Source organism: Pseudomonas sp. Q1 (genome assembly GCF_009935975.1).
GTDB lineage: Bacteria > Pseudomonadota > Gammaproteobacteria > Pseudomonadales > Pseudomonadaceae > Aquipseudomonas > Aquipseudomonas palleroniana.
Window position 1 is genome coordinate 1 of the sequence record NZ_QODI01000020.1, and the last position, 55,744, is coordinate 55,744.

The 55,744-nt window shown below is 59.0% G+C and carries 56 protein-coding genes and 3 pseudogenes (1 of these 59 cut by a window edge); 26 read left to right on the forward strand and 33 right to left on the reverse strand.

The window, feature by feature from the left end:
* Positions 1-171: 171 nt before the first annotated feature.
* The 6 genes from DK870_RS25765 to DK870_RS25790 form a co-directional block, all read right to left on the reverse strand.
* Complete coding sequence (locus tag DK870_RS25765; protein WP_161550078.1) at positions 172-1,131, reverse strand: zinc-binding alcohol dehydrogenase family protein; 960 nt, start codon at positions 1,129-1,131, stop codon at positions 172-174.
* Between the two features lie 30 nt (positions 1,132-1,161).
* Positions 1,162-1,335, reverse strand: coding sequence for a DUF1427 family protein (locus tag DK870_RS25770; RefSeq protein ID WP_081087031.1), 174 nt, complete (start codon positions 1,333-1,335; stop codon positions 1,162-1,164).
* An 88-nt stretch (positions 1,336-1,423) separates the two neighbouring features.
* Complete coding sequence (locus tag DK870_RS25775; RefSeq protein ID WP_060755359.1) at positions 1,424-2,188, reverse strand: helix-turn-helix transcriptional regulator; 765 nt, start codon at positions 2,186-2,188, stop codon at positions 1,424-1,426.
* Positions 2,189-2,270: 82 nt separating this feature from the next.
* On the reverse strand, positions 2,271-2,441 hold the full coding sequence (locus DK870_RS25780) for a metallothionein (protein WP_060755360.1): 171 nt from the start codon (positions 2,439-2,441) through the stop codon (positions 2,271-2,273).
* An 89-nt stretch (positions 2,442-2,530) separates the two neighbouring features.
* The gene (locus tag DK870_RS25785; protein WP_161550079.1) at positions 2,531-2,986 is read right to left on the reverse strand and encodes a DMT family transporter; all 456 of its coding nucleotides are present in this window, start codon (positions 2,984-2,986) and stop codon (positions 2,531-2,533) included.
* 4 nt (positions 2,987-2,990) lie between these two features.
* Positions 2,991-3,479 carry a DMT family transporter gene (locus DK870_RS25790; protein WP_161550080.1) on the reverse strand — a complete coding sequence of 163 codons (489 nt, stop codon included), beginning with the start codon at positions 3,477-3,479 and terminating at the stop codon, positions 2,991-2,993.
* A gap of 117 nt (positions 3,480-3,596) precedes the next feature.
* Between DK870_RS25790 and DK870_RS25795 the strand changes: the two genes are divergently transcribed.
* A complete protein-coding gene (locus DK870_RS25795; protein ID WP_060755462.1) occupies positions 3,597-4,529 on the forward strand; it encodes a LysR family transcriptional regulator in 933 nt (310 codons plus the stop codon).
* 1 nt (position 4,530) lies between these two features.
* Here DK870_RS25795 and DK870_RS25800 read toward each other — a convergent pair whose 3' ends face one another.
* The 3 genes from DK870_RS25800 to DK870_RS25810 form a co-directional block, all read right to left on the reverse strand.
* Complete coding sequence (locus tag DK870_RS25800; RefSeq protein WP_090371763.1) at positions 4,531-5,850, reverse strand: Nramp family divalent metal transporter; 1,320 nt, start codon at positions 5,848-5,850, stop codon at positions 4,531-4,533.
* A gap of 39 nt (positions 5,851-5,889) precedes the next feature.
* Positions 5,890-7,446 (reverse strand): DUF726 domain-containing protein, encoded by a 1,557-nt coding sequence (locus DK870_RS25805; protein WP_161550081.1) that lies wholly within the window; start codon positions 7,444-7,446, stop codon positions 5,890-5,892.
* Positions 7,447-7,527: 81 nt separating this feature from the next.
* Positions 7,528-8,310 carry a helix-turn-helix domain-containing protein gene (locus tag DK870_RS25810; RefSeq protein ID WP_161550082.1) on the reverse strand — a complete coding sequence of 261 codons (783 nt, stop codon included), beginning with the start codon at positions 8,308-8,310 and terminating at the stop codon, positions 7,528-7,530.
* Between the two features lie 93 nt (positions 8,311-8,403).
* Here DK870_RS25810 and DK870_RS25815 point away from each other — a divergent pair, with 93 nt between their 5' ends.
* From DK870_RS25815 to DK870_RS25825, 3 genes are all read left to right on the forward strand, one after another.
* Entirely contained in the window at positions 8,404-9,306 is a 903-nt protein-coding gene (locus DK870_RS25815; protein WP_104993367.1) for an EamA family transporter, read from the forward strand.
* 154 nt (positions 9,307-9,460) lie between these two features.
* Positions 9,461-11,269, forward strand: a complete 1,809-nt coding sequence (locus tag DK870_RS25820) for a monovalent cation:proton antiporter-2 (CPA2) family protein (protein ID WP_161550083.1) — start codon at positions 9,461-9,463, stop codon at positions 11,267-11,269.
* A 72-nt stretch (positions 11,270-11,341) separates the two neighbouring features.
* A complete protein-coding gene (locus DK870_RS25825; protein WP_161550084.1) occupies positions 11,342-11,896 on the forward strand; it encodes a hypothetical protein in 555 nt (184 codons plus the stop codon).
* 132 nt (positions 11,897-12,028) lie between these two features.
* Here DK870_RS25825 and DK870_RS25830 read toward each other — a convergent pair whose 3' ends face one another.
* The 4 genes from DK870_RS25830 to DK870_RS25845 all read right to left on the reverse strand — a co-directional run bounded on the left by DK870_RS25830 (position 12,029) and on the right by DK870_RS25845 (position 14,767).
* Positions 12,029-12,748 carry an alpha/beta hydrolase gene (locus DK870_RS25830; RefSeq protein ID WP_161550085.1) on the reverse strand — a complete coding sequence of 240 codons (720 nt, stop codon included), beginning with the start codon at positions 12,746-12,748 and terminating at the stop codon, positions 12,029-12,031.
* An 8-nt stretch (positions 12,749-12,756) separates the two neighbouring features.
* Positions 12,757-13,512, reverse strand: coding sequence for a precorrin-6A synthase (deacetylating) (gene cobF / locus DK870_RS25835; RefSeq protein ID WP_161550086.1), 756 nt, complete (start codon positions 13,510-13,512; stop codon positions 12,757-12,759).
* Between the two features lie 57 nt (positions 13,513-13,569).
* Entirely contained in the window at positions 13,570-14,124 is a 555-nt protein-coding gene (locus tag DK870_RS25840; RefSeq protein WP_161550087.1) for a histidine phosphatase family protein, read from the reverse strand.
* Positions 14,125-14,218: 94 nt separating this feature from the next.
* Positions 14,219-14,767 (reverse strand): DUF4865 family protein, encoded by a 549-nt coding sequence (locus DK870_RS25845; RefSeq protein ID WP_161550088.1) that lies wholly within the window; start codon positions 14,765-14,767, stop codon positions 14,219-14,221.
* Between the two features lie 93 nt (positions 14,768-14,860).
* Here DK870_RS25845 and DK870_RS25850 point away from each other — a divergent pair, with 93 nt between their 5' ends.
* Complete coding sequence (locus DK870_RS25850) at positions 14,861-15,727, forward strand: LysR family transcriptional regulator (RefSeq protein ID WP_161550089.1); 867 nt, start codon at positions 14,861-14,863, stop codon at positions 15,725-15,727.
* A 163-nt stretch (positions 15,728-15,890) separates the two neighbouring features.
* Here DK870_RS25850 and DK870_RS25855 read toward each other — a convergent pair whose 3' ends face one another.
* The 3 genes from DK870_RS25855 to DK870_RS25865 are packed head-to-tail and all read right to left on the reverse strand — an operon-like array spanning position 15,891 to position 19,970.
* Positions 15,891-17,210: an MFS transporter gene (locus DK870_RS25855; RefSeq protein ID WP_104993360.1), complete on the reverse strand. Its 1,320-nt coding sequence runs from the start codon at positions 17,208-17,210 to the stop codon at positions 15,891-15,893.
* Between the two features lie 45 nt (positions 17,211-17,255).
* Complete coding sequence (locus tag DK870_RS25860) at positions 17,256-18,788, reverse strand: class I adenylate-forming enzyme family protein (protein ID WP_161550090.1); 1,533 nt, start codon at positions 18,786-18,788, stop codon at positions 17,256-17,258.
* Between the two features lie 3 nt (positions 18,789-18,791).
* Positions 18,792-19,970, reverse strand: coding sequence for an acetyl-CoA acetyltransferase (locus DK870_RS25865; protein WP_060755375.1), 1,179 nt, complete (start codon positions 19,968-19,970; stop codon positions 18,792-18,794).
* Between the two features lie 129 nt (positions 19,971-20,099).
* On the opposite strand from DK870_RS25865, the gene DK870_RS25870 reads away from it, so the two are divergent.
* Together DK870_RS25870 and DK870_RS25875 are read left to right on the forward strand one after the other, a co-directional pair.
* Entirely contained in the window at positions 20,100-20,687 is a 588-nt protein-coding gene (locus DK870_RS25870; RefSeq protein WP_090371786.1) for a LuxR C-terminal-related transcriptional regulator, read from the forward strand.
* A 92-nt stretch (positions 20,688-20,779) separates the two neighbouring features.
* Entirely contained in the window at positions 20,780-22,225 is a 1,446-nt protein-coding gene (locus DK870_RS25875; protein ID WP_161550091.1) for a phosphatidylserine decarboxylase family protein, read from the forward strand.
* A 32-nt stretch (positions 22,226-22,257) separates the two neighbouring features.
* Here the strand turns inward: DK870_RS25875 and DK870_RS25880 are convergent, their stop codons facing one another.
* Complete coding sequence (locus DK870_RS25880) at positions 22,258-22,842, reverse strand: TetR/AcrR family transcriptional regulator (protein ID WP_161550092.1); 585 nt, start codon at positions 22,840-22,842, stop codon at positions 22,258-22,260.
* Between the two features lie 129 nt (positions 22,843-22,971).
* Here DK870_RS25880 and DK870_RS25885 point away from each other — a divergent pair, with 129 nt between their 5' ends.
* On the forward strand, positions 22,972-23,673 hold the full coding sequence (locus tag DK870_RS25885) for a glutathione S-transferase (RefSeq protein WP_161550093.1): 702 nt from the start codon (positions 22,972-22,974) through the stop codon (positions 23,671-23,673).
* Between the two features lie 314 nt (positions 23,674-23,987).
* On the opposite strand, the gene DK870_RS25890 is transcribed toward DK870_RS25885, so the two are convergent.
* Complete coding sequence (locus DK870_RS25890) at positions 23,988-24,902, reverse strand: LysR family transcriptional regulator (protein ID WP_161550094.1); 915 nt, start codon at positions 24,900-24,902, stop codon at positions 23,988-23,990.
* A 122-nt stretch (positions 24,903-25,024) separates the two neighbouring features.
* Here DK870_RS25890 and DK870_RS25895 point away from each other — a divergent pair, with 122 nt between their 5' ends.
* Complete coding sequence (locus DK870_RS25895; protein WP_161550095.1) at positions 25,025-25,777, forward strand: SDR family NAD(P)-dependent oxidoreductase; 753 nt, start codon at positions 25,025-25,027, stop codon at positions 25,775-25,777.
* A 31-nt stretch (positions 25,778-25,808) separates the two neighbouring features.
* Here DK870_RS25895 and DK870_RS25900 read toward each other — a convergent pair whose 3' ends face one another.
* Positions 25,809-26,525, reverse strand: a complete 717-nt coding sequence (locus tag DK870_RS25900) for a class I SAM-dependent methyltransferase (protein ID WP_161550096.1) — start codon at positions 26,523-26,525, stop codon at positions 25,809-25,811.
* Positions 26,526-26,697: 172 nt separating this feature from the next.
* Positions 26,698-27,591, reverse strand: a complete 894-nt coding sequence (locus DK870_RS25905) for a LysR family transcriptional regulator (protein ID WP_161550097.1) — start codon at positions 27,589-27,591, stop codon at positions 26,698-26,700.
* A 94-nt stretch (positions 27,592-27,685) separates the two neighbouring features.
* Between DK870_RS25905 and DK870_RS25910 the strand changes: the two genes are divergently transcribed.
* Entirely contained in the window at positions 27,686-28,852 is a 1,167-nt protein-coding gene (locus tag DK870_RS25910) for an MFS transporter (protein WP_161550098.1), read from the forward strand.
* Positions 28,853-29,171: 319 nt separating this feature from the next.
* Positions 29,172-29,621: a GNAT family N-acetyltransferase gene (locus DK870_RS25915; protein WP_081087032.1), complete on the forward strand. Its 450-nt coding sequence runs from the start codon at positions 29,172-29,174 to the stop codon at positions 29,619-29,621.
* A gap of 65 nt (positions 29,622-29,686) precedes the next feature.
* Here DK870_RS25915 and DK870_RS25920 read toward each other — a convergent pair whose 3' ends face one another.
* Together DK870_RS25920 and DK870_RS25925 are read right to left on the reverse strand one after the other, a co-directional pair.
* The gene (locus tag DK870_RS25920) at positions 29,687-30,268 is read right to left on the reverse strand and encodes a DedA family protein (protein WP_060755381.1); all 582 of its coding nucleotides are present in this window, start codon (positions 30,266-30,268) and stop codon (positions 29,687-29,689) included.
* 365 nt (positions 30,269-30,633) lie between these two features.
* Complete coding sequence (locus DK870_RS25925) at positions 30,634-31,371, reverse strand: SDR family oxidoreductase (protein ID WP_161550099.1); 738 nt, start codon at positions 31,369-31,371, stop codon at positions 30,634-30,636.
* A gap of 99 nt (positions 31,372-31,470) precedes the next feature.
* On the opposite strand from DK870_RS25925, the gene DK870_RS25930 reads away from it, so the two are divergent.
* From DK870_RS25930 to DK870_RS30085, 3 genes and pseudogenes are all read left to right on the forward strand, one after another.
* Positions 31,471-32,376 carry an AraC family transcriptional regulator gene (locus DK870_RS25930; protein ID WP_161550100.1) on the forward strand — a complete coding sequence of 302 codons (906 nt, stop codon included), beginning with the start codon at positions 31,471-31,473 and terminating at the stop codon, positions 32,374-32,376.
* A gap of 288 nt (positions 32,377-32,664) precedes the next feature.
* A pseudogene (locus DK870_RS30080) lies at positions 32,665-33,351 on the forward strand (PAS domain-containing protein); the annotation flags it as partial.
* Positions 33,352-33,453: 102 nt separating this feature from the next.
* Positions 33,454-33,888 (forward strand): annotated as a pseudogene (locus DK870_RS30085) (methyl-accepting chemotaxis protein); the annotation flags it as partial.
* 69 nt (positions 33,889-33,957) lie between these two features.
* On the opposite strand, the gene DK870_RS25940 reads toward DK870_RS30085, so the two are convergent.
* Both DK870_RS25940 and DK870_RS25945 read right to left on the reverse strand, forming a co-directional pair.
* A complete protein-coding gene (locus DK870_RS25940; RefSeq protein WP_161550102.1) occupies positions 33,958-34,557 on the reverse strand; it encodes an NADPH-dependent F420 reductase in 600 nt (199 codons plus the stop codon).
* Between the two features lie 70 nt (positions 34,558-34,627).
* Entirely contained in the window at positions 34,628-35,362 is a 735-nt protein-coding gene (locus DK870_RS25945; protein ID WP_161550103.1) for an SDR family NAD(P)-dependent oxidoreductase, read from the reverse strand.
* A 114-nt stretch (positions 35,363-35,476) separates the two neighbouring features.
* Here DK870_RS25945 and DK870_RS25950 point away from each other — a divergent pair, with 114 nt between their 5' ends.
* The gene (locus tag DK870_RS25950) at positions 35,477-35,839 is read left to right on the forward strand and encodes a helix-turn-helix domain-containing protein (RefSeq protein WP_060755465.1); all 363 of its coding nucleotides are present in this window, start codon (positions 35,477-35,479) and stop codon (positions 35,837-35,839) included.
* A 128-nt stretch (positions 35,840-35,967) separates the two neighbouring features.
* On the opposite strand, the gene DK870_RS25955 is transcribed toward DK870_RS25950, so the two are convergent.
* Positions 35,968-36,750 carry an SDR family oxidoreductase gene (locus tag DK870_RS25955; protein WP_161550104.1) on the reverse strand — a complete coding sequence of 261 codons (783 nt, stop codon included), beginning with the start codon at positions 36,748-36,750 and terminating at the stop codon, positions 35,968-35,970.
* On the reverse strand, positions 36,747-37,076 hold the full coding sequence (locus tag DK870_RS25960) for a nuclear transport factor 2 family protein (RefSeq protein WP_161550105.1): 330 nt from the start codon (positions 37,074-37,076) through the stop codon (positions 36,747-36,749). The genes DK870_RS25955 and DK870_RS25960 overlap by 4 nt, the downstream gene beginning before the upstream one ends.
* Positions 37,077-37,174: 98 nt before the next feature.
* Between DK870_RS25960 and DK870_RS25965 the strand changes: the two genes are divergently transcribed.
* Positions 37,175-38,110 carry a LysR family transcriptional regulator gene (locus tag DK870_RS25965; RefSeq protein ID WP_161550106.1) on the forward strand — a complete coding sequence of 312 codons (936 nt, stop codon included), beginning with the start codon at positions 37,175-37,177 and terminating at the stop codon, positions 38,108-38,110.
* On the opposite strand, the gene DK870_RS25970 is transcribed toward DK870_RS25965, so the two are convergent.
* Positions 38,077-39,483 carry an amino acid permease gene (locus DK870_RS25970; protein WP_161550107.1) on the reverse strand — a complete coding sequence of 469 codons (1,407 nt, stop codon included), beginning with the start codon at positions 39,481-39,483 and terminating at the stop codon, positions 38,077-38,079. The genes DK870_RS25965 and DK870_RS25970 overlap by 34 nt on opposite strands.
* A 587-nt stretch (positions 39,484-40,070) precedes the next feature.
* Between DK870_RS25970 and DK870_RS25975 the strand changes: the two genes are divergently transcribed.
* Positions 40,071-40,991 (forward strand): hypothetical protein, encoded by a 921-nt coding sequence (locus DK870_RS25975; RefSeq protein WP_161550108.1) that lies wholly within the window; start codon positions 40,071-40,073, stop codon positions 40,989-40,991.
* Between the two features lie 441 nt (positions 40,992-41,432).
* Here the strand turns inward: DK870_RS25975 and DK870_RS25980 are convergent, their stop codons facing one another.
* Both DK870_RS25980 and DK870_RS25985 read right to left on the reverse strand, forming a co-directional pair.
* Positions 41,433-42,653 (reverse strand): nucleotidyltransferase domain-containing protein, encoded by a 1,221-nt coding sequence (locus tag DK870_RS25980; RefSeq protein WP_256679920.1) that lies wholly within the window; start codon positions 42,651-42,653, stop codon positions 41,433-41,435.
* Between the two features lie 742 nt (positions 42,654-43,395).
* Positions 43,396-43,992: a hypothetical protein gene (locus DK870_RS25985; protein ID WP_161550110.1), complete on the reverse strand. Its 597-nt coding sequence runs from the start codon at positions 43,990-43,992 to the stop codon at positions 43,396-43,398.
* Positions 43,993-44,950: 958 nt separating this feature from the next.
* Here DK870_RS25985 and DK870_RS25990 point away from each other — a divergent pair.
* On the forward strand, positions 44,951-46,225 hold the full coding sequence (locus DK870_RS25990; RefSeq protein ID WP_256679921.1) for a sensor domain-containing diguanylate cyclase: 1,275 nt from the start codon (positions 44,951-44,953) through the stop codon (positions 46,223-46,225).
* A gap of 45 nt (positions 46,226-46,270) precedes the next feature.
* Here the strand turns inward: DK870_RS25990 and DK870_RS25995 are convergent, their stop codons facing one another.
* Positions 46,271-47,191, reverse strand: coding sequence for a LysR family transcriptional regulator (locus DK870_RS25995; protein ID WP_161550111.1), 921 nt, complete (start codon positions 47,189-47,191; stop codon positions 46,271-46,273).
* Positions 47,192-47,330: 139 nt separating this feature from the next.
* Between DK870_RS25995 and DK870_RS26000 the strand changes: the two genes are divergently transcribed.
* From DK870_RS26000 to DK870_RS26025, 6 genes and pseudogenes are all read left to right on the forward strand, one after another.
* Positions 47,331-47,732 carry a RidA family protein gene (locus tag DK870_RS26000; protein WP_161550112.1) on the forward strand — a complete coding sequence of 134 codons (402 nt, stop codon included), beginning with the start codon at positions 47,331-47,333 and terminating at the stop codon, positions 47,730-47,732.
* Positions 47,733-47,976: 244 nt separating this feature from the next.
* Entirely contained in the window at positions 47,977-48,960 is a 984-nt protein-coding gene (locus DK870_RS26005; RefSeq protein WP_161550113.1) for a DUF1852 domain-containing protein, read from the forward strand.
* 26 nt (positions 48,961-48,986) lie between these two features.
* The gene (locus DK870_RS26010; RefSeq protein WP_090371824.1) at positions 48,987-50,021 is read left to right on the forward strand and encodes a methionine synthase; all 1,035 of its coding nucleotides are present in this window, start codon (positions 48,987-48,989) and stop codon (positions 50,019-50,021) included.
* Positions 50,022-50,141: 120 nt separating this feature from the next.
* Positions 50,142-50,648, forward strand: coding sequence for a flavin reductase family protein (locus DK870_RS26015; protein WP_161550114.1), 507 nt, complete (start codon positions 50,142-50,144; stop codon positions 50,646-50,648).
* A gap of 70 nt (positions 50,649-50,718) precedes the next feature.
* A pseudogene (locus tag DK870_RS26020) lies at positions 50,719-50,970 on the forward strand (protocatechuate 3,4-dioxygenase subunit alpha); the annotation flags it as partial.
* Between the two features lie 117 nt (positions 50,971-51,087).
* Positions 51,088-51,906 (forward strand): alpha/beta fold hydrolase, encoded by an 819-nt coding sequence (locus tag DK870_RS26025; protein ID WP_161550115.1) that lies wholly within the window; start codon positions 51,088-51,090, stop codon positions 51,904-51,906.
* A gap of 233 nt (positions 51,907-52,139) precedes the next feature.
* Here the strand turns inward: DK870_RS26025 and DK870_RS26030 are convergent, their stop codons facing one another.
* On the reverse strand, positions 52,140-52,526 hold the full coding sequence (locus DK870_RS26030; protein WP_104993335.1) for a DoxX family protein: 387 nt from the start codon (positions 52,524-52,526) through the stop codon (positions 52,140-52,142).
* A 152-nt stretch (positions 52,527-52,678) separates the two neighbouring features.
* Here DK870_RS26030 and DK870_RS26035 point away from each other — a divergent pair, with 152 nt between their 5' ends.
* Complete coding sequence (locus tag DK870_RS26035; protein WP_161550116.1) at positions 52,679-53,677, forward strand: NAD(P)H-quinone oxidoreductase; 999 nt, start codon at positions 52,679-52,681, stop codon at positions 53,675-53,677.
* Here the strand turns inward: DK870_RS26035 and DK870_RS26040 are convergent, their stop codons facing one another.
* Both DK870_RS26040 and DK870_RS26045 read right to left on the reverse strand, forming a co-directional pair.
* On the reverse strand, positions 53,678-54,802 hold the full coding sequence (locus DK870_RS26040; RefSeq protein WP_161550117.1) for an alkene reductase: 1,125 nt from the start codon (positions 54,800-54,802) through the stop codon (positions 53,678-53,680).
* Positions 54,803-54,882: 80 nt separating this feature from the next.
* Complete coding sequence (locus DK870_RS26045) at positions 54,883-55,560, reverse strand: type 1 glutamine amidotransferase domain-containing protein (protein WP_161550118.1); 678 nt, start codon at positions 55,558-55,560, stop codon at positions 54,883-54,885.
* 157 nt (positions 55,561-55,717) lie between these two features.
* On the opposite strand from DK870_RS26045, the gene DK870_RS26050 reads away from it, so the two are divergent.
* A protein-coding gene (locus DK870_RS26050; protein WP_161550119.1) for a GlxA family transcriptional regulator crosses the window boundary here: on the forward strand, positions 55,718-55,744 show its 5' portion. 930 nt of this gene lie beyond the right edge of the window; only the first 27 of its 957 coding nucleotides appear in the window; the start codon lies at positions 55,718-55,720; its stop codon lies off the right edge, out of view.

A 55,744-nucleotide genomic window follows, 5' to 3' on the forward strand; every position in this document is an offset into this window, starting at 1 on the left:
CAGCCGCCCCAAACCCGGACGCCTCGGTCTTTCAGAAACACCACGGCGTCCTTGTTGGGGCGGCTGCGCCGCCCAGCGCGGGGCAAGCCCGCTCACTACAAATTTGGTTGCGGCAGGTTGTTTTAACTGACTGGCATTAGAGCTTGCCCCCTTCCACATTTTTGGGCGGCATCAAGGCAGGAAAATGATCTTGTCCGCACTGCCGCTGTTCACTTGCTCATAGCACTGAACGCCCTCGGCCAACGCCACTTCACGCAACCCTGTCGGGAGCGGCAGCGAGCCTTCATCAAAGAAGCGCCCAAACTGCTCCAGCATCACCGCGCACTGCTCACAGTTGTAGAGCAGCGAATTGATACCCACCACCGAGCCCCCCTTGCGGTACAACGTCAGGGCCGGCAGTTGCACGTGACCGTCGACCGGCGCGGCGATGATTGCGATGCGCCCGAATGGCGCCAACCCCGCGACCGCAGCCGGCAGCCAAAAACCGGTGGTATCGAAGATCACATCCGCCCCGCCCTCGAACACCGCATTGACCTGCTTGCCCAATGCTTCGGGTTGCGCCAGGGCAATCGCATCAACCCCTTGCGCCTGCAGTACCTCGACCTGATCGGCCTTGCGCACCGCCGCCAGCACCTGGGCACCGCGAATTTTCGCCAGGGCCAACGCCGCGCTGCCGACAGCACCGTTGGCGCCAATCACCAACACGCGCGTGCCTTTGCCGACACCACTGCGCTCCAGGGCATCCCAAGCGGTGGTGTACGGCACACCAAGGCTGGCGGCCTGGGCAAAACTCAGGTGCGTGGGTTTATGCGCGACGCCCTTGGCCGACACGGTGAGGTACTGTGCGTGAGACCCGTCGGCAAAAAAACCGAGGTCACGTCCGGTGCCCCAAACCGCCTGGCCGATCAGCGCTGGCGGGCCTTCCACCACGACACCGGCAAAGTCCCGTCCGGGAATACGCGGCAAGGTGGTGTAGGGAAAACGCCCGAGCACGTTTTTCACATCACTGGGGTTCAGGCCGGCCGCTTTGACCTGGACCAACACTTCACCCGCAGCCGGCACCGGTTGGGCGACCTCAACGAAACTCAGGGCCGCCAGGTCTCCCGTGGCGGAAAATTGCAATGCTTTCATGGCCAATATCCATCGAAGGGAAAGAGTAAATCAGGACAACCAGGCGCTCAGCCACTCACGCCCCATGGGCCAGAGCTTTTCACCGAGCAGCATGCCCATCAGGCCCACCAGGGCAATGGCGGGCGGTGCGGGAGAGCGAAAGTCCAAGGCACCGTAGATCAGGCCGACGAGCAGGCCGATGGCGAGGGAAGCAAAGTAGTTCATGACGTTCACGCCTGGCGAGTTGATGGGCTCAGTGTAGTGAGCCCATCCCGGAAGCATCGGCCAAGTGCTTCAGGATTTCGGCCAAGCCTCAGCCGACATAGTGCGACGGCGCCACGCCGAGTTCGCGTCGGAACATGTCGCTGAAACTGCTGGGTGAATAGCCCAGGGAGCGGGCGATGCCGCTGACCGATTGGCCCTGGATCAGCTCAGCCACCGCCGTGGCCAACTGCACTTGCCGACGCCACTCGGCGAAGCCCATGCCCAGATGCTGCTGGAACAACCGCGCCAGGGTGCGCACACTGGCACCTGCCGCCTCGGCGTGTTGCTCGAAGGGAATCTCCAGCGACGGCGCCGCCATCACCGCCTGGCAGGCGCTGATCAGCCGCCGATCCGCTTGCGGCGGCATGGCGATGCGGATCTGCGAGCGGCGTGCCCGTTGCAGCTCCAGCAGCGCCAGGCCGACCACCGCATCGTAATACGCAGAATCGCCGCTATCGCCTTGCTCGACCAGGCTGACGATCAACTCACGCAGCAGCCCACCGACTTCAATCACCTGCACCTGGCTGTCCAGTGTCGCGGCCAACGCCGGGCGCAGGTAGATATTGCGCATCTGCAGGTCCGAGACCACGCGAATCCCATGCTCCACACCCGGAGGCAGCCACACAGCGCGCTGCGGCGGCACAACCAAGGCTTCACGGGGCGTCTCGACCCACATCACGCCGCTCATGGCGTAGAGCAACTGCCCCCAGTCATGGCTGTGCGGCTCCACATACAAGCCTCGCGGGTACGTGCGTGCCAGGGGTTGCACGGGGACGGCATGATCAGTCAGGTCGGGGGGAGCGGCCAGGGCCATGGGGTGCACATTCAGTCAAGGGTGAGCGGCCATGGTAATGACCGCCACCCGATAATCCGAGAGGATTTTTAACCGAGCGTATTCAAGCATGCGCCGACTTGGCGCATTCACAGCCGGTCGACGAGGCGCACGGCTCGCCATGGGCATGGTGCTCGGCACAGCCTTCGCAGCAATAGCCCTTACCGTCCTTCATCACCGCATTTTTACCCAGTACGCATTTGCAATGTGGGCAGGCACAGGTGTTATCAGCCATGGTCAGACTCCTTTTACATGGTCGTCCCGGCGCAGCGGATGCCGCACCTTAAACAGTGACTGCCGGCAAGCAAGCAGGGTTCAGCGCCGTTAGTCGACCTGGCTTCTGTTGCTGCGATACATAAACACCAGGGCCAGGGCCAGCAGCACCATCGCCAGGATCCGGCTGCCCGACAGTTCGATGGCCGGGTTGCCCAGCCAGCCGAAATTGTCGATCAGCATGCCCATGCCCAACTGGCCGACGATGACCGCCACCGTCGCCACTGCCGTGCCGACCACGGGCACCGCGCCGACCATCACGATCATGTACACCACGCCGAACAAGGCGCCGGTCAGCTGCCATTTGGGCACATCCAGCAAACTGACGGCACGGGCCGGTTCGAAGAAGAAAACCAACAATGCCGTGACCAGTGCGCCGACCGCGAAGGTCAGCAAGCTGCTGCGCAATACGCCCACCGACTGCCCCAGGCGACCGTTGATCGCCGCCTGCACACTCAGCACCGCACCGGCGGCGATCACCAGTACCAATAATAAAATCAGGTTCATCGCCTTACCCTCGTGCAATCAAGATCAATGCCGCCACAATCAACGCCAGCGCAATCCAGCGCTCGACATTGACCCGTTTGCGTGCAGTGCCGAACCAACCGAAATGATCGATCAACACGCTCTTGCCGACCTGGCCCGACAAGATCGCGATCATGGTCATCGCCACCCCGATGTGCGGCGTGGCAAGCGTCAGCACCACCACATAGATTGGCGCCAGGAACCCGCCGATCAATTGCCAGCGCGGCAGCCCGGCCAGCGCCGAGCCTTTTTGCGGGCCGCTGAACAACAGCAGCAAAAACAGGATCGCCGAGCCGACGCCAAAAATACTCAAGGTCGCCCATAAATGGCCGACTTGAGCCCCCAGCGGCCCCAACAGACCGGCCTCCACCGACAAGCCCATGCCCGCCATGATCACCAACGGCAACAACAGCAGCCGCAATAGGTTTTTTTTCGGCCGGGCCTGCGCCATGGCCGCAGTAGAACTGGCTTGCATACATCACCTGCGCTTCAGAAAAGGAAACATGGCGCGCATTATCCGGTGGCCGTCCTGTGCGATAAATGGGAGCATGCTGACAACACCTTTGCGCAATACGCACAGCCAGGGATTACCATGCAGGGTTTGAATGAACTGAGTTTCAAGGCGTTGCGCCTGTTTGTCGCGGTGCTCGACTACGGCAGTTTTTCCGCAGTGGCGCGCCGCGAAAGCCTGGCGCCCTCCTCCATTTCCCGGCAGATCCAGTTGATGGAACAGGCCCTCGGCCAACAACTGCTCTACCGCCACACCCGTGCGGTCAGCCCCACCGAGGCTGGGCGCCTGCTCGGCCAGCATGCACGCGTGATGCTGGAACAACTGGAAGCCGCCGGCCAAGCCCTGCAGGAACATGAACGAGAGCCCAGCGGCCTGGTGCGCATCAATGCGCCGATGGTGTTCGGCCAGCGTCACCTGTCCCCATGGCTCGGCGAGCTGTGCAGGCGCTACCCGAAGTTGCAACTGGAAATCCAGCAAACCGACACCTACGTCGATCCGTTGCAAGACGGCACCGACTTGCTGTTTCGCATCGGTGTGCTCAACGACTCCAGCATGCAGGCACGCATCTTCGCGCCCCAACGCTTTCGTATCGCCGCCAGCCCCGCTTACCTGGCCCGCCATGGCACGCCGAGCCACCCTGATGAACTGGTCAAGCATCAATGCCTGGCCTACAAGGGCGTCACCGGCCAGCAACGCTGGTTCTTTCGACGCGCCCCAGGCGACTGGACACCCTATAGCGTCAAAGGCCCCATCACCGGCAACCATGCCGACACACTCACCCACGCGGCCGAACAGGGTTTGGGGTTGGTGGTGTTCCCGTCCTGGCTGATTGGCGAGAGCTTGCGCGCCGGCACCTTGCAGGCGGTGCTCACCGACTACGAAGTGGCGACGACCCTGGAGCCGCAACAGATAGCCGCGCTATGGCCCGGCGGCCGACGGCTGTCGCTGAAGGTGCGCACGGTGATTGATTATTTTGTGGAGTGTTTTGGACGGGTGCCGTATTGGGATCGGTGATTCAGAACAACCACTGCCCAATCAACCACGCATTCGCCCCACTGATCAGCGCAAACAGGAACCACGCCAGTAACCGCGTGGGCAGCCGATTGACGAATGGCCCCATCAATTGCTTGTCATCGGTCATGCGGATCAGCGGGTAAAGCGCGAACGGCAACTGCAGGCTGAGCACCACCTGGCTAAGGATCAACAGCTTGCCGATAGCCTCGTCCCCCATCAGCCACACCCCGAGAAACGCCGGGATCAGCGCCAGCCCACGAGTGATCAACCGTCGCTGCCAGCACGGAATGCGCAGGTTGAGGTAACCCTCCATGATCACCTGCCCGGCGATGGTGCCGGTGAAGGTGGAGCTTTGCCCGGAGGCCAGCAGGGCGATACCGAACAGGATACTGGCGAAAGCACCACCCACGAGTGGGTCCAGCAGGTGGTAGGCGTCCTGGATCTCGACCACATCGGTATGGCCGGTCTTGTAGAACGCAGCCGCCGCCAGCACCAGGATCGCGGCGTTCACCAGCAATGCCAGGGCCAGGGAGCCAATGGTGTCGATACGGGCCAGCTTGACCGCATCCTGTTTGCTGGCGAGGTCCTTGCCGATCAACCGGGTTTGTACGACGGAGGTGTGCAGGTAGAGGTTATGGGGCATCACCGTAGCGCCCAGGATGCCGATGGCCAGGTACAGCGGCGCCGCGTCGCTGATGGCTGACAGCGACGGAGTGAAGCCGCTGAGCACGTCCGGCCAGTAAGGCTTGATCAGCACCAGCTCGATAAAGAAACACACGCCGATGGTCGCCACCAGCGCCAGCATGATTGCCTCCAGGCGGCGGAACCCTCGGTTTTGCAGGGCCAGGACCAATAACGTGTCGAAGGCGGTGATGACGATGCCCGTGGTCAGCGACACGCCAAGCAGCAGGTGAAACGCCAGGGCGCAGCCGAGCACTTCGGCGAGGTCGGTGGCGATGATGGAGATTTCCGCCAACACCCACTGGGTGCGTGCAGAGCGCCGGCTGTAGCGCTCGCGGCACAACTGGGCGAGGTCTTTGCCGGTGGCGATGCCCAACCGCGAGCACAGGCATTGCACCGCCATGCCGGCCAGGCTCGCCAGCAGGACCACAAACAACAGGCTGTAGCCATAGCGCGAACCGGCCTCGATGGCCGTTGCCCAGTTGCCCGGGTCCATGTAGCCGATGGAGATCAACAGGCCGGGGCCGGCGAACATCAACATCCGCTTGAAGAACGAAGCCTTGGGGTCGACGGCAACGGAGCCTGCCACTTCCGGCGGGCAGAACGGGGCGGTAGCGATTTTCGGCAGGCTGAATTTCACGCGGCATTCCAGGCAGACAACACAAGACAGGCGTGCAGCTTAGCAGTCGGACGCAACTGTGCGCATCACCGTTTCCCGGGGCAGGTCAAACGCTTCGACCACTTGTACCGCCAGGTCCATTTCCTGGTTGAGAGCCTCACGCTCCATGCGCTGGCGAATCATGCCGACCACCAGCACCGCCAAGGTGGTGATCGAGTAAGCCGGGCCGGAAAATGCACGCACACCGCTGACCAGCAACATCGCCGCCGCCAGCACCTGGCCCACCACCGGAATCGCGGTGGCCGCGCCCCGGCGCAGGATAAACCCGGTGAGCCCCGCCAATGCGGTACCGCTCAACGCGGTGGTCGCCGAACGGCCCAGGTCGAAGCGGGTGAACAACCCCTGCTCTCTTTGGGCGGCAGCCTTGAGTTCAGCGTCGAAAGCCTGCCGGTCGGCGCCGCTCAGTTTGTCTTTGTACTGCTCGATCAGTGTTTGCGCGACCTGCGCCTCGATCTCCGCCAGTGCCACGGACTCAACCGGCTCATCGAACTTGATCCCCAGCCGTTGAGCCACATCCTCGGCAATCTGGCGATAACTCACGCCATGGCCGCGGGCCAGGTTCATGAAGCTGTCACCGCCCATGCGCTGCAACTCGATGGCCAGTTTCAGCGGTTCACGCACACTGGCATCGATTGAGGCGCTGCGCTTTTGCGCCATCAGCTCAGCGAGAAACTTCAGCTCTTCCGGGCGCGCCTGCACCAATGCCGGGAACAGCGCCACGTCCTCCTCGGCGAACCGCACCTCAGCGTTACGCTGGTCGGCGCGGATCAGGCCGCGCCGCTCTTGCAACAGGTCGGTGTATTGCACCACCGTCTGCAATTGCGGCCAGTAGGCGGCGTGATCGAAAGTCGGCAGATGCACATTGGTGACCTTGGCCTTCAACGCCGGTGTGACCTCAATGGCATAGCGACCAATGCAGCGCTCGGTATCCGGTTTTATCGCCAGTGCCCAGTCCTTGCTCGAGTGGCAGTTGATCACCCGCCCCTTGAATGGCACCGACACCTCTTCCCACGGGCTGGACGTACAGATCGCCCCGCCCATCAGCAGCAGATTATTCAACGGCAACTCGCGGGCAACCTGCGGGCTGGCCAACACACTCTTGACCAGGATGCGCGCGCCGAGGGAATGACCGATCAGGTTGATACGCCGCACCGGCAGCGCTTCAGCGCGCAGGTAGCCGGCCAGCTCGGGCAATAAGGTCTTGGCCACTTCATCGACACGCGCCTCGACACTTTTGTAATGGTCGAGGAAATAGGCAATCGCCTTGCCCACTCCCACCGTTGCAGCGCCCACGCCGCCACCGCCGAGCATCGAGGCGAGCACGTCCTTGAACGGTGCGAACAGGTTTTCCAGGAAATGCCCCGCCGGCCAGAACAGCATCAGGTTGGTCGAGCCTTCGATACTCGCCAGTTGTTGCTTGAAACTGCCCAGTTGCTGGCGATTGAAGAACGCTGAATAACCGTGAACGTAGAGATTGAGCACCTCCCCCTGGGGCTCGCCGCACAGCAAAAAGGTGGGCTTGCGGGTACGGTGCATTTCATTCCACTGGTGTTGCATGGGCCGGTGACTCCTGGTGACGATGGGCGGCGATAGTAACAAAGCATGGCGCTGACAAAGGTGAATCCTGACCGGCGTGATTCAGAACAACGCCGCTGCCTTGGATTTAGCCAGGTAACGTGCCGGGCTCTCCCCTAAGTTGCGGCGGAACACCGAAGTGAAGGCGCTGGAGCTGCTGAAACCCAATGCGAACGCCACCTCGGTAATCGACGCACCCTGGCTGAGCCGAGCCGTAGCCTCCAGCAGGCACACCTGCTGGCGCCACGCCACAAACGTCATGCCGGTGCTTTCGTGGAAGTTGCGGGTGAAGGTGCGTCGGCTCATGTTCGACCAATCGGCCATTTCGTCGAGGCCGACTTTCTGCGTCGGTGCGTCCACAAAACGCTGGCAGGCTCGCGCCAGGCGCGGCTCCACAGGCAACGGGGCGCTGAGGGAAAGCTCCGGCATGGCGCCGATCTCATCGATCAGCAGCGTCAGTAAACAGCGTTGTCGCACGCCAAGCGACGCGCGCGGCTCAATCGCTAACGCCGCTTCCAGCAAATGCCTGAGCAGGGGCGACACTTCGAACACCTGGCAACGTTCCTGCAAACCGGCTTGCCCGGCAGCGTCATCGTCGAGGTAGGTGTTAAGCATCACCACATCACCGCGCATGTGCATTTCGTGGGCCACACCGCCCGGCACCCAGATCGCCCGCTGCGGTGGCACCACCCAACTACCGAGTTCAGTAAACATCTTCAAGGCACCGCTGGAGGCATAGGCGAACTGGCCGCGCGAGTGCGTATGCCGCTCGAATACGGTGCCGGACGGATACTCGCGCAGGGTGACCACTGCTTCGGGGTCGTTGTTATCAAAGGTCGGAATCATGGCCCGATATTGTCAAAATATGGCCTGACATAGCAAGCGGGCCATTGCATGACGCTCTAGGATTTCCCCCTTTGAACCCGCCCAGGAATACCCATGCCCAAGAAACATCTCGCTCTTGCCCTACTCGTCACCTTCGTCTGGGGGCTGAACTTTCCGATCACAAAACTGGGTCTGCGTACCATCGACCCCTTTGTACTGACCGGTATCCGTTTTGCCCTCGCCGCCTTGCCAATGGTGTTTTTCATCCACCGCCCCGCCGTCAAATTCCGCTATGTGGCCGCCTATGGCGTCATCTTCGGGCTGGGCATGTGGGGCATGATCAACTATGGCATCCAGGTGGGCGTGAGCACCGGGATTGCCTCGCTGCTCATCCAGCTCAGTGTGTTTTTCACACTGGGTTGGGGCTACCTGCTGTTCAAGGAAAACATTCGCCGAGTGCAGTGGATCGGCGCGTTGCTCGCATTGATCGGGCTGGCAGGGATCATCGCCACCCAGCAAGGCGAGCATGCCGTGGTGGGCGTGTTATTGATCGTGTTCAGTGCACTGGCCTGGAGCCTCGGCAATGTCATCATCAAGCTATCGGGAGTGAAGGAAATCTTTTCGTTCATGGTGTGGGCCAGCCTGTTTCCACCGATTCCACTGTTCCTCATGGGCGGGTGGTTGCACGGCAACGCGGCGTTCGCAAGCTTAGCCACTGGCCTGGACTCGACCGCTGTAGCATCGATTTTGTTTCAGGTCTACCTGGCCACGCACTTTGCCTACTGGGGCTGGAATTCCCTGCTCAAAACGTACCCCGTGTCCACCGTAGCACCGCTGTCGTTATTGATCCCGGTATTCGGGATTACCAGCTCGATGTTGATCCTGGGCGAACGCATTGCCATACCCGATCTGATCTTCATCGCGGTCATCATCATCGGCCTGGCAGTCGGGCTGTACCGCAAACCGATTGTGCGGATAGGTGGCGAAACGACAGTGTGCCCACAGAAAAGCCATTGAATTAAATGGTATTAATAGTTTCGCAAATCCCGTGCAAGAATAAGATTACAGCCAACACCCACTGATATTTCGCTGCAAAAGTACAAGTTTCCCAATGTAAAAAAACGCTCTAATGCGCCCCGTAGATTCATGCTTACTGATCCTGGAGTTCTCCATGCCCCATGAAGGCAACCTGTTACAAGCAGCCGTGGTGTTCCTTCTCGCCGCCGTGCTGACCGTGCCTTTGGCCAAGCGTCTGCAACTGGGCGCGGTGCTGGGCTATCTGTTCGCTGGCGTGGTCATCGGCCCCGCGGTGCTGGGCCTGGTGGGTAACCCGCAAAGCGTGGCGCAGTTTTCGGAACTGGGCGTGGTGTTGCTGTTGTTCATCATCGGCCTGGAGCTGTCGCCCAAGCGGTTATGGGTGATGCGCAAGGCGGTGTTCGGCGTCGGCCTGGCCCAAGTGTTGCTCACCGGCCTGGTCATGGGTGTGGTGGCTCTGTGGCTATTTGGCCAGGCGTGGAACAGCGCGATCGTACTCGGCCTGGGCCTGGCGCTGTCCTCCACCGCCTTTGGCCTGCAGAGCCTGGCCGAGCGCAAGGAACTCAACCAACCCCACGGGCGCCTGGCCTTTGCGATTCTGCTGTTCCAGGATATTGCCGCGATCCCGCTGATCGCCCTGGTGCCACTGCTGGCCGGTAGCGACCACCCCACCACTGAAGCCCAAGGCTGGCAGCACGTGCTGCAAATACTAGGCAGCATCGCCGTGGTGATCATCGGCGGGCGTTACCTGCTGCGTCCGGTGTTTCGCATCGTGGCCAAGACCGGCCTGCGTGAAGTGTCCACCGCCACCGCGTTACTGGTGGTCATTGGCACCGCCTGGCTGATGGAGCTGGTCGGGGTGTCCATGGCCCTCGGCGCCTTCCTCGCCGGCCTGCTGCTGGCGGATTCGGAATACCGCCACGAACTGGAATCCCAGATCGAGCCGTTCAAGGGCCTGCTGCTGGGCCTGTTTTTCATCAGCGTGGGCATGGGCGCCAACCTCAGCCTGTTGCTCAGTTCGCCGTTGGTGGTCATCGGCCTGACCCTGCTGTTGATCGGCCTCAAACTGCCGCTGCTATACGCGGTCGGGCGCCTGGTGGGCGACCTCAACCGCGAAAGCGCGCTGCGCCTGGGCGTGGTGCTGGCGGCGGGCGGTGAGTTTGCCTTCGTGGTGTTCAAGATCGGCCGTGATCAGGGCCTGTTCGAACCGCACCTGTACGATGTGCTGGTGCTGACCATCACCCTGTCCATGGCCGTGACGCCGCTGTTGCTGCTGGTCTGCCCCAAGCTGTTCAAGCCCAAGGTCAAACCGGTGGAAGTGCCGGAGGAATACCGCACCATCGAGAGTGATGCGCCACGGGTGGTGATTGCCGGCATGGGCCGCATGGGCCAGATCGTCGCGCGTATCCTGCGGGCGCAGAATATTTCGTTCATTGCCCTGGACACGTCGGTGGAAACCATCGAACTGACCCGCAGTTTCGGCGGCATGCCGGTGTTCTATGGCGACCCGCAGCGCCCGGAGATCCTGCACGCGGCCAAGGTCGACCAGGCCGAGTTCTTCGTGATCGCCATGGACGACCCCGAGATCAACATCAAGACCGCCGAACTGGTGCGCAACCTCTACCCGCACATGAAGATCATCGCCCGAGCGCGTAACCGCCAGCACGTGCACCGTCTGGTAGACCTGGACGCCTCGCCCGTGCGCGAAACCTTCTATTCCAGCCTGGAGATGAGCCGCCGCACCCTGGTTGGCCTCGGTTTGAGCCAGGCCCAGGCCGACGCCCGCATCACGCGCTTCAAAAACCACGACCTGCAAGTCCTCGCCGCGCAACATGCGGTATACGACGACGCGGCCAAGGTGATGCAGACCGCCCAGGAAGCCCGCGCAGAACTGGCGCGGCTGTTTGAGATGGACCGGCTTCAGGAAGAGTCCGATAAGGTGTAGGGCTGCCGATGAACGATCTTGCGAATTTTCTGACAGAATACGCCGCAATTTCGTTCATCACTGGAGCGCTTCATGGCCACTTTCATCAAGACCGCCGCCCTGCTGGCCCTCGCGCTTACCGCCGGCAGCGTATTCGCTGCCAGCAAACCGACCACGCAAACGATCTCGACCCTGGGCGGCAAATTCACCTTCAGCCTGCCCAAGGCCTACATCGCCGATACGCTGCCATCCGGCAAGGCAGAGGATGGCACCGCCGACACCCAGGGCACGCTGTACGCCAACGCGACCACAAAAAGTGTGGTGATCGTCGCTGAAACCGTGCGCAACGATGGAGCTACGATCAAGGATAACGACGCGCAATTCCTCGACGGCGCGGTGGCCGACTTCGTCAAGGACCAGAGCGCCGCCCTGCCCGACTTCAAGAAGCAAAACGAGAAAAAACTGACCTTCAAAGGCTTGGGCCTGCGCCAAGTGGACAGCACTGCGACCCAAGGCGGCGGCAAGACCTTGAACTCGACCTTTTTGGGCGGTTCAGGCAACCATCTGCTGGTGATCCAGGCGATCTCCCGGGCGGACGATGTGAAGGGGCATGAACAGTTGGTGAAGCAAATCACCGGCGGCAAATAACCCGATCGGCCAAACACTACAAAACCCATGTGGGAGCGGGCTTGCTCGCGAATGCGGGGTGTCAGGCCCTTCATCTGCCCCTGATACACCGCATTCGCGAGCAAGCCCGCTCCCACATTTTTGACCGCATTTTTATCGCAGGCTCTGTTCCAGCCAGGCTTTGAGGTCCTGTACCTCGGCTTCACTCACGGTATGCGGCATGCCCATATACCCGTGGAACTCGGGCTTCAAGCCCAACCCCAGCAATACATCATTGGCCCGCGTGGCCGCGGTGTATGGCAGCGCCTGATCCAACGTGCCATGGCCGATGAAAATGGCCAGCTTGTCCAATGCCGCATCGGGTTTCAGTTCAGCCTTGAGCACCGGTAATACGCTGCCACTCAAGGCCGCGATCCCCCGCACCAACGCAGGCTTTCGCAAGCCCACTTCGTAGGACATGATCGCGCCCTGGCTGAACCCCACCAGGAACACCCGATCGCTTTGCGTGTGATATTTGGCAGTGGCCTGGGTCACGAAGTCTTCGATCAGCCTGGCGCTGCGTTGCAAGTCAGCCGTCTCGCCATCGTAATCACCGTCGCCGGGTTTCCTGGCAAACCAGCGATAGCCACTGGGGTCGACCGGCATTGGCGCGCGCACCGACAAGTAGGTCCAGGTCGATGGCAGCGCGTCCTTGATGCCGAACAGATCTTCCTCGTTACTGCCGAACCCATGCAGGAAAATCACCAACGGCTGGTTGCGCGCCTCACCCTGAGTCTGCTCCAGGTACGACAGCGGCAAATCGGTGTGCAAGGTGGCGTCGGCCTGGGCAGTGCCGGCCAGCAAAGCCAAGGTCAGGGCGAAGAGTTTGAACATGGTTAACCTCAAGGTTTGCGCAGCAAATAGGTATCCATGATCCAGCCATTGGCCAGGCGCGCAGCCTTGCGCACCCGTTCGATCTCTGGCGCCACCTCGGCGACTTTACCGCTGACCAGGATCTCGTCCGGCGTGCCCAGGTAAGCGCCCCAGTAAATATCCAGGTCCTGATCGGCCACGGTACGGTAGGAATCCTCGGCATCGAGCATGACCACCAGGGTGTCGGCATCACTGGCCTGCCCCGCCGCCAAACGCCGGCCGGTGGTGATCTCGATGGAGCGGCCGATACGGTTCAGTGGCACTTTGTGCTGGGCCGCCAGGGCCTGCACGCTGGTAATGCCGGGGATCACTTCGAATTCAAACGCACAGCGGCCACTGGCAAGGATCGCCTGCAGGATACGAATGGTGCTGTCGTACAAAGCCGGGTCGCCCCACGCCAGGAACGCACCCACTTCGCCGTCAGCCATTTGCTCAGTGATCATCCGCTCGAAGGTCGCTTGCTTATCGCGGTTAAGGTCCTGCACGGCGGTGGTGTAATCGATATCGCCACGCACACGCTCGGGGCAGTCGGCCTCGACAAAACGGTAGCCCGGGTCGGTGATGTAGGTCTCGCAGATTTCACGCCGCAGGTCGATCAGCTTGTCTTTGCTTTGGCCCTTGTCCATCAGGAAAAACACATCGGTACGGTTGAGCGCCTTCACGGCCTGCATCGTGATGTAGTCGGGGTTGCCGGCGCCAATGCCGATGATCAGGATGGTTTTCATGGGGTGCTCTCAGTGCGGGATGTGGATTTTGCCATGTTGTCGGCCTGCTGGGTCAAATCACTCCAGGCGCAGGCGCCATCGCCCATTGAACCTGAGTTCAGTCGACGACAACGGCTCGACATCAATCGCCCCGAACGCAGCCGGCGCGCACTGCATCACCTGCAGCAACGCGGCGCGAATCACGAACGGATGGGTTACCGCCAGTACATGGCCGGGGGTCTGTTCGAGGTCATGCAGCCATTGGCCGACGCGTTCGCAGAGTTGCGTCACGGATTCGCCACCGTGTGGCGCGGCAGTGCTGTCAGCCAGCCAGTCCTGCAAGGCTTGGGGCTCGGACTGCTGGATGGCCTCCAGGGGCTGGCCTTGCCATCGACCAAAATCATACTCACGCAGGCACGGGTCGACTTGCGGCTGCTCGGCAAACATTCGCGCCGTCTGCCGTGTACGCAACTCAGGGCCACAGACTACGCGGGGTGCCCGCTTGAAGCGACCCGCCAGGGAGAGTGCCGCCTGTTGCCAATCCATATCCACGGGCTCATCCCGTGCAAAACGCCCGCGTTTCAGGGCCTGGGTGCTGGCATGGCAGATAAGTGTCAAGCGGGTGGTTCGCATCACAGCTCACTTCGGTTCGGTACGCGGTCATCGTCGACCGGCGAGGTCCTCCCGATGTTACAACGAACAACGATCAGAAGGCCCGCCTGTCGGCCTAGGCGCCAGGATGGGCCAGGTACAAGACCTGATAGCCGCTGCCAGGATGCTCCGCCTCCAGCGCGCCGGCTGACAGCGTAAACCGCACCAGCCGCCATGCCTGGACATCCAGGGCCAGGAACACGGCAAATGTATCGGTGCGCTCAGCCAGTTGCTGATTGTGGCGTTTCTGCTCGGCCAATACCTGCGCTCGGTCCGCATCGGGGGCCAGCGGCCACTCTTCCCGGTACAGACTCAGCGCGCCCGACGCGGGGCCGCGCACCACATCCACCGGCAACCAACTTTCGATATGCGGTCGACCAAAGCTGTCGAGTACTTTCTGGAAGCGCTCGCCCAGCAAAAAGTCGACCGCCTGCAACGGGTCGGCCCACAAGTACACCGACGCATAGACATTGCCCGCCGCCTGCCCACGCTCCTGGGCAATAAACGCCTTGAACAGCAACCCCTCGGTGTGATCCCACAAGGGCCCCAATTGTGCGGCGCGCTGGTGGATCACGCGCATGTCGTAGTCGGCGGGCAAGCGGTGTGAATACTGTTTGGCAAACATGGAGAGACTCCTGAGCAAGATGAGATGCCAGCTTGCGCAGCGCGGATAATTTCAACAAGATATCAATGGATATATGTGAAATAAGTATTTGATATGACTGATACGAGCAAACCGCTGGATATCGACACCGTGCAAGCCTTCGTCCTGGTGGCGGATTTCGCCAGTTTCACGCGTGCCGCCGAGGCCCTGGACACCTCCCAGGCCGCCATCAGCCTCAAGCTCAAGCGCCTGGAAGAACGCCTGGGTTATCGGCTGCTGGAGCGCACGCCCCGGCATGTGCGGCTGTCGCCACAGGGTGAGCGGTTCATCGGCGCCGCCCGTACCCTGCTCAACGCCCATGAACGCGCCCTCGGTGACCTGGGCGGCCACGCAGCGCGGCGGTTGGTAATCGGCATCAGCGACCACGTGGCCGGGCCGGATTTGCCCACTTGGCTCAGCCGCCTTGCCGCCTACGATCCCCTGGTGATTCTTGAAGTGCGCATCGCCTCATCTCGCGACCTGGTCGCCGCGTTCGAGCGCAACGAGCTGGACGCGGTCATCGTGCGTAACGAAGGCGATCGCCAAGATGGCGAAGTATTGGCGGTGGAGCGCTTTGGCTGGTTTGCCGCGCCGACGTGGCAACACAGTCCGGATGCCCCACTGCGTATCGCAACCCTGGCCGCGCCCTGCGGTGTTCGCCAGCTGGCAACCCGAGCCCTGGATGACGCACGCATCGACTGGACCGAAGTGTTTGTCGGCGGCGGTGTGCTGGCCGTGGGAGCGGCGGTCAGCGCCGGCCTGGGGGTGGCCGCACTGGCACACCGCGTGGCACCGGCCGGCGCGGTGGAGGTCGGCGAGCAATACGGGTTACCCGCCTTGCCCGTCAGTGAGGTCAAGCTGCACAGCCGCATCAACGACGAGCGATCCCGCGACACGCTGCGGGCCTTGAGCGCGACTTTTCGTGGGACGCTGCAGCGCTAGAGTGGACAACGGGTAACCTGTGGCGAGGGAGCTTGCTCCCGCTGGACTGCGTAGCAGGCCCAGTCTTTTCAAAGCAAAAGCGGGGGCCGCTTCGCGACCCAGCGGCAGCAAGCTGCCTCGCCACAGTGACAGAGTTGTGTCTTAACGGACCAACCCCCTCCCGTCAGGCAAGCGCCGCATTGGCCGGCACCGTCGCAGGACTACCGTTGGCCACAAAGTCCTCCCGGCGCAACACCACCAGCGCAATCAACGACACCACGCCGGTGGCCACATAGAAATACCAGGGCGAGGTGATGTCGCCAGTCACCTTGATCAACCAGGTCGAGATCAACGGCGCACTGCCACCAAACACCGCCACCGGCACGTTGTACGCCACCGCAATCCCGGTGGAGCGGATACGCGTCGGCAGCAGTTCGCTCATCAGCGCATAGGTAGACGAGGCATACAGCCCAAACAGAATCGCCACCGCCATCAGCGGCGCAAAGAACGTTGCCGGCGTGGCGGTCGGGGCCGACTTGAACAGCCAGAACATCGCCAGCGTCGCCAGTGTGCCGATCACCATCAGGAATGGCTTGCGCCCATACTTATCGGTGAACGCACCGCCGAACGGCATCACGAAGGCCGCCGAAAAACTCGCGACAAACACATAGAGCAAGGTGGTGCCACTGTCGAACTTGAGGATCTTGGCCATGTAGGTCGAGGCGAAGGTCAGCACCAGGTAAAAAATCGAGCTGTGCAAGGTGATGATAAAGAACACCAGGGCAATCGCCCGCTTCCACTGCCAGACTTCACGCAGCGGTGCACGCGAGGTTTGCCCGGCGCGTTGCAGGGCCAGGAACTCAGGGCTGTCTTCAAGCTTCAAGCGGATGTACATCGAGATAAAGCCCAGCGGGGCGGCGATCAGGAATGGCACGCGCCAGGCCCATTCCTGCATCACATCGGCGCCCAGCACCCAGGTCATGCCATTGGCGACCGCGCCGCCCAGCAACAGGCCGAGTACCGCAGTCACCATCAGCCAGCATGTGGCGAAGCCACGACGGCCGGGGCCGGCGTATTCGGAGATAAAACTGGTGACGGTGCCGATCTCGCCGCCTGCCGAGAAGCCCTGGACGCAACGCACCAGGATCAGCAGGATCGGCGCGGCGATGCCCAGGGTCGCGTAGCTGGGCAGCAAGCCCAGCAACACGGTGGAGCCCGTCATCATCACCAGTGCCATGATCAGGGTTTTGCGGCGGCCGATCTTGTCCGCCAAGGGGCCGAAGAACAGCCCGCCCAAGGGCCGGATGAAGAAGCTCAGGGCGAACGCGGCAAAGCTGGCCAGCAGGCTGGTGGTAGGGTCATCGGAGACGAAAAACGCCTGGCCGATGTACACGGCAAGAAAGCCGTAGACGCCGTAGTCGTACCACTCGATCAAGTGGCCGGAGGTGGCGCCGAGAAACGCGCGGCGCCGCTTGCGCAGCGTGTCTTGCGGGTGAATGCCCATCGAAGGGACTCCTTGTCGGTTGTTCTATCCATGAATAAACGCGGGCTAGCGAGTGGCGGCGATACTCGCGTCTTTCAACCACTGCCGCAAGTCGGTCTTGAGGATTTTGCCGTAACTGTTCTTGGGCAACTCATCGCGGAACAGGTATTTCCTGGGTTTCTTGAAAGACGCCATGCGTGCCAAAAACCAGGCGGTCAGCTCAGCCTCGTCGAGCGGCTGGCCGCTGCGGGTCACCACAAACGCAACCACCGACTCGCCCCATTGCGCATCCGCCTCGCCCACCACGCACACTTCAAACACCTCGGGGTGCTGGGCCAGCACTTCCTCGACCTCACGCGGGTACACGTTGCTGCCGCCACTGATGATCACGTCCTTGGAACGGTCCGTGAGCGTGAGGTAACCGGCCGCATCGACAAAGCCGATATCGCCGGTCAGCAGCCAACCGTCGACCAGGGTTTGGCGGGTGGCCTCAGGGTTGCGCCAATAACCTTGCATGACCGTGGCACCCCGCACGGCAATTTCGCCGCGCTCGCCGGTCGGCACCGGCTGGTGTTGCGCGTTGAGAATCTGGATCTCGACACAGGCTTGCGCGTGCCCGACCGACGCCGCCAGGCTGTCCCAATCAGGGCGTTGGCGGTCGGCAATCACCGCGCGGGGCAGCACGCTGATGGTCATCGGGCTCTCGCCCTGGCCGTAGATCTGCACCAGCCGCGGGCCAAAGCTGTCGACGGCTTCACGCAGGTCGGCCAGGTACATCGGCCCGCCGCCGTAGACGATCGTCTTGATGCCTTCGCCGTGGTACCCCTGACGCCGCGCCTGCTCGACCATGCGCTTGACCATGGTCGGCGCGGCGAACAGCGACACATTGCCCAACTGCGCCGCCAGGCCGAACAGCTCGGCCGCCTCGAAGCCGTGGGACGCCGGCACCACATGCCGTGCGCCGCAGCGCACATGAATGAAATTGTAGAGCCCGGCGCCATGGGACATCGGCGCCGCATACAGTGCCGCGTCATCGGCACTGACCGGGTCGACATCCGTGGCGTAGCACAGCGACATGGCGATCAGGTTGCCATGGGACAACATCACGCCCTTGGAACGCCCGGTGGTACCGGAGGTGTAGAACAGCCAGGCGAGATCCTGGTCTTGGCGCGATACCGGCTGCGCCAGGGTCGGCCAGCCACGGGTCGGCGGCAATACGTGACCGTCGAGTTCCTTGCAGCGCGCGGGCAAATCCCGCGACGAGAATACCCGGCCGCCGTCGGTAAAGATCAGGCGCGCCTCGGCATCAGCGGCGATCCACGCCGCCTCCGCCGGATGCAACTTGGCATTGATCGGCACGGCTACCGCGCCCATCCACCAGATCGCGTAGAGCAGTTCCAGGTAGTCGCAGCTGTTCTTCATCAGCACCGCGACGGTATCGCCCGGCACCAGGCCGTGCTGGTCCACCAGGCAGGCGGCACGCTGGCGCACATGGGCGGCGAAGGTGGCGTAGTCGGCCACTTGCCGGGCGCCCTCGAACAGCGCCGGGCGCTGCGGATGGCGGCGTTGGGTGTCGTGTAGCCAATGGGCGATGTTCATGGTTCAGCTGCGCCGCGCATGCAGGACCGAGGCGTAGTTGGCCACCGCCATGCCGCCCATGTTGAACACCAGGCCGAACTCGGGGTTGGGCACCGCCAGGCCAATCGGCTCACCGGTCAGTTGTCGAAACGCCAAGGCATGCATGGATACGCCGGTCGCCCCCACCGGATGGCCCTTGGCCTTGAGCCCGCCGGAAAGGTTGACCGGCAGCCGCCCGCCCGCACGCACTACGCCGCTGTCGAGCACACGGTGGCCCTCGCCTTTGGGCGCCAGGCCCATGGCTTCGTAGATCAGCAGTTCAGCGATGGTAAAGCAGTCGTGCACCTCGGCGAAGCTCAGGTCGGCCAGGGTGATGTTGGCCCCGCGCAACGCCGAGTGGATCGCCCGCTGCGGGCCTTCGAAGGCGAGGATGTCGCGCCGGGCGATGGGCAGTGTGTCGTTGACCTGGGTCAGCGCACGGATCTGTACATCGCGACGAAACGCCCGCGCACGCTTGGGCGACGCCAGGATAATCGCGGCGGCGCCGTCGCTGATCAGCGAGCAATCGGTCAGGCGCAGGGACTCGGCCACGAACGGGTTGCTTTGGGACACATTGTTGCAGTGCTCGAAATCCATCACCCGATGCATCTGCGCCAACGGGTTGGCCATGGCATTGGTGTGGTTCTTGGTGGCGATGGCGGCCATCGAGCCCAGCGGGCAATGGTAGCGCTCGGCATATTGCCGGGCGGCGCGGCCGAACAATTGCGGGAAACTCAGGCCGGCTTCGGCCGGGTCGTTCTGATAACCGGCACCGGCCAGGGCCTGGGTGACGGCGGCCGTCGAGGTATGGGTCATCTTCTCGGCGCCCACCACCAGTACCAGCTCGGCGCTGCCGGAGAGGATCGCATTGACCCCGGCCTGGATCGCCGCCGAACCGGATGCACAGGCGTTTTCGCAACGGGTCGCCGGTTTGAAGCGCAGCCCCGGGTCGGCCTGCAACAGCAACGAGGCGGCAAAGCCGTCGGGCACCAGCCCTGAATTGAAGTGGCCGAGAAACAGCGCGTCAATCTCTGCCGCATCAATGGCCGCGTCCATCAGGGCTTCGCGGGTGACCTCTACGATCAGGTCCTCAAGGGTGGTGCCATCCAGGCGACCAAAACGCGAATGACCAGCGGCAACTATGGAGACGCAATCAGCAGGCATATTCAATTTCTTCTGGTGTGGGTGTAAACATTCCCTACAATGAACCACCCTGGATCGCTCGCCAATTCGTGTAACTACTTACATGGATAAGTAGTAACCGCAGCGATATACAACGAGGCAGGACGCCCAATGACTGTGTTTGAACCGCTCTTCGAAGATATCGAGCGCCTGGCGTTCCAGCTGTCGCCTGCGCCACAGATCGTTACCCGCCATCGCGTGATGGTCGACTGCAACGAAGCATTCCTGAAGCTGTTCGGCTACACCCGCGACGCCTTGGTCAACCAGTTGACCCTGCTGATTTACCCGTCCCAGGCCGATTACCACGCCATCGGCAAGCGCAGCCATGACTGGTTGCTCGACAGTGAAAACGGCTTCTACTCCGATGAACGCTTCATGCAGCACAAAAGCGGCGAAGTGTTCTGGGCCCGGTCCCATGGCTACACCCTCACCCCCAAAGACCCGTTCAAGCTGATGATCTGGCACTTCGAACGCCTGGACCGCCCCCACACCGGCACCGGCGATCTCACGCCACGGGAGCGGGAAATCGCCATGCTGATCGTCAACGGCCTCAAGTCCAAGGAAATCGCCCTGCGCCTGGGGATTTCCCACCGCACGGTGGAGGTGCACCGGGCACGGCTGATGAAAAAACTGGAGGTGAAGAACATTGTGGAGCTGGTGTCGAAGATGATTTTCGTCGGTGGCCGCAGCTGGTTATAGCCAACCATTACAAACCCCGGTCCCGCGCTGGCTACGCTGAACACTGCTCAAGAGGAGCTTCCCCACGCAGCGATGTTTAAAGGACTAATACCATGGCGCACTCTGATCGTTCTTCACCTGCCACTCTCCCGCGTAAAACCCCACCGCCCGTCGAGGGCAGCGGCTCCAACCTGCTCACCCTGGACAACGCCGGCCCCGTGCAAATGGGCTTCTGGGTGCCCAACCGCGTATGGGCGACCGCCAATTACCTGGTGCCCCTGCGCAACTACATCGCCGCGATGAAAAAAGCCGGCACCCTGGCGCCCATGCAGCCGCAGCTGGTGGCCTTCAAGCAATGGGTGACCAGCCACAGCGTGTACCGCATGTGGGTGATGTCGATGATCGAGCAGGCCAACGCCTTCGTGAGGACCCTGCCCCCCCACACCCGCGACCAGATCAAGACCGAGGATGGTGACGCGGTGTGGATCGAGGGCTACGACAGTTTCTTCGAGATCCTCAACGAGATCGTCAGCACCTCGTCGTCCTTCAACGACACCGCTCAGGTGGGCACGCCCATGAATGGCTTCCTGGCGATCTCCATGGCCACCGAAGCCGGCGTTGCGCTGTTTCATGACGCCACCTTCAACCAGCAGTTCAAGCAGGTGCTCGACACCTGGAACGCCTACCTCAAGAGCCCGCAGTCGCTGGACAAACTCGACATCAACAACCCCGAGAAACCAGGCTCCTGGATCTCCAAGGCCGCCTGGAAAGCCGGGGTATGGGACCAGATGGAGTGCGACCCGAAAAAACCCGGCTACGGCTTCGATTCGTGGAACGCGTTTTTCATCCGCAAGTTCGTGCCCGGCGCGCGGCCGTTCCAGGGCGATGCCAAGACCCAAGTCAATATCGGCTGCGAGACCACGCCGTGGGAGTATCAGAACGATATCGCGCTTGAAAGCGACTTCTGGATCAAGGACGTCAACTACTCGCTGCTGGACCTGTTCGCCGGCCAATCCACGTTGGCGAAGCTGTTTGAAGGCGGCCAGCTTTACCAGGGCTTCCTGTCGGCCACCCACTACCATCGCTGGAACGCACCACTGGACGGCACTCTCGTGCGCTCATGGGTGCAGCCCGGGACTTACTTCGCCCAACGCCCGGCCCAGAAGGAAGGCCCGGGCACCTGGGAAGGCACCGAGTCACAACCCTACCTGGGCCACGTGGCGGCACGCGCGATCTTTATTTTCGAGCACCCCGCCTGCGGGTACGTGGCGTTGATCTGCATCGGCATGGTGGAGGTGTCGACCTGCATCATTGAACCGGCGTTTATCGTCGACGAAGGTGCCAGGCCGGTCACGATCAAGCGCGGTACGGAAATCGGTCACTTCGAGTTCGGCGGCTCGACCCACGTGATGGTGTTCCAACGCGACCGCGTGCGCCTGGAAGAATGGGCGGTCAAGGCCGTGGAGCATCGCCAGGCGCCCAAACCAACGCCTATGGGCAGTGTGATCGCGACGGCGCTGGTCCCGCGCAAACCCAAGGGGCCGGCGCCAAGTCACTAGGGGCGAGAAACAAGGGGCAGACCACGTTGGCGTTAAATGGGGTCTGACCCCGACCCACCCGACATCAGCCCGGCATCCTGATAGTTGCTGATCAACTCATCGAACACCGCAATATCGCCCTGGCTACGCGCAATCAACTGCGCACCGGCAACGGCGGCATAAATGGCGCGAGCGCGCGTTTTACAAAGGTCCTCACTCGCCGTTCCGGCAAGGGCCAGCACCTGTGCGAGCCACTCGATATTGACCTCTGCGAATGTCTTGAGCTGCTGTTTGACTTCATCCGGCAGGTCTTCGTACTCGGCGGCCATGAAGCTGAAGAGGCATAGCCGATTACCGTTTTCCAATGAAGTACGAAAAATCGACGGATACAGCTCCAGGCACCGCTGAGGTTCGAGGTTGGACGCTCGGATGCCTTCCAGAACCTTGGCCGTGTCTTGCCAGTAGCGTTCGGCCACTGCTGCGCCAAGATCGGCTTTGCTCGCAAAGTGATAGTAGATGCTGGCGTTCTTGATCCCCACTATCTCGCCGATGCTGCGAAAGTTGATGCCGTTATAACCATGGGTCTGTGCTGCCGCTTTCGCAGCCTCCAGAATCGCTTCTCGTGCGTTTTCGCTCATATCCCTGTCCTCCGATCAATGACGGATTGTACCCGTCCGAGGCATACCTGCCAATTGGTAGGTAGGGCTTGACAGGACCAAACTTCAGTCGCAATCTTTACCTACCAACTGACAGGTAGCTAAAACATCATGACCACGAACGATACCCAAAACGGCACTTTCTCCGTTCCCGCATTGAAAATCTACGACTGGTATAACGGCCCCTACCCGGCCCGTGTACGGATCGCCTTGGCAGAAAAATCACTTTTGTCGCACACCGAATTCGTCTCGGTGAATCTGTGGAAAGGTGAACACAAGAAACCGGAATTCCTGAATATCAACTACTCCGGAACACTGCCGGTACTGAAGTTACAGGACGGCACGCTGATCGCCGAATGCACCGCTATCACTCAGTACCTGGACGTACTCGACGGTAACCCGACCCTCACCGGTCGCACTCCCGTGGAGAAAGGCCTGATACACATGATGACCAAGCGCGCAGAGATCGAATTTCTCGATGCGGTGAGTACGTATTTTCACCATGCGACACCGGGGCTTGGTCCAGAAGTGGAGCTGTACCAGAACGCCGAATGGGGCATTCGCATGCGTGACAAGGCAGTGCGGGGGATGCGCTATTTCGACAACCTGTTGCAGCATCAACCCTTTATCGCTGGCGATAGTTTTTCCATGGCTGACATCGCTGTGCTGGGCGGGATGATTTTCTCGGCCCTGGTTGAGCTGCCGGTGCCGGATGAATGCACTGCCCTGCGCGACTGGCATGCCCGTATGCAGGAGCGCCCAAGCGTGCAGCAATGGCGAGCGATGGTCGAGCGCGGCGAGCCGTTTAACTGATATGGAAAAGGCGCCTTGACCGGCTAATGCTAGTCAGTTAAGAGAACCTGCCGCGACCAAACTCTGTAGTGAGCGGGCTTGCCCTAATGCCGGTCAGGTAAGCGATTTAGAGCGAACCTGTGGGAGGGGGCTTGCTCCCGATGGACTGCGTAGCAGGCCCATTTTTGAGGCCGCTGCGCGGCCTATCGGGAGCAAGCCCCCTCCCACAGTGACCGCGTAAAGTCTTAACTGACCGGCATTAGGGCTTGCCCCGCGCCTTTTTCGTCGGCAGCAAACTTCGCACCCGCGACTTTGCAGGATCGCTGATTACATCGTCACGGCCACCGCCATTTGGGTTCCGACAAATGTTGGACGAAAAAATCCGACAGTGCCTTGACCTTCACCGGGCGCGTGCGCGCTGACGGGGTCACGAAATAGAGGCCGCCACGCGACATGTGCCACTGCGGCAACAACACGACCAGGCGCCCGTCCGCCAGGTATTCACTGGCAATGAATTCGGGCAGTTCGGCGATGGCCAGGCCATCCAACAAGGTTGGCAAAAGGGCATCGCCGTTGGTTACCCGCAACGGGCCGTTGGGGACGACGTCCTCTTCTGTGCCGTCGTCATGGGTAAAGCGCCATACCTGGCTGCGCGAGCGGTACGCATAGCTCAGGCATTGGCGGGTCGCCAGCTCGCGAGGGTGAGTGGGATGCCCGTGCTGCTCCAGGTAGCCAGGCGATGCCACCAGGTATTGGGTGACTGCGCATATCCGCCGAGCCACCAGCGATGAGTCCGGTAATACCGCGATACGCAACGCCGCGTCGAACCCCTCCGCGATCAAGTCGACGGCGGCATCCGACAGGTGCAGATCTATCGACAACTCAGGGTATTGGCGAATCAATTGCGGTATCAACGGCGCGACCCAGCGCAAGCCGAAAGACATCGGTATGGCCAGGCGCACCTGGCCACGGGGCTGCACGGCTAACTCCTGGGCTTCGCTCTCGACCTCTTCGGCTTGCCGATAGATCTCGCCGGCCTTGGCGGCCATGCTCGCGCCGAACTCGGTCAACGCCAATTGCCTGGAGGTGCGGTTGAACAACCGGCCGCCCAGGCGCTCTTCGAGCCGTGCGACAGCCCGCGATACGGTCGGCACGGAGACGCCCATGACCCGCGAAGCCGCCGCGAACGAGCCCTCCTCCGCCACCTTGGCGAACATCGCCAACCCTTCAAAGTCTGGAATTCCGCTCATTTCATTTCTGCAACGATGTCTTTCAGGCAATTCTATTTTGAAAAGATACGGCCGTCGATAAGCTTCTCCCACACCGCAACTCACTCAACGCAACATCTCAACCAGACACTGGGAGACACATCATGACCCGCAAACTTGAAGGCAAAATCGCACTGGTCACCGGCGGCACCTCCGGCATCGGTCTGGCCACCGCCAAACGCTTCGCCGCAGAAGGCGCCTATGTCTACATCACCGGCCGTCGCAAGGCCGAACTCGATGCCGCGGTAGCCGCGATCGGTAATGCCACCGGTGTTCAAGTCGACTCAACCAAGCTCGACCAGTTGGACACGCTGTACCGCCAGATCGGCGAGGCCCACGGTCGTATCGATGTGCTGTTCGCCAACGCCGGAGGCGGCTCGATGGTGCCACTGGGTGAAATCAGCGAACAACACTACGACGAGACCTTCGACCGCAATGTCAAAGGCGTGCTGTTCACCGTACAGAAAGCCCTCCCGCTGCTGGCCCAAAAGGCTTCGGTGATCCTCACGGGCTCGACCGCCGGTAGCGGCGGCACCGCCGCGTTCAGCGTGTATGCCGCATCGAAGGCTGCCGTGCGCTCGTTTGCTCGCAACTGGATTCTGGACCTGAAGGACCGCCATGTGCGGATCAACACCATCAGCCCCGGTGCCACACGCACCCCAGGCCTGGTCGACCTGGCCGGCCCCGATGCCGCCCAACAGCAAGGGTTGCTGGACTATCTGGCGTCGCTCATTCCTATGGGCCGCGTCGGCGAAGCCGAGGAAATCGCCAGCGCCGCGCTGTTCCTGGCATCGGATGACGCCAGTTTCGTGAACGGCATCGAGTTGTTCGTCGATGGCGGGCAGCAACAGGTTTGACGCCTCACCTGGGCGGCTCACGCCGCCCTGCTCAGCCGGTTTTACACGTCAACCAAGCGCTCCAGAACAGGCTGCTGAAAAAACGCGTCGCCTCCCCGAACCCCGCCTCATGCAACAGCTTTTGAACCGCCGCTTCAGAATGCGGAGGGTCAGCGCCTTGAAGAATTTTCCCAAGCTTGGCTTTCACTTCATCCGGGCCGGCGCCGTGCTGCCGCCAGCGTTGCCCCCAGGCAGCCAGGAGTAACGGCTGGCTGGCATAGGCATATTGATTGCTCGCCACAATCAGCGGAGCCCCCGGTTTCAGACGCGCCCGAATGGCTCGCAGGATGTGTGCCTTGGCCTCGTCCCCATCGAGATGATGCAGTACACCGATCAAGGTGGCGGCGTCGTAAGACTCATCCGGCGCCAGTGCTTCAACGTGTCCAAGCACCAGCTCGGTACTTTCGAGCAGGTCATTGGCGGCCAACTGCTGCTTCGCGGTTTCAAGCATCGATTCGGAGGGGTCGACGGCGGTGAAGCGCCAACCTGGCTCAAGCCTGGCCATCGCGATAATCTCCTGCGCCGTACCGCCCGCACCGACTGCCAGGACTTTTGCCGAGTCCCGGCTGCCGAGGCTTGCCGCGAGCATGCACGCCGCCAGATCCTGACAGGCGTCATAACCGGCCAGCGCGATGCGGCTCTGGCGTCCGTACTCGTTGGCACGGGTGTTATCGAACTTTTCAACTGAGTTGGGCGATGATGAGTTCAAGGGAGTTCTCCATGTCCTTGAATCAACATAGGTCATGTGTGGCGATAATAAAAATTCATTAATTTCATGGATTGCATTCTTGCAAAGAATAACGCCGCCCCATCAATGCCAGAGCTCAAGATTGTTCATTCAACATCACGAGCACCCGGAAAATATAAGCTTGGGCCTGCGCTTACATCCGGTGATGTTCCAGCAAGAAGTCCACGAACAATCGCACCCGCGCCGGCATAGCCGCCCCGCCGACGAACACCGCATGAATCGGTTCCTCGTCCCCGGGGTTCCAGGCTTCCAACAGCGGAACCAGTTCGCCGCGCTGCAGATCCCCTCTCACGGTGAACTCACCGATACGTGCAATACCGGCACCTACTCGCGCGAGTTGTGCCAGCGCTTCACCACTGCTGCATTCGATGTTGCCGCTGACCTTCAGGGAAAACTCTTTTCCATCGCGGATAAACGGCCAGTTAGGTTCAGCGCGCCGGAAGTTGAAGCGCAGGCAGTTGTGCTGTAGCAGGTCCTCCGGTTCCTGGGGGATACCGTGGCGTTGCAGATACTCGGGCGATGCCACCACTACCTGGCCGGTGTCGCCGATCCTGCGCGCGGTCAGCGGGCTGTCGGGCAGATGGCCAAAGCGGACCGCGACGTCGGCCTGTCCGCCGAGAATATCGACCACTTCGTCGCCGAGGGTGAGGTCGACGACAATGTTAGGGTAACGGGCGCTGAATGCTGCGACCAAAGGAACGATGGCCAGCCGTCCATGGCCAAGAGCGGCACTGACTCGCAATCGCCCCCTGGGAACGCCTTGGTCGGCGATGGCTTCTTCGACCTCGTCCATGTCGGCCAGGATACGCCGGGCGCCGCGCAGGAACGCTTCGCCCTCGGCAGTGAAGGTGATCGCTCGGGTGGTGCGCAACAGCAGGCGGGTGCCAAGACGTTGCTCGGTACGCGCGATGATCCGACTGACTGCCGAGGGTGTCAGGCCCAGTGCACGCGCGGCGGCCGACAGGCTGCCTTCCTGCGCCACGGTGGTGAACACGCTCATTTCACCTGACCTACCGTTGAAGTCCACTTGTGCCTCCTGCGCAAAGGTGATTACCCAAAATGCCAACTACCGCCTAAAAAGACTGGATCGTAGCATTGACGGCACAGATAAGGAGCCTTCCATGCATATCAATCCACCACTTGTCGCGCTCGCCATCGGTGCCTTCGGCATCGGCGTAACAGAATTCGCCCCCATGGGCATGTTGCCGGGTATCGCTGCGGATCTGGGCGTTTCCATTCCTGCCGCCGGTTTGCTGGTCAGTGCTTATGCGTTGGGCGTATTGCTCGGCGCACCTCTGATGACCCTGACCACCGGCAGGATTCCCCGGCGCTATCTGCTGATCGGGCTCATGGCAATTTTCACCCTGGGTAATCTGATGTCAGCGCTGGCCACCGATTACTACAGCCTCCTGGTCGCCAGGGTGGTGACCTCACTGAACCATGGTGCATTTTTTGGCGTTGGCTCCATCGTCGCCGCCAGCGTGGTCGCCCCGGAGAAACGTGCCGGGGCGGTTGCGGCGATGTTCATGGGCCTGACCCTGGCGACCATCGGTGGTGTGCCGATGGCCACCTGGTTTGGTGAACTGTTCGGTTGGCGCACCGCTTTCTGGGGAATCACCGGCCTCGGCGTGGTGACCATGGCCGCGTTGTGGTTCGCCCTGCCTAACCTGAAGACGCCGCAAAGCGGCGGTGTAATGGCCGAAATTCGGGTACTGGGGCGTGGTCCGGTGCTGGGCGCGTTGGCCCTGACCGTAGTCGGATCCAGCGCAATGTTTACCGTCTTCACCTACATCGCGCCGATCCTCAGCAGCGAGACCCATGGTTCCACCGCCTACATCACTGCCATGCTGATGCTTTTTGGCGTGGGGTTGACGCTGGGCAATCTGTGGGGCGGCAAGGCCGCGGACCGCTCGATAGATCGCACCTTGATCGTCTCGCTCAGCGTTCTGATTCTCGTCTTGCTGGCGTTTACCCTGCTGATGCGTTGGACAGTGCCGGCGGCTCTGGCCATCCTGGTATGGGGTATCGCCAGTTTCGCCCTGGTGCCGCCGCTACAGATGCGCGTCATGGAAGCAGCGAAGGACGCGCCCAACCTGGCCTCTGCAGTGAACATTGGCGCCTTCAATTTTGGCAACGCGATTGGCGCGGCGTTGGGCGGAGCGGTAATCAACGCGGGTCTGGGTTATCCGGCGATTTCCCTGGCCGGAGCGGCGATGGCTGCTCTGGGGTTGCTGATGGTGTTGGCGTATGCCTGGCGTTCCAGAACGATTGAAGCAGCAGTGGTGTGACGAAGATGAGGGGGGAACTGCTCCCGATAGCGGTGCATCAGTCATAAATAAGCTGACTGACAGGCCGCCATCGGGAGCAAGCCCCCTCCCACAAATTGTGTGCAGGCAAGCCAATCCTCATTCCACTTGTGCCGCATGGGTGACCTGCATTGTTAAGCGCTGGCGCCCTGCACACCGCATAACCCTGTGGGAGGGGGCTTGCTCCCGATAGTGGGGCACCAGTCACAAATAAGCTGACTGACACGCCGCTATCGGGAGCAAGCACCACAAGTCTGGACGTTCTGTTATAAACACCCCCCTCAAATCACGGACGACGACCATGCAGATACGCGAGATGACTCACGATGACTTACCCGGCGCCAACGCCCTGTGCCTGGAGGCGTTCATGCTCGCGGTTGCGCCCTCGCTGTCGGCGCAGGGCGTGGAAACCTTCGTCAAGGTGGCCGCACAGCAGGCGTTTGCCGAACGAATGGTGGGTGACAACCTGATGCTGGTTTGTGTCGCAGAGGGACGCTTGACCGGGCTGATCGAGCTCAAGGAAGGGCGACATGTGACGATGCTGTTCGTTACACCGGGCTTGCAGCGCCGTGGCGTTGGCAGGCGCCTCGTGAACGCGGCGCTGGAGCAGGCCAGGACCAATGTGGTGACGGTGAGGGCGTCGTTGTCCTCAGTGGCCGCTTATGAACGTTACGGTTTTACGTTGGCGGGGGACGTAGGCGAGTTTGCCGGGCTGGTCTATCAGCCGATGGAAAAGCAGCTGACTGCTTGAGAGCCTGCTTTCAGTACCAGTAGCTGCCGCCCACGCCCCAAAAAGGGACGGATTTATTTTCCGCCTCAGCGTTGCGAAGCCTTGGCTCGACGACGCCAATGCCGCACCACCGCCGTGAGGGCGACGAGTGCCAACACCCCGAGAAAGATCGGCAGGCGATACGGCTTCAAATCACCCAGCAAATGCTGTAACGCCTCGCCGGCCCAATATCCGGCGCCGACGAACAGGGTTGCCCAGATCGCCGCACTCAGCACATTGATCAGCGCGAAGCGCCAGGGAGCCAGACCGCTTGCGCCTATCACCATGGGGCCTACAAGGCGCATTCCGTAGAGAAAGCGTACGGCGAATACAGACGTCATGGGATGGCGGTGGATCAGGCCCTCGACCCGTTCGATTGCAGAGCGGTGTCGCTTGAGTTTCGGCAGCAAGCGCTCACCGGAATAACGCCCGGTCCAGAACAGCAACTGATCACCCAATAAGCCGCCCAGCGTGGCCCAACCGATCACATGCAGCGTTTGCAAGGTGCCCTGATGGGCTGCCATTCCACCGAGGATCAGAACGGTTTCGCCTTCCAGCAGGCAGCCGATAAAAATGACCCAGTAGCCGTAGACGGCTATCAACGCATTGAGGTCTAGATGTTCGAGCATGCGATCTCTCTTGCGGAATGCGAGCACGTCCGGTTGTTCATGAATATCCAGCTACGTTAGTTCGGTGGCAATCACAGCAAGTTCCCTTATCTACAGTTGAAACGATTTCTGCAGCGCGCGCGCCAGCATTTGCCGGTTTCATCCCCACGAGATGCCGGACTGCGCGTGAATACAACGTCAGCAGGGTGAGGCTCATCGCAAGGTCACTCCAGTCCATGTCTCACCCCCGCACCAAAATGAACGATGAGGTTGCAACAATGACTATCTCGCGAAAATCCCCCGAGCCTCAAACCTTGAAGCCATTAACCGCAGCAGGGGCTTGAACATGAACGTCGGCTTTTTCAATCCTATGCAGAGGGCCTGCGCTAACGCTCCAGAGCAATGGCATCAGCTCCAGCAGCAATGCGCATCGGTGAGGTGGGGTCGTTCGCTGCACGCCATATCGCTTCGGCGACGTCTTGGGCCTCAGTGACGACAGTGGATTGCGACCACTCGGTAAACACCCGCTGCGCCAGATCGGAGTATGCCTCTGGGATGCTCCCCTGCATTCGTGGTTGCGCATTTTTACCGAAGTCTGTCGTGGGAGCCCGCCCCGGCAGCACCAGGCTCATCCGAACATTGAACGGTTCAAGCTCCAGCGCGAGAGACTCGGTGAAGGCATTCACCGCAGCCTTGCTGGCGGTATAGACGCTTAGCAGGGGTAACGACTTCATCGTGACGCTTGAGGTGACATTGACCACAACCCCGGACTTACGCTGCCGAAACTGCGTTAGCACCGCTTGAGTCATCGCCATGGTGCCAAAGGTGTTGGTTTCAAAAATGCCACGAATCGCTTGCATCGAGATGCCTTCAAGGGCCCCGAGCAAACCGATACCGGCATTGTTGACCAGCACATCGATGGGGCCGGCAGCCTCTACAACCTGTTGAATGCTGTCAGGGTCTGTGACGTCCAGGGGCAGCACGCGCAAATGCTCGGAGGCCTCCAAGAGTTTTTCGTTCGGGTTGCGCATCGTCGCAATGACCTTCCAGTCACGCTCGAGAAAATATTGCGCGGTGGCCAGACCAAAGCCGGAGGAGCAGCCGGTAATCAGCACAGTCTTCATGGAAGTTTCCATTCGTTGATTGACAGGACTGCAACGATAGGCTGTCGTGGTCGGACTTAATATCATCGCCAGTCCGCGAATCTTTCGCAGGAGTCCGAGATGTTCGACCCGCTCACCGAAGTCGTCACCCTGCTGCAACCCGGTGCCTCGCTATCCAAGGTCGTCACCGGTGCCGGCGCTTGGCGCGTTCGACGCTCGGTGTACGGGCAACCCTTTTACTGCGCGATTCTCGAAGGGGGTTGCAGGCTTTCAGTGGCCGGGAATCCGGCCCTGAGTTTGCAAGCCGGCGACTTTGTGCTGATCCCGGCCGCCTACGACTTCACGATGATGAGTGTCGAGCCGCTGGCCGCCGAAGACGCCGATACAGTGCCTGTAGAGTTACGGCCGCGGCACATCCTGGTGGGCACACCCGATATTGCGGCCGACGTTCAATTACTGGTAGGCCACTGCACCTTCGGCTCGCCGGACGCTGAGTTACTGATAACCCTGCTGCCCCAACTGATCCACGTTCGCGGCGAACGCCGACTGACCGTGCTGGTGGAACTGCTCACCGAGGAAGCGCGTGGGCAGCGCCCGGGGCGGGATGTCATCCTGGCACACCTGCTTGAAGTGCTGTTCATCGAAGCCCTGCGCTCTACCACCACCGAAACCGCACCCGCCGGCCTGTTGCGCGGGCTCGCGGACGAACGTCTGGCGATGGCAATACGCCGAATTCATGAGCGCCCGAACCAGCCATGGACAGTGGTGCAACTGGCCAGAGAAGCGGCCCTCTCCCGCTCCACCTTCTTTGAGCGCTTCAAACAAGCGATGGGCATGGCACCCATGACCTATCTGCTGACGTGGCGAATGGCCCTGGCCAAAAACCTGCTGCGTACACGAGACGACAGCATTGCCGAAATTGCGCAACGGGTCGGCTACAGCTCCGTGAGCGCCTTCAGTGTTGCCTTTACACGCTATACGGGCATTACGCCTGGACGCTATTGGCAAGCAGTCATCGCTGAATGACCCCCGGAAACAATAGTGGCCTGGCAGCTGTTTCTCGTCGCGCTCAGGACACGGGGGATCGGCTTACGCAATTTCGGACTTTCACAAAAATTTTGCTCAACTACGCTGTGTTCATCTGAATCCGTTTTTCCCATGGATGGCCTCAATATGCACCTTGATAGGCCGATAGGATTGGTATCACTCAAGAGGCGGTTTCCCATGTTCAACAACAAGTTCAAGAAGCAGCTTGAAGCGCAGGCAAGCGAGCTGTCGGAGCTGCGCCAACTGCGCGATGGTTTGAACCGTGAAATGCTGAGGCTAAGTATCGATTCCACCTTCAAAATTACGGCCTGCAACGAAAACTTTGCCAATGCGTTGGGCTATACCCCGGACCGGCTGACAGGTCGTCCCATGGCCGAGATCGTGCCGCAGTACGTTTCCAAGCTGCCATGCTTTCATAACTTTCGAGCGGCGGTAGCCGCAGGCAAGTCCATCACCGATGAGTACCGGTACCTGCATGCCGATGGCTCGTTAGTGTGGATTCATGCCCACTGGCAGCCCATCACGGATGAGAGCGGCCAGTTGAGCCACATCACGTGCTACGCCACGAACATTACCTCCCGTGTAGAAAAAGCCTCGGAAAACGCCTCCTTCATTGAGGCATTGCTTCGCTCGACGGCGGTGATCGAGTTCGATCTTTCCGGGCATGTCCTGAAGGCCAATGACCGGTTTCTACAGGCGATGGGCTATAGCCTGGCACAAGCAAAAGGCAGCCATCACCGTATTTTCTGTAAACCAGAGGAAACTTCGTCCCAGGCCTACAAGGATTTCTGGTCAACGTTGAACCGGGGTGAATTTGTTGCCGGCCGGTTTGAACGTGTCGACAGTCACGGCCAAACCGTATGGTTGGAAGCAACCTACAACCCGGTTTACGACACCGAGGGCAACCTTTGCAAAGTGGTGAAATTTGCCACGGTGGTGACCGATCAGGTTGCCCGTGAAGAGGAAGTCAGTGGAGCGGCCCAGACCGCATTTGAAATATCTCAGCAAACGGATGTCAGCGCTCAAAGGGGCGCAGTCGTGGTCAACGACACGATGCACACCATGCGGAAAATCGCCGCTGATATGCAGGCCGCGTCGGGGGGAGTCGAAGCGCTTGGCAAACAGTCACTGTTGATCAGCTCGATTATCCAGACGATCAGCAGCATCGCCCAGCAAACCAATCTTCTGGCGTTGAATGCGGCAATTGAAGCGGCTCGCGCGGGTGAGCAAGGGCGAGGTTTTGCGGTGGTGGCGGATGAAGTTCGCCAACTGGCTGGACGCACCAGCACGGCCACGGAAGAAATCGCCTCGGTCGTCTTGCAAAACCAGAAGCTGGTGGATGAGACCGTCTCTGATATGGCCAACAGCAAGAACCAGGCTGAGCAAGGTCTTGAACTGGCCACACAGGCAGGCCAGGTCATTGTCGAAATTCAGGATGGCGCCAAGCAAGTGGTCGATGCGGTAGGCCGGTTTGCGACGCAGTTGGCTTAGCGAGCGAGGTGGGCCGCAGGCGACCTCGCTCAGGCAGGGACGGCCCTTGGCCCACGAGGCCGGGTCGCCTCAGTCGAACTTGACCAAGTCCTTGAAAATCAGCTGCCCCCAGCTATTTCCACGCGCCTGCACGAGTAGCCCACCTTCCGATAGCCCGCCAAGCTTGATCGGCGAGAAACCGAGGTTTTGCGCAAGCACGGCGACCTCCGCCATGCCCTGCTCGTCGTCGCTCGCCAGGAACACGACACGCCTTCCCCCCTGTATGGCCGGGTCTTGACCCAGGACGCCGGCAGCCAAATGGTTGAAGCCCTTGACCAGTCTGGCTCCGGTGAAGGCTTGAGCGACGACTTTGGAAGAAGGCTGCCCTCCCAGCTCTTCGGGCGGTACGCCGTAGGCGTTGGTCACATCGATAACGGTCTTGCCTTGCCAGCTCGGCAGCGCCTTCGCGACATCCGGGTGAGACTCAAAACGCACAGCCAAAAAGACCCAGTCCGCCTGGAGGGCTTGCGCCAATGTCGCAGGAATCACCCCTGGCCCGATCGCGGCCGCCTCGCGAGCAAAACTTTCAGGACCGCGAGTGGTCGCAACGCAAACTTCGATGCCGCTGCGGGCAAACGCTTTAGCCAGGGCCTGGCCGAGATTGCCGAAACCGATAATTGCATAGTTCATACATGTTCCTTGGATTTGCCACGCCCAACGGGCTCCCCACATCGGTGGAGCGAGCGGCGGGCGTAGCGAGTCAGATTTGCGCCAAACCGCCGTCGACGGCGACCTCACTGGCGGTCATGAAGCTGCTGTCCTGCGACGCGAGAAACGCGGCGGCGGCGCCGATTTCAGCGGGTGTGGCCATGCGCTGCAGCGGATTCATCGCAGCGAAGACCTGCATGCCTTCTTCACCTAGCGCGGCTTTCGCAAGTTCGGTCGCCGTGGGCCCGGGCGACAGCACATTGACCCGGATCCCAGTGCCCTTCAGATCCTGCGCCCAGGTCCGCGCGAGGTTGCGCACGGCCGCTTTGCTCGCGCTGTAGACGCTGAAAGCCGGGGCGCCGGTGGTGCCGGCGCTCGATCCGGTCAAGATGATCGAACCACCCTGCCCCATCAACGGCAGCGCTTTCTGGACCGTGAAGATCAAGCCCTTCACGTTGGTTTCGAAGGTTTCATCAATGTGCTCGGCCGTGAGCTGACCAAGCGCAAGCGGGCTGCCCGCTCCGGCATTGGCGAAGACGATGTCGAGGGTGCCGCGCTCAGCCTTCACCGCTGCGTAGAGTCGGTCAAGGTCGGCCGGCTCAGAGACCGAGCCCTTCACCGCACGGGCATTCGGGCCGAGCTCGGCCACAGCAGCATCGAGTGCTTCCTGTCGGCGGCCAAAGAGGTAGACAAAGGCCCCCTCCTCGACAAAACGCTTTGCCGCAGCGAGGCCGATACCGGTGGCGCCGCCGGTGATCACGGCGGTCTTTGCATTCAGTCTGGTCATGTCGTGCATCCTTCGTTGGCGTTGTACCCAAACAGGCAATTGCCTGCTTGAGACCCAGGATGCGGGCCTGATAACCTAAGGACAAGTATGCACCTTTTGGTAAGTATCAAAAAAATGACGAAGACTGCTGAAATCTGTGACACCGGTTGCGGGCTCAACGCCACGCTGCGCATCATCTCGGGCAAGTGGAAACCGCTGGTCTTGTTTTTCCTGCGCACCGGCCCGAAGCGCTACGGCGAGCTGAAACGCTTGATCCCCGGCGTCAGCGATAAAGTGCTGATCCAGCAGTTGAAGGACCTGGAGGCCGATCACGTATTGGCGCGAACCGACTACAAGGAAGTGCCGCCACGCGTGGACTATGCGCTGACACCGCTGGGCGTCAGCCTGGCTGAAGCGATTGTGCCGCTGTGTACCTGGGGGACTGAGAATGCGGCGCAAATGGCGCGTATTTTTGCCAAGCGTGATGCGGTGGTTTAGCGGGGGTGCGGGAGGCGGCCAATACCGCCGACGCCGGATCAGCAAGACCCAACATGCGGACGCCGGTGCACACCCCGCCCAAGCGTTTAAATGCTCCCGACTTTACTCACCCGATCCAGGGCCGTCGGTCAAAGCGTAGACACGGTCCCCCCATCGATACGGTACTCAGCCCCCGAGATCGAGGCGGCAAGTGGTGACGCCAGGAAGCTGATCAGATCGGCCACCTCTTGAGGCTTGGCTGGCCTGCCCAGTGGAATTCCGCCGATCGATGTCATGACAATGCGCTTGCCGCCTTCATAGTCTGTTCCAGCCTGGACCGCCAGCCGCTCTGCCAGCCTTACGGACGCCTCGGTTTCAATCCACCCTGGCGCGACACTCAGCACACGTACGCCTTTGGGCATGACCTCTTTTGCAAGGGACTTACTGTACGTGGTGAGGGCCGCCTTTGCGGCAGCATAGGCGGTGGTGGCTTCGGGCAGAGGCATCAGGCGCTGGATCGAACTCACGTGAATGATCACACCTGAACCTTGGGCAAGCATGGCGGGCAACAGGGCTCGATCAAGACGGACTGCGGGCATCAGATTCAAGTTCAGTTCCGCCAGCCAGTGTTCGTCCGTGAGGGCAGCAAACCCACCACCGGGAGTCTCTGAACCCCCGAGCACATTGATCACGACATCGACCCCGCCCCACTCCTTGAGAACTGCCTGTGCGAGGTGCGCCACGCCTGCGGACGTCGTCAGATCCGCCGGGATGTAAGTGACACCCTCCACCGCTTGTGCCGGCATGACGCGCGCTGATGTCGCCACGCGTGCACCGGCCTCCACCAGGCTTTGTACAACGGCGGCGCCAAGGCCCTTCGTGCCGCCGGTAACCACCGCCCGTAGCGCGTTAAGCCGAAGATCCAGGCTCATAGGGTAACCTCCAGGCTTGCAATCAGACCCTGTTCAAGACGGAACAAGAACTTGAGATCAATCGGGCTGCCTGAAAAATTGCCGGCCACGTGGCTGTGAACAGCAATCACATCACCCCTCTGTTCAATCAAGAAAGGCTCCGTGGTGCAGGTGTAAAGGGTTGATGCCTCGGCCTTCCATGCCGCGATGGCATCGCGGCCGGTGTGGGTCTGCCCCTTGTCTCTGACCACGCCCTGCAACGTGAAACAGCGAGCGACGGCATCGGGGCCTTGGCTATCCGCGGCGAAATACGCGGCGATGGGATCTGGAAGAGTAAGCACTGACATGAGGGACTCCTTGATTGGGATGGCTCATAGGATGTGCCCTGGTGATCCTTTCAAGAATCCTCCAAAATCAGCATTGGCTATTTAGAGAACAATGCATAATGCGCGGATCAGAATTTGCTGAGCTAAAGGCCTTTGTCGCCGTAGTGGAGCGTAAAAGCTTCGCAAGGGCCGCAGAGCACCTGGGCCTGTCGCCCTCTGCACTCAGCCAGACCATCCGACAGCTCGAAGACCGTATCGGCGCACGCCTGCTGAATCGCACGACTCGCAGCGTCGCGCCCTCGGCGAGTGGCGAGCAGCTCTACTCGCGCATAGCCCCGATGTTTCGAGAGATCGCCGTGGCCGTGGCCGAAGCCAGCGAGACCACAGGTCAGATGAGTGGCACGTTGCGCATCAACACCCTGGGGATCGCAGCGAGGACCATCATTGCCCCCAGGCTGTCACGCTTCCAGCATGCGCACCCTGACGTAGTACTCGATATCGTGGTTGACGATACGCTGGCAGACATCGTCGCTGGCCGCTTTGACGCGGGTATCCGCGTAGGTGGGCAACTCGAAAAAGACATGGTTGCCGTTCGGCTCACCCCCGACTTGAAGATGATGGCCGTGGCGTCCCCCGATTATCTCGCGCATCGAGGCACACCCCACTCCCCCGTCGACTTGCACGAACATGCGTGCATCAACTGGCGGCTTCAGTCAGACGGCAAACCCTATCGCTGGGAGTTCAAGAAACGGGGGCAGTCGTTCGAGATCGCGGTGGATGGCCCTATCGTCACCAATCACCCTGATATCGGCGTTGCTGCGGCGGTACAGGGCCTCGGCATTGCCTACCATTTTGAGCAAGATGGCGTGGGTGAGCTGTTGGCCCAAGGAAAGCTGGTTCAGGTGCTTGCAGACTGGTCGATCACCCGTCCGGGGCTGTTTCTCTACTACTCGAACAGGCGGCACAGGCCGGCTGCCCTCGGTGCATTCATTGACTGCCTGTTGGATCGCGAGCCGTTCGATCAAACGCCGCCGAGGTCTGCTGACAAACTCTGAGGACCAGGGTGACGCGACGTCATCAGGCCGATAAAAGAAATCGCCAGGGCCAAGCCAATGGTGGTGGTGACTTCGGTACGGTGCTCCGGGGTGAGCATCATCACCGCCAGCGCCGCGCAGATGAATACGATGACCAGCCACGTCAGCCATGGAAACAGCCACATGCGAAAGGTCAACTCGACATTGCGCTGACGTAATAGACGGCGCATACGCAACTGCGAGACCGCAATCGCCAGGTACACCAGCAAGGCAATCGCGCCGGAACTGGCCAGCAGGAACTCGAATAGCCCGGCAGGCATGAAATAGCTCCACACGGTGATCGACGCACCGAGCACGGTGCTGGCAATCACCGCTGCACGCGGCACGCCTGCCGCAGAAGTCGCCTTCAGGGCTTTGGGCGCATCGCCACGACGCCCCAGCGAATACAACATGCGCGAGGCGATGTAGATCGAGGAGTTCATGCAACTGGCCACGGCAATCAGCACGACGACGTCGACCATGAACTTGGCATGGGGGATGTTCATGATTTCCAGGGCGCGCTGATAAGAACCTACCGAGGCCAGCAGCGGGTCATTCCAGGGCACTACGGAGATGACCACGAAGATCGAGAGCAGGTAAAACACGCCGATACGCCAGATCACCGAGCGCGTGGCCTTGGCGATATTCTGCGCCGGGTTATTCGACTCGGCTGCCGCGATGGTCACCGCTTCAGTGCCGATAAAGCTGAACATGATGGTGATGAAAGCGCCGACCACCGCCGACAGGCCGTTGGGCGCAAACCCGCCGTGCTCGGCCATCAGGCCGCTCAGCCCACTGACCTCATGATCGGGCACCCAGCCCATCAACACCGCAAAGCCGACACCGATAAACCCGATGATCGCCACGACCTTGGCCATGGCGAACCAGAACTCGAACTCACCATACTTGGACACGCTGAACAGGTTGGTCACCACCAACGCAATGATCGATCCCAACGCGAACAGCCAGGCATCTACCTGCGCAAACCATTGGTTCAACACATGCCCGGCCGCCAACGCTTCGATAGGAATCACCAGAACCCAGAACCACCAGTAAAGCCAGCCAATGGTGAAACCGGCCCAGCGCCCGATGGCTTGATCGGCATAGGTCGAGAACGAACCGGTGTCCGGATTGGCCACCGCCATTTCGCCGAGCATGCGCATGACCAGCACCACGAGCAGCCCCGAGAAGAGATAAGCCAGCAGCACCGCCGGGCCCGCCGCCGCAATGGCATGGCCGGAGCCCACGAACAACCCAGCGCCGATGATTCCGGCGATGGACAACATGGTGACATGACGAGGCTTGAAGCCCTGCGCCAATTGGCTACTCGAATCCATTGAGTTCGGGCTGATCATTGGTTTTTTTATTCTCTGCTGATCGACATTTGGCGAGTGGAGTCAGTTAACGAGGACTATCGCTGCCTGATGAGCTTCCCGAAAGAGGCCCGTACAACCGCCGCAGTTCTTATCGGACCCATCGTCATGATGTGGTCGGTTTGGTGGAAAGACACTTCACAGTACTTGGCCCTTGCGCTGACTGAGTAGCCTGATTGCGTCGTGGTCATGTCTGATATCGACACGTCAGGGGGTTTTGTTCACGGTTGAAACCAGTGGGTCACAAGAGAATGGCGATAATTATCTTATGGGGGGGGTGAGTGCTCTTTTAACGAGGGGGATTGCTGAGAGTGCGATGTTTAGAGATTTCGGCCTTCAGATGGTTGGGAGGTATTAGCCTAAAGTCGATGTTCATGAAAGGTCACTTTCGGCCAGAAGCGGGCGTTCCCGAGCCCAAAGCTAGCCCAAGATGTTGACCCTGGGCCGTAATTGGACACTAGCGCTGTCGGGGTATGGGGTATCTTGCCTGCTCCACATTGCAGTACATTCTAGTCTGAAGTAGACAACCAACCGATCCGGAATTAGTAATTTTACACATCGAGATAGTCATGGAAAAGACATTGCAATCAAGCTGGTTTCATTGGTTCAGAAAAAAGCTAATAACTGAGTTCAATCTAGACATCAGAAAAATGAAGAGCTACCAGCCCGACATAGCTCCAATAATTTATTGCTGCATGCAGCATAAACGCATTACACCTCGAAACAGGACTGTGTTCCTAAGCAATGAATTCAAAAATAGCAAATGGGCGAGCGATGAAATATGGCTTTCCTTGCAAAGAAAAATTGAGTCTGGAGAAGACATAAACGGATACATGAGCAAAAGAGTAAATGACTGGCAATCAATTGATTATTTACTTTACACATGCAATATCTCTCACTTTCACTTATACAAAAATCAAAAAGGCGGGATTAGAGAGGAGCTAGTTTTTGGGGTTTTTACGAAAGATTATTTTTATACCATAATCGTTGGCGATCATAATGATGTATACAATGCGGATAAATTAGTTTCAATTGCTGCATCAAGCTGGCCCAACCTAAATATATTCAAGAAAAGCGACCTGTCGACGCCCGCAGAATCTACATTTAATCCAAGGGAATTTAAGCGCGTTGCGAACAACAAAAATCTTCAGTTCAACTTGATAAATCCAACAGCATTCATCGATCATGAAGGCCAGCTAAAAGTTATCGACAACCACCAGAATACAGCTTTAACAAACGTCACCCTAAACAATATAGATATTGGAAAAATACCTCTCAAGGTATATTTTGCCTATGAAAACGAGGTGAAATATCTAACCGACCTTGACGCAAGGTTATATGGTGAATACAGCGCTAAAAGAATGTCACTTTGCATTAATGATAAAAGGGGTGACTACTCGATAGAAATTCACCGCCAGCGCAGCCTAAATAAAACACACAGAATACCCAGGAAATATATTACCTGTAGTCTTTATGAAAGATTCAAGTGAGTCAGAGGCTGCCAGAAGTTTCGATTTAACCGTTCAACGACAGCTATCGACCCAGGTTGTGTAAAACGGTTGCACCGCTTTGACGTCTACGTTGCTACGTGAAATCTGCTAGTAGCGCGATTTTCGGTCTGCCTCTGACCGTAAACTCTGCTCTAAAACGCTTTATACAGCCGGTCAAAAGCCGACCATGGACACGCGGATAACGTATGCATAACCTGCGAACGTTTATGTTGCTTTTCTGGCTGATTCGCGAGTTATGCATGGACGGGGAGCGTTATGCAACACAAACGGTTAAATACTAAAGAAAGGGAACAGATTTATTTATCTGATCAAAACATAATACAGTTATTATGTAGCATCACACATACAAAATTTGGCTAGGAGCGATATTTCCCAACCGGGATAATTAATCGCTATGCGCCACCCAATATTTAAATCTTCCTAAGTCCACCCAGGAAAGACTAGGGTTCGATTGTCGTGGTCTAGCTTTAAATTTGCATACTCTGCTTTAGATAAGATAACAATATCGAGAGTTTCCTCTCGAAATTCGTAACTTTCTTGTAGGCCGACTTTAAGAGCACTTATAGCCGCTTTGGCGGACGGGTGTGAGTATACGATCATCAAATCGATATCACCGTTTAGCTTACGCCGAAGATGTGAGCCAAATAGATAAAAAGCTAGACCGGGTGCCGGCTTCAGATTTACGATGGCCCGTCTTACTCTGGTGATGCGATTTTCTCTATCGCTATTCGTCAAATAGTTTAGGTACTTTTCTCCAGTTAGTCTGACAGCACCCATAAACTCTGCTAGTTTGAAAAGGCCAACACCTCGCTCAATGCAAAGTCGCTTTGCTGAATTTGTATAGCTGCTATATGGACAAGAGCAGAGAATGGCATCAATCGCCGGATCAACTTCTACAACACGGTCTAACGTGTACTCGGTAAAATAATAAGTATGGGTAACGAAAACCTTTAGACTACGACCATCTTGAAGATCAACGATCATTGTGGATTTATTGAGTTCTTCAAGATTATTTATAAATTTGTGTGAGGACAAGAATTTGTCAATTAACGCCCTCACTTGACCGTGTCTAAACTCCAGCTCTTCCTTATCAACTTGCTCCAAGGAGGGCACAGGAATTCCGAGTCGAGTTTTTATGAAATGATCAAATTCTTTGGGAAAGGTTTTATAGTCATTAACCTTGCGATCCATGAGGCAGTTGTCCCGAAAAGCATCCGCGTGCATTTTGTAATTCAGCATTCTTCGATGAGCTTCCCAAGGATGTGTAAAATTCCTCTTATTCCCCTCAATAATATCAATTATCTTTTTATTGTTAGGTATCAATGTATCAAGGCATCGGCGGCGCCATATAATCTGCCTATCTCCTGATTCGTCATTTATTATTGACGAAGAAAATGGCCCATACTCATTAAAGATAGACCTGTTTTCTTCCAGGATATCATTTATTTCTCGCATTAACGCTTGCTCGCCTGTGAAACGAGGTATGGAAAATTGGTTCGATATTTTTTTTGCATGCTCGACTTTCCAGCGACGCATTTCCGCGACTGAATACTGTTCTTCGAGCTCATCAACAATTTTATGGCAGCTTAGGCATAACATTATAAGATTATCAAAGCCATTACGATCAATGCTTTCAGCCAATGCATGCTCGCTGCGAGGCCCGTCAGCTCCGTGACCTATAATATGTGCAACATTGACTAGACTTACAATATCGTTTCCGATCTCTGTAAAAAGTGACTTATTGCAATCGGGTCGCTGACAGAATCCGCCGCACTGAGACCAGAGTTGACGGCTTACATTAGTTTGGAGTGATTTCCTGGCCATTTATTGCCTTATCAAATTTTTGGGACTCTCATTAGTATAACCGAATGTCGGACTTGATCACCAACTGCCTTGCACACGGCATTGAAGCTGGACGAAAATGCGAAAATGGGGGCGAACTTATTTTTCGGAAAATAAATCCGCCCTAATTTTTCGCTTTTCTAATTAACGGACTTCATGCACTGTCTCATTTTTAATCCTTGTCAAGTTATTCTCTTTTTTCATATGGGCCCATATGCACGCTACAGCGGCGCCGATTCCAAAAAGTGAGAAGTTCACCCCTAAAGTAAGCCATATACTCTTCAAGTTTTCGGTTACACCAGTTGCAAGAGTTGCTGATGCTAGAGCTCCCACGCCGAGACTCAAAAGGAAAGTAGTTAAGGTTAAGAAAAGGTTGAATAGGTTATTTAGTGTACTTAAGGTATCAAGATTGTCTTCAATCAACAGATACAGCTTAAGTGAAAAAAGGGGGGCAGACCACATTTAAAAAGGTGATCTGACCCCGTTTTTTCCGTTTCCCTCCCCGTTTTCCTCCCCGTTTTCCTAAATGCGAACGACACGATCAGAGACTTGGCCAAAGAGTTTCAATATAAGCCAATTCAGCATCAATAATTGCTTGAGCACTAGCCATCAGCCCATTAGATACAAATAATTTTGAGTTACGGACATCCAGCACACATAACCTATCTCCTTCAAGAACAAGCGCCGACAATGACAATTCCATAATAGAATGTACGAGATCAACTCTGTTCTTAGCCAATGTATCAGCTTTTGTATAAAGCTTTATTACGTGTCGATGCCCATCAAACTCAACGCCCAACTCAGGATTAACGGAGATAGTGAAGTTATGATAAGAGTAGCTTCCTCTCGGCGGATTGAACCAAGTAATATCCTTCCTTCCCCACCACTTTCTATATCCTTCAACCATGTCAGAATAATTTTCTGCCTTATGGGCTGGTAAGGCTTGCAAAATTTCACCAAGCGAATCTTTAGATCTACCCAAAGAATGAACTTCAACAATCCCCTCGCGAAAACGACGATAGTAATCCGTCGCAGGAGAATAAGCCTCCCGATTTTTGATTTCTCGAACTTTAGTGACCCGAGGAGTACCGGCCTTTGAAAAAACATCAACTAAATCTGTAAGCGATAATGAGGGCATATTGCATCCTTATACCATCAACAAATTTACCGAGAAGAAGGCAAATGGCTATTATGAGAATCTTAGTCGCTCAAAGCACGTTGTCAAGTGGAGTGACTACGTTAGAGACCGTGATGTAACAAAAAGCTTGCGGAACTGCTTAAGAATGCAATCCCAGCCACTCATTAAGCATACTGGAATCGTAGGGAGTGAGGTAAGTACATTAATGGTAATCTGGCTCAATTTTACACCACCTCTATATCTTGAGAAAAAGCGGTGTAAGCCACACAGTTTCCTCAGGAGCAGATCCATTTTTTGTCAGTGACTCTTAATGTTTCTACTGCAATAATAAAAAGCCCTCCGACATATTTAATAACGAAGGGCTGCTAGGCTGTTCTTAATCTCCTGGCTTATGCTTGTGGATAGGTAAAGTTGGGTGTTTTTTATCGTTGGGTGGGTCCACATGACGCCTACGATCGTCCTTGCCATCCTCACGCTTGGGCTTCGGGCCTGGCTTGATATCAGTAAACATAAATACTCCTTTAAATATGATGGATGAGAAGCTTTGAAAACATAGCACATAGTCATCCACCTCGCTTATATCGCCAAAATAACGACGCTGCCCAGCCGGGCCTTTAGACGAGGGCAGCGGAGGTAGATAGGCGCATTTTTCGCTTTAGCTAAAAAGGCAAAGGATTTCTTTATTACGGTAATATCGTTAGTTATTGAATCGCCTCGACTTTATAGACGATACGTGACCGCTCACGGCGAACGCTGCCGGTCAGGAATGGCAGCGTTCGGCCGAAATCGGCCTATCGCAACCTGCGACTACATCCCCAACGGCCTTCAGCTCACACCGCGCTCGGATGATCCGTGCCAAGCAGCAAACAGGAGGGTTAACCGCGTTTGTGGGCAAACTGCCATCAAAAGATATGCATAATAACCCCATTGCCTAGCCCCTCGGATTGGTCGGTGCCCGATGATAGCCCTGTTCGTCCTGCTCGCCGCCCTACCCTCCCTGACCCTACTGTGGGTACTCCACCGCCAACGCCAGGAACACTGTGCGCTGCTGGCGGATTTAGACGTGGGCGTATTGCAACTGACCCGCAATGGCCGAGTCTGTTGGCATAACCCGGCCGCCGCCGAATTGCTCGGTTGTGCCCGTACCCCGCTGCTGGGCCTGCGCCTGCGAGAACGCTTGCCTCAGTTGACCGCGCCTGCCGGTACGGTGCAGGTCACGGGCGACGATGGCCAGCCACGCGCGCTGCATATCAGCCAGCAAAGCACGACCTATGCAACGCAATGGCTGTTGATCCGTCCGGTGCTGGTCGAGGCCGAGCGCTTTCAGCGCAGCCAGTATTTCGCTCGCATCGGTACCTGGGACTGGGACATCGACACCAACCGCCTGTACTGGTCCGACGCCATCTTCGGCATGTTCGGCTATTCGGTCGATGAAGTGACACCCAGCTACGAGCTGTTCTGCAATGCGGTTCATCCGGACGATCGGGCCGGTGTGCGTGCCGGCGAATTACGCTGCATCGAAACCGGCGAGAACCACGACGAGGAGTATCGGGTGGTCTGGCCGGACGGTACGCTGCGCTGGCTGCGCGAGACCGGAAACGTGATCAAGGATGAACTTGGCACGCCCATCAAGATGATGGGTGTGGTGCGTGATATCACCGAGGAGAAAGCATGGGCCCATCAATTGCACCGGCTAGCCCACCATGACCCGCTGACCGGCCTGCCTAACCGTTTAACGTTCGAGGAACGCCTGGAAAGTGCCCTGGCTCTGGCCCGGCACAACCACAGCCGGGTTGCACTGGTGTTCATCGACCTCAACGGTTTCAAGGCGATCAACGACACCCTTGGCCACGCGGCCGGCGATCAGGTCTTGAAGACCACCGCGACCCGCCTGCACGAAACGCTGCGCAACTCGGACAGTGTGGCGCGGCTGGGCGGCGACGAGTTTGTCGCCGTGTTCGAAGGTTTATCGGCCGAACGCGCCCCCGAAGACGAGGCCCGGATGATCGCGCAGAGATTGCTGGCCTCGCTGGACGCCCCCATCAGCCTGGGTAACACGCAGCAGGTAGTCGGCGTCAGCCTGGGCATCGCCCTCTTCCCCGATCACGCGCAGACGCGCGACCAACTGATTCATGTCGCCGATCTGGCGATGTACGAGGCCAAGCGCAGCGGCGACAACCAGTACCGCCTGGGCCAGGCGCAGACTCAGGTGCTGCGCGCCCGCAACAGCTGAATGCAAACTACGTTGGGGCATCCCTGGCCGGACGACCCTTTAGCATCAACCCCTCGCAACGACCGGTGCATGTTCGGCCATCAATTCTATTACCCAGTCGATAAACACCCGCACCTTGGTACTGACATGACGGTTGGGCGGAAAGGCCAGATACATCGGCATCGGTTCCATCTGCCATTCCTCGAACAGCGGCAGCAGCTCGCCGCTGGCAAGGTGCGGTTTGGCCATGTACTGCGGTAGCCAAAGCACGCCCAGGCCCGCCAGCCCTGCGGCAAGGTAGGCATTGCCATCGTCGGTGATCAACAACGGGCGGCCTTGGACCTCGATGATCTCTTCGCCGCGCTGCAGGGTGTAGGGCAAGGCTTTGCCTGTACGCGACCACAGAAAGCCGACCGTACTGTGCCGGCCCTCCTCCAGCTCATGTGGATGCGCCGGCCTGCCGAGGCGCTGCAGGTAGTCTGGCGTGGCATAGATGCCGAGCTTGAGGTCCCCCACATGCCGTGCCACCAGGGACTGATCGGTGATCTCGCCGCCACGGACTACGCAGTCGATGTTCTCGCCAATGATGTCGATGATGCGATCGCTCACGCCCATGGTCAGCTGGATTTCCGGGTAGCGCGCATAGAAGCCTGGCAAGGCGGGTATCAGTACCATGCGCGCCAGCGGGCTGGGCACGTCCACCCGCAATCGGCCGCGGGGCGCAGTCGATGCGCTGGACAAGCTGGTCTCGGCATCGTCCATATCGGCCAGCAGCCGGATCACGCGTTCATAGTAGGCCGCGCCATCGGCGGTGATGTTGACCTTGCGTGTGGTGCGGTTAAGCAGGCGCACGCGCAGCCTTGCTTCCAGTTGCTGGACGAGCTGCGTCACGCTGGTCTTGCTCATGTGCAGGGTGGCTGCCGCCTTGGTGAAACTGCCGGTTTCCACCACTCGGACGAAGGCCTGCATCGCATCGAAACGGTCCATTTCACGCCTCAATAGGTCGGGATAGTTTGGATTCTACAAACAATCATGACCAGAGTTGCTGGTTTATCCAGGCCGGCGGCCTTTCTACAGTGGCTCCCTCTTGAACAGCGGGCCGCGATGGCCCTGAAGGAGCTAGGCCATGACCCCTAAACGTGATGTCGTTTTCCCGCCTGACCGCCATGCACTGTACGAACTGCACCGCTATTCGCCGGCGATTCGTTCCAATGGCTTTCTGTTCGTATCCGGCCAGGTCGGCAGCCGCAAGGATGGTTCGGCCGAGCCGGACCTCGCGGCACAGGTGCGCCTGGCCTTCACCAATCTCAACGCGATCCTGGCAGAAGCCGGCAGCAGTTTCGACGATGTGGTCGACACGACCATCTTCATGCTCGACCCCGACTCGAAGTTCGAAACGATCTGGGAAGTAGCGGCTGAGTACTGGGGCGAAGCGCCCTACTCCACAGCGACCGCCATCGGCGTGACCTGGCTGGCCGGCTTCGACTTCGAGATCAAGGTGATCGCCAAACTACCGGAGGCCCGCTAGCACGCGCGTTTCCATCAGCAACAGGGCGTCGGCTCGGTTGCAAAATGCCCACTTGATCATGAGCGCGACTAATACATTATTGAAATCAATTCGTTTTTGTTCATGCAGCCCCCTCCATAAAATACCGGCAGCTCTTCACTGAGGCGCCCTGAAGGCTGCCACGGGAGAAAACAGACTATTGGCCAGAACTGAAAGGCAATCAGCCCATTCAGTTCTGGCAGGTAAAAACGGGGTGCAAGGCACGATGAACGAAGAACTCACATTTTCTATCAAAAGCGTCTGCTTTGATGAGCATTACACGCCTTCAGACAACACCCGAATCACGACCAACTTCGCCAATCTGGCCAGGGGTGAGAGCCGTGAAGAGAATTTGCGCAACACGTTGAAGATGATTGACAACCGCTTCAATGCGCTGGCGCACTGGGATAACCCCACGGGTGATCGTTACAAGGTCGAGCTGGAGATCATCTCCGCCGCAATGAGTATCGACGCGCAAAGCCGAGACAATGCGGTCCCGTTGATTGAAGTGTTGAAAACTACGATTGTCGATCGACAAACCGGTGAGCGCATCAACGGCATCGTGGGTAACAACTTCTCCTCTTACGTACGCGACTATGATTTCAGTGTGCGGTTGTTGGAGCACAACAAAAACCAGTCCGGTTTCAGTACGCCAGAAGACTTTGGCGATTTGCACGGCAAGCTGTTCAAGGGCTTCGTCAATTCAACGACGTACAAGCAGCGCTTTGACAAACCGCCGGTTATTTGCCTGAGCATTTCCAGCGCCAGAACCTACCATCGAACCGAGAATCAGCACCCAGTGCTGGGCTTTGAGTACGTGCAGGATGAGTACTCATTGACGGATGAATATTTCAAGAAGATGGGCTTGAAGGTTCGCTATTTCATGCCGCCGAACAGCGCTGCGCCGCTGGCGTTTTATTTCTCGGGCGATCTGCTGGGCGATTACACCAACCTTGAGTTGATCGGCACCATCAGCACGATGGATACCTTTCAGAAGATCTATCGGCCGGAGATCTATAACGCTAACTCGGCGGCCGGAAAATCCTATCAGCCGAGCCTGAAGAACCAGGACTACTCCTTGACTCGGATCGTGTACGACCGAGAAGAACGCAGTCGGCTGGCGATCGAGCAAGGAAAGTTTGCCCAAGAACAATTTATCAAGCCCTATCAAGCCGTACTTGAGCAGTGGTCTGTCAGTTGCGCTCTTTGATTAATTGAAAGCCAAGGTCATTTTTCATGAAAAAACTGTTACCCACTTCTACCGCAGGCAGCTTGCCCAAGCCTTCCTGGCTTGCTCAACCCGAGACGCTCTGGTCACCGTGGAAATTACAAGGTGATGAACTGGTTGAGGGCAAGCAAGATGCGCTGCGCCTGTCGCTGCATGAACAACAGTTGGCCGGAATCGATATCGTCAGCGACGGTGAGCAGACTCGTCAGCATTTCGTAACGACCTTCATCGAGCACCTCGACGGCGTTGATTTCGAAAACCGCGAGACGGTCAGGATTCGTGATCGTTACGATGCGAGCGTGCCGACCGTCGTGGGCGCCGTCGCTCGGAAAAAGCCGGTCTTTGTTGAAGACGCCAAGTTCTTGCGCCAGCAAACCGGGCAGCCTATCAAGTGGGCCCTGCCAGGCCCGATGACGATGATCGATACCCTCTACGATGCTCATTACAAGAGCCGTGAAAAGCTGGCCTGGGAATTCGCCAAGATTCTCAATCAGGAGGCCAAGGAGCTGGAAGCTGCCGGGGTCGACATCATTCAATTCGACGAGCCGGCATTCAACGTGTTTTTCGATGAAGTCAACGACTGGGGTGTCGCCACGCTGGAAAGGGCGATTGAAGGGCTTAAATGCGAAACCGCCGTGCATATCTGCTACGGCTATGGCATCAAAGCCAACACCGATTGGAAGAAGACACTGGGCTCGGAGTGGCGACAGTACGAGGAAGCCTTTCCCAAGCTGCAAAAATCCAGCATCGATATCGTTTCGCTGGAGTGTCACAACTCCCATGTCCCCATGGAGCTGATCGAACTCATTCGAGGCAAGAAAGTCATGGTCGGCGCCATTGACGTGGCCAACCATGCCATTGAAACGCCCGAGGAAGTCGCCAATACCCTGCGCAAAGCACTTCAATTCGTCGATGCCGACAAGCTCTACCCCTGCACCAACTGTGGTATGGCGCCCCTGCCCCGTCGCGTCGCCAGGGGCAAATTGAACGCGTTGAGTGCTGGCGCAGAGATCGTTCGCAGAGAGCTTCTGAACGCACGCTGAGCTACGTTCCGCGGTGGCGTACGCCGCTTGCACAATTGGAGAAGGCTGGAGCCAGCCGGATTTTCGGGCGGCTTCAAGCCTTGCTTAACCACGTCAGTTGCACTCTATTTAGGAGCTGTCATGTCACTGATGGGTAATGCCATTGATTCATTGCGCTTTCGCGAGGCACTGGCGCACTACGCTTCGGGTATCACGGTCATCTCGTCACACGTCGATGGCGAACCGATTGGTTTCACCTGCCAGTCGTTTTATAGCGTGTCGATGAGCCCGCCACTGGTGTCATTCAGCGTCATGGCCAGCTCGGCGAGCTATCCAAAAATTCGTCGGGCAGGTCGATTTGCGGTCAATATCCTCTCGGGCGAGCAGGTCGAAATTTCCAACCAGTTCGCTCGGCGAGGCACGGACAAATGGCACGGCGTCCACTGGCAGGAATCACCCTTGGGTAATCCGATCATAGTCGGCAGCCTGCATTGGCTGGATTGCGAGATTCACGCCGAGCATGCGGCAGGTGACCACTTGATTGTGATCGGGGAAGTGAGGGCGTTAAATTTGCAGGAAGTCGTTGCCACGCAACCCTTGCTGTATTTCAAAGGGCAGTACCGCAACCTCGCCGCGCATGGTGCGTGATGAGGGGCAAACCATAGACCTTGAACGCCATCATAAGCCTGGCTTTTCGCTTTGATATCGTCCTGCGCGCTCTGGCGTTGCGATGACGGCGCATATCAACGTCTCGCTGTTTGCGCACGGCATCAACATTCATCTGCAAACCCGTCTATATTTCGACGACGAACCTGAGGCCAATGCACTGGACCCGGTACTGAACCTGATCGAGCAGCCCCATCGTCGCGCCCCCTTGATCGCCAAGCGCTGTACCGTGGATGGCCGGTTGGCCTACTGCTTCGATATTCATGTCCAAGGCGCAGCAGAAACCGTGCTTTTCGATTTCTGACGCCCAAGCAACACCTTGGTGCCTGAACCGTTCAACCGAGCACAGGCATACAAGACCTCGGGTCCGGTTTCACACGATAGTGCGCTGAGCCACTTGCCCCCATCCGAGGAGTTTTCCATGAGTACATTCGTAGCCAAAGACGGTACACAGATCTATTTCAAAGACTGGGGCAGCGGCAAGCCCGTGTTGTTCAGCCACGGCTGGCCGCTGGATGCCGACATGTGGGAATACCAGATGGAATACCTGAGCAGCCGCGGCTTTCGCACCATCGCGTTTGACCGCCGGGGTTTCGGCCGCTCGGATCAACCGTGGACCGGTAACGATTACGACACCTTCGCCGATGATATTGCCCAGTTGATCAACCACCTGGACCTCAAGGAGGTGACCCTGGTGGGCTTCTCCATGGGCGGCGGCGATGTGGCCCGCTACATCGCACGCCACGGTACCGCCCGCGTAGCCGGCCTGGTGCTGCTGGGGGCGGTGACACCGCTGTTCGGCCAGAAACCGGATTACCCGCAGGGTGTGCCGACCGAGGTGTTCGATGGCATCAAAGTCGGTCTGCTCAAGGATCGTGCGCAGTTCATCGCCGACTTCAATGCGCCGTTCTTCGGCCTCAACAAGGGCCAGAAAGTCTCGGACGGCGTCCTCACCCAGACCCTGCAGATCGCCCTGCAAGCTTCGCTCAAGTCCACCGTGGATTGCGTCACCGCCTTCTCGCAGACCGACTTCCGCCCGGACATGGCCAAGATCGACGTACCAACCCTGGTGATCCACGGCGACGGTGACCAGATCGTACCGTTCGAGACCACTGGCAAGGTCGCCGCCCAGATGATCAAAGGGGCCGAGCTCAAGGTGTACAAGGACGCACCCCACGGGTTCGCCGTGACGCATGCCCAGGCATTGAATGAAGATCTGCTGGCGTTCCTGAACCGCTGAAACACCATCTCCTTATTTGGTCGGGCTTGCCCAGATGCCAGCCAGTCAAGCGATAGAACGGACGATGAATAACTTGTGGGAGGGGGCTTGCTCCCGATGAGGGTGTGTCAGCCAGCAGTTTATCGACTGACTCACCGCTATCGGGAGCAAGCCCCCTCCCACAGTGACAGCGTTAAGCCTTGACTGACTGGCATTAGGGCTTGCCCGGCCCTTTTTTATTCAGGACCTTTTATTCAGGCCCAATGCCGGCCCAATGCCAAACGGCCCGGCCCACTGATCAACACGCTGGTGAAGATGATCAGCAGCAACCAGCCGAACTGCCCTTCGAACAGCGTCCACTCAGGATGCACCACCAACATCGCAATCAGCAGCACGGCCAGGATCGGCAAGCACGCCAGGCGGGTCAGCACCCCGGCGATGATCAGCAACGGGCACAGCACCTCGGCGAAGATCGCCAACAGCAAGGTGAGATTGGCGCCCAAGTGAAAAGGGTCCTCGATCAATTTCAGCTGCGCGCTGTAGTCCAGCAACTTCGGCAAACCATGGACCCACAGCAGGAACAACGCCCCGCTGACGCGCAAAAACAGCAGCCCGATGTCCTGATGTCTTGATTCGTTCATACGCACCTCGTGTCTAGGGAAACCAAGACGATTGTCTTGCAGCCACCGCCCATTGGCTTGCAGCCATGTGCTCACATGAAAGGGTTCCGATTGAATCAACGGCCGCGTAAGGTAGTCCCACTTCATAGGTCCACGACTACAGGAATCGCACGATGTCCCTGCCTCAAGACATGACGTTGATTGAAATCACCAGCCCTGGCGCCCCCGAGGTGCTCAAGCCACATTCGGCACCGGTGCCCGCCCCGGCCGCCGGCGAAATCCTGATCCGCGTGCATGCCGCCGGGGTCAACCGCCCCGACGCCCTGCAACGCGCCGGCAAGTACCCGATGAAACCTGGCATGAGCCCGATTCCTGGCCTTGAAGTGGCGGGTGAGGTGGTGGCGCTGGGCGACGGCGTGACGACCTACGCCCTGGGCGACAAGGTGTGCGCGCTGACCAATGGCGGCGGCTACGCGCAATATTGCAGCGTGCCTGCCAGCCAGGCGTTGCCGGTCCCCGACGGCATGGACTGGATTCATGCCGCCGCCATCCCGGAAACCTTCTTCACGGTGTGGGCCAACCTGTTCGGCCTGGGCGGTGCGCACAAGGGCCAGCGTGCCTTGATCCACGGCGGCACCAGCGGCATCGGCACCACCGCGTTGATGCTGTGTCGCGAATTCGGCATCCAGGCCTTTGCCACCGCCGGCAGCGCCGACAAATGCGCCGCCATCACCCAGCTGGGAGCCGAGGCGATCAATTATCGCGAGCAGGATTTCGCTCAGGTCATCGCCGAAAAAACCGGCGGCCAAGGGGTGAATGTGGTGCTCGACATCATGGGCGCCTCTTACCTCAACAACAACCTCAAGGCCCTGGCGATGGACGGCCGCCTGGTGATGCTGGGCTTCCTCGGCGGCGGCAAGGCCAATGACGTCGACCTGCTGACCATCCTGGCCAAGCGCGCCAACATCACCGGCTCGCTGCTGCGCCCGCGCACCCGCGAAGAGAAAGCCGCGATTGCCGAGCAGTTGCGCGAACACGTCTGGCCGGCGCTGTCAGCGGGACGTTGCGTGCCGATGATCGACCAGGTGTTCGATTACACCGAGGCCGCCCAAGCCCATGCGCGGATGGAAGGTGGCGACCATATTGGCAAGATCGTGTTGCGGGTCGCCTGACTATTCGGCGTAGGCCGGGTAATCGGTGTACCCCGCCTGCGTCCCGCCATACAAGCCTTCGGCCCGCAGCGGATTCAGCGGCCAGCCGTTGAAGATCCGCTGCGGCAGGTCCGGGTTGGCAATGAACGGACGTCCGAACGCGATCAGGTCCGCCAGGCCTGCTTCGACCAGCCGTGCACCGCGTTCAGCGGTGTAGCGGCCGGCGTAAATGATGCGGCCGCTGAAGGTGCTGCGCACGGCTTCACGGAAGGTGTCGGGCAGGTCCGGCGCGTTGTCCCAATCCGCCTCGGCGATTGATACATAGGCAACCCCCGACGCCTCCAGCACCTTGATCGCTTCGATGTAGGTGTGATGCGGATCGTCTTCCACCAGGCCGATATACACCCGCTCCTGCTGCGTGCCGCTGAACAGCGGCGAGAAACGCACACCGAGGCGCTGCGGCCCGACCACGGCACTCACGGCCTCGACGATTTCCCGCAGGAAACGCAAGCGATTGTGCAGCGAGCCACCGTACTCGTCGTCACGCTGATTGGCATGGGCGGAGATAAACTGATTGACCAGGTAACCATTGGCGGCGTGGATCTCCACACCGTCGAAGCCCGCATCCAGGGCATTGCGGGCGGCCTGGGCGTAATGCCCCACCAGTTCCTCGATTTCCAACACGCTCAACGCGCGTGGTACGGGCGGTTGCACCAGCTCCCCCGTGCCCGGCCCGGTGGCAATAAAGGCTTTCGCTTGTTGGGCAGCGATGGCGGACGGCGCAACCGGAGCGGCGCCATCCGGTTGCAGCGCGTTATGCGAGACGCGGCCGACGTGCCACAACTGCGCAAAGATCACCGCGCCTTCGGCATGGACCGCGTCGGTGACGGTGCGCCAGCCGTCGATCTGCGCCGGGGTGTAGATACCCGGCGTCCAGGCGTAGCCCTGGCCTCGGGGCTCGATCTGCGTACCCTCGCTGATCATGAAACCGGCGGTGGCGCGCTGGCGGTAATACTCGGCCATCAGCGCAGTGGCGATGTCGCCGGGTTGTGCGCTGCGTTGGCGCGTCAAGGGGGGCAGCACGATGCGGTTGTTCAAGGTGTGGTTGCCCAACTTGATCGGGGCATTCAAAACACTGTGGATCATCAGCAAGATTCCAGATTCAGCACGAACGAAAGCCTTGGCGACCCTTGAGGGTCGCCAATTCAATAGAGAGGTTGAGTGAGTTAAGCGGTGAGTTTCAGCAGGGCCTTGGCCGCATCACTGGAGCTGGCCGGGTTCTGCCCGGTGACCAGCAAACCGTCCTGGAGCACAAAAGACTGCCAGTCGGCGCCTTTTTCATAGTGGCCGCCGAGGGCCTTGAAATCATCTTCAACCAGAAACGGCACCACGTCGGTCAGGCCCACGGCCGCCTCTTCCGAATTGGAGAAGCCGGTCACTCGGCGGCCCTTGACCAGCGGCTCGCCGTTCACCGCCTTGGCGTGGCGCAGCGCGCCCGGCGCGTGGCAGACAAAACCGATGGGCTTGCCGGCACGTTCGAACGACTCGATCAGTGCGATGGACGTCGGCGACTCAGCCAGATCCCACAGCGGGCCATGGCCGCCGGGGTAGAATACCGTGTCGAAGTCTGCGGCCTTGACCGTGTCCAGGCGTAGGGTGCTGGCCAGGGCTTGTTGCGCTGCCGGGTCCGCCGCAAAACGGCGCGTCTGCTCGGTTTGCGCATCCGGTTGATCGCTCACTGGGTCCAGCGGCGGCTGGCCACCGGCCGGGGATGCCAGTACCACCTCGGCACCGGCGTCTTTGAATACGTAATAGGGTGCAGCAAACTCTTCAAGCCAGAAGCCGGTTTTCTTGCCGGTATCGCCAAGCTGGTCGTGAGAGGTCAGTACCATCAATACTTTCATCGTTCAGTGCCTCGGGATGTCTGTGGGTTGAAGCTTATGAGCCGGGTGGTTGCCGCACAACGTCATATCCGCAAGGTTTTCGGACATGCCACAGTGGCAGTTGCCGTTTGCCCGCCATCCACCGACAATCCCTCGCCCCTGCCCCTGGAGAAACACGATGCATAGCGTCGCGCTGCTGGTTTAC

Coding starts and splice junctions, on each gene's coding strand:
- DK870_RS25885 (WP_161550093.1), top strand. CDS start 22,972: ATGACCACGAACGATACCCAAAACGGCACTTTCTCCGTTCCCGCATTG.
- DK870_RS25775 (WP_060755359.1), bottom strand. CDS start 2,188: ATGGCCCTGGCCGCTCCCCCCGACCTGACTGATCATGCCGTCCCCGTG.
- DK870_RS26045 (WP_161550118.1), bottom strand. CDS start 55,560: ATGAAAGTATTGATGGTACTGACCTCTCACGACCAGCTTGGCGATACC.
- DK870_RS25790 (WP_161550080.1), bottom strand. CDS start 3,479: ATGCAAGCCAGTTCTACTGCGGCCATGGCGCAGGCCCGGCCGAAAAAA.
- cobF (WP_161550086.1), bottom strand. CDS start 13,512: ATGAAAACCATCCTGATCATCGGCATTGGCGCCGGCAACCCCGACTAC.
- DK870_RS26005 (WP_161550113.1), top strand. CDS start 47,977: ATGAACGAAGAACTCACATTTTCTATCAAAAGCGTCTGCTTTGATGAG.
- DK870_RS25975 (WP_161550108.1), top strand. CDS start 40,071: ATGGAAAAGACATTGCAATCAAGCTGGTTTCATTGGTTCAGAAAAAAG.
- DK870_RS25860 (WP_161550090.1), bottom strand. CDS start 18,788: ATGAACATCGCCCATTGGCTACACGACACCCAACGCCGCCATCCGCAG.
- DK870_RS25840 (WP_161550087.1), bottom strand. CDS start 14,124: ATGCGAACCACCCGCTTGACACTTATCTGCCATGCCAGCACCCAGGCC.
- DK870_RS25920 (WP_060755381.1), bottom strand. CDS start 30,268: ATGCTCGAACATCTAGACCTCAATGCGTTGATAGCCGTCTACGGCTAC.
- DK870_RS25785 (WP_161550079.1), bottom strand. CDS start 2,986: ATGAACCTGATTTTATTATTGGTACTGGTGATCGCCGCCGGTGCGGTG.
- DK870_RS25845 (WP_161550088.1), bottom strand. CDS start 14,767: ATGTTTGCCAAACAGTATTCACACCGCTTGCCCGCCGACTACGACATG.
- DK870_RS25950 (WP_060755465.1), top strand. CDS start 35,477: ATGACGAAGACTGCTGAAATCTGTGACACCGGTTGCGGGCTCAACGCC.
- DK870_RS25960 (WP_161550105.1), bottom strand. CDS start 37,076: ATGTCAGTGCTTACTCTTCCAGATCCCATCGCCGCGTATTTCGCCGCG.
- DK870_RS26000 (WP_161550112.1), top strand. CDS start 47,331: ATGACCCCTAAACGTGATGTCGTTTTCCCGCCTGACCGCCATGCACTG.
- DK870_RS25930 (WP_161550100.1), top strand. CDS start 31,471: ATGTTCGACCCGCTCACCGAAGTCGTCACCCTGCTGCAACCCGGTGCC.
- DK870_RS26025 (WP_161550115.1), top strand. CDS start 51,088: ATGAGTACATTCGTAGCCAAAGACGGTACACAGATCTATTTCAAAGAC.
- DK870_RS25890 (WP_161550094.1), bottom strand. CDS start 24,902: ATGAGCGGAATTCCAGACTTTGAAGGGTTGGCGATGTTCGCCAAGGTG.
- DK870_RS26035 (WP_161550116.1), top strand. CDS start 52,679: ATGTCCCTGCCTCAAGACATGACGTTGATTGAAATCACCAGCCCTGGC.
- DK870_RS25915 (WP_081087032.1), top strand. CDS start 29,172: ATGCAGATACGCGAGATGACTCACGATGACTTACCCGGCGCCAACGCC.
- DK870_RS25910 (WP_161550098.1), top strand. CDS start 27,686: ATGCATATCAATCCACCACTTGTCGCGCTCGCCATCGGTGCCTTCGGC.
- DK870_RS25810 (WP_161550082.1), bottom strand. CDS start 8,310: ATGATTCCGACCTTTGATAACAACGACCCCGAAGCAGTGGTCACCCTG.
- DK870_RS25925 (WP_161550099.1), bottom strand. CDS start 31,371: ATGAAGACTGTGCTGATTACCGGCTGCTCCTCCGGCTTTGGTCTGGCC.
- DK870_RS25970 (WP_161550107.1), bottom strand. CDS start 39,483: ATGATCAGCCCGAACTCAATGGATTCGAGTAGCCAATTGGCGCAGGGC.
- DK870_RS25995 (WP_161550111.1), bottom strand. CDS start 47,191: ATGGACCGTTTCGATGCGATGCAGGCCTTCGTCCGAGTGGTGGAAACC.
- DK870_RS25955 (WP_161550104.1), bottom strand. CDS start 36,750: ATGAGCCTGGATCTTCGGCTTAACGCGCTACGGGCGGTGGTTACCGGC.
- DK870_RS25875 (WP_161550091.1), top strand. CDS start 20,780: ATGGCGCACTCTGATCGTTCTTCACCTGCCACTCTCCCGCGTAAAACC.
- DK870_RS26015 (WP_161550114.1), top strand. CDS start 50,142: ATGTCACTGATGGGTAATGCCATTGATTCATTGCGCTTTCGCGAGGCA.
- DK870_RS25945 (WP_161550103.1), bottom strand. CDS start 35,362: ATGACCAGACTGAATGCAAAGACCGCCGTGATCACCGGCGGCGCCACC.
- DK870_RS25990 (WP_256679921.1), top strand. CDS start 44,951: ATGATAGCCCTGTTCGTCCTGCTCGCCGCCCTACCCTCCCTGACCCTA.
- DK870_RS25815 (WP_104993367.1), top strand. CDS start 8,404: ATGCCCAAGAAACATCTCGCTCTTGCCCTACTCGTCACCTTCGTCTGG.
- DK870_RS25985 (WP_161550110.1), bottom strand. CDS start 43,992: ATGCCCTCATTATCGCTTACAGATTTAGTTGATGTTTTTTCAAAGGCC.
- DK870_RS25805 (WP_161550081.1), bottom strand. CDS start 7,446: ATGCAACACCAGTGGAATGAAATGCACCGTACCCGCAAGCCCACCTTT.
- DK870_RS25855 (WP_104993360.1), bottom strand. CDS start 17,210: ATGGGCATTCACCCGCAAGACACGCTGCGCAAGCGGCGCCGCGCGTTT.
- DK870_RS25820 (WP_161550083.1), top strand. CDS start 9,461: ATGCCCCATGAAGGCAACCTGTTACAAGCAGCCGTGGTGTTCCTTCTC.
- DK870_RS25780 (WP_060755360.1), bottom strand. CDS start 2,441: ATGGCTGATAACACCTGTGCCTGCCCACATTGCAAATGCGTACTGGGT.
- DK870_RS25850 (WP_161550089.1), top strand. CDS start 14,861: ATGACTGATACGAGCAAACCGCTGGATATCGACACCGTGCAAGCCTTC.
- DK870_RS25965 (WP_161550106.1), top strand. CDS start 37,175: ATGCGCGGATCAGAATTTGCTGAGCTAAAGGCCTTTGTCGCCGTAGTG.
- DK870_RS25830 (WP_161550085.1), bottom strand. CDS start 12,748: ATGTTCAAACTCTTCGCCCTGACCTTGGCTTTGCTGGCCGGCACTGCC.
- DK870_RS25870 (WP_090371786.1), top strand. CDS start 20,100: ATGACTGTGTTTGAACCGCTCTTCGAAGATATCGAGCGCCTGGCGTTC.
- DK870_RS25880 (WP_161550092.1), bottom strand. CDS start 22,842: ATGAGCGAAAACGCACGAGAAGCGATTCTGGAGGCTGCGAAAGCGGCA.
- DK870_RS25895 (WP_161550095.1), top strand. CDS start 25,025: ATGACCCGCAAACTTGAAGGCAAAATCGCACTGGTCACCGGCGGCACC.
- DK870_RS25795 (WP_060755462.1), top strand. CDS start 3,597: ATGCAGGGTTTGAATGAACTGAGTTTCAAGGCGTTGCGCCTGTTTGTC.
- DK870_RS25865 (WP_060755375.1), bottom strand. CDS start 19,970: ATGCCTGCTGATTGCGTCTCCATAGTTGCCGCTGGTCATTCGCGTTTT.
- DK870_RS25825 (WP_161550084.1), top strand. CDS start 11,342: ATGGCCACTTTCATCAAGACCGCCGCCCTGCTGGCCCTCGCGCTTACC.
- DK870_RS26030 (WP_104993335.1), bottom strand. CDS start 52,526: ATGAACGAATCAAGACATCAGGACATCGGGCTGCTGTTTTTGCGCGTC.
- DK870_RS25940 (WP_161550102.1), bottom strand. CDS start 34,557: ATGAACTATGCAATTATCGGTTTCGGCAATCTCGGCCAGGCCCTGGCT.
- DK870_RS26040 (WP_161550117.1), bottom strand. CDS start 54,802: ATGATCCACAGTGTTTTGAATGCCCCGATCAAGTTGGGCAACCACACC.
- DK870_RS26010 (WP_090371824.1), top strand. CDS start 48,987: ATGAAAAAACTGTTACCCACTTCTACCGCAGGCAGCTTGCCCAAGCCT.
- DK870_RS25770 (WP_081087031.1), bottom strand. CDS start 1,335: ATGAACTACTTTGCTTCCCTCGCCATCGGCCTGCTCGTCGGCCTGATC.
- DK870_RS25765 (WP_161550078.1), bottom strand. CDS start 1,131: ATGAAAGCATTGCAATTTTCCGCCACGGGAGACCTGGCGGCCCTGAGT.